Origin of the sequence: Vulcanisaeta sp. JCM 14467, assembly GCF_001316245.1 — an archaeon.
Taxonomy (GTDB): domain Archaea; phylum Thermoproteota; class Thermoprotei; order Thermoproteales; family Thermocladiaceae; genus Vulcanisaeta.
Window position 1 is genome coordinate 107706 of sequence record NZ_BBDM01000002.1, and the last position, 53030, is coordinate 160735.

The 53030-nt window shown below is 44.6% G+C and carries 86 protein-coding genes and 2 pseudogenes (2 of these 88 cut by a window edge); 39 read left to right on the forward strand and 49 right to left on the reverse strand.

Annotated features, from left to right (window positions below):
* Together JCM14467_RS15165 and JCM14467_RS15170 are read right to left on the reverse strand one after the other, a co-directional pair.
* On the reverse strand, positions 1-563 hold the 5' portion of the coding sequence (locus JCM14467_RS15165) for a metallopeptidase TldD-related protein (protein WP_252900486.1). 124 nt of this gene lie to the left of the window's left edge; the window shows 563 of its 687 coding nt (coding positions 1-563); its start codon is at positions 561-563; its stop codon lies off the left edge, out of view.
* Complete coding sequence (locus JCM14467_RS15170; protein ID WP_252900487.1) at positions 490-1218, reverse strand: hypothetical protein; 729 nt, start codon at positions 1216-1218, stop codon at positions 490-492. The genes JCM14467_RS15165 and JCM14467_RS15170 overlap by 74 nt, the downstream gene beginning before the upstream one ends.
* 83 nt (positions 1219-1301) lie before the next feature.
* Between JCM14467_RS15170 and JCM14467_RS02580 the strand changes: the two genes are divergently transcribed.
* Positions 1302-1538 (forward strand): hypothetical protein, encoded by a 237-nt coding sequence (locus JCM14467_RS02580; protein WP_054849032.1) that lies wholly within the window; start codon positions 1302-1304, stop codon positions 1536-1538.
* Here the strand turns inward: JCM14467_RS02580 and JCM14467_RS02585 are convergent.
* The 4 genes from JCM14467_RS02585 to JCM14467_RS02595 are packed head-to-tail and all read right to left on the reverse strand — an operon-like array spanning position 1535 to position 2870.
* Positions 1535-1891 carry a nucleotidyltransferase domain-containing protein gene (locus tag JCM14467_RS02585; protein ID WP_054849033.1) on the reverse strand — a complete coding sequence of 119 codons (357 nt, stop codon included), beginning with the start codon at positions 1889-1891 and terminating at the stop codon, positions 1535-1537. The genes JCM14467_RS02580 and JCM14467_RS02585 overlap by 4 nt on opposite strands.
* Positions 1875-2006, reverse strand: coding sequence for a hypothetical protein (locus JCM14467_RS19300; RefSeq protein WP_256359190.1), 132 nt, complete (start codon positions 2004-2006; stop codon positions 1875-1877). The genes JCM14467_RS02585 and JCM14467_RS19300 overlap by 17 nt, the downstream gene beginning before the upstream one ends.
* Positions 1984-2289, reverse strand: a complete 306-nt coding sequence (locus JCM14467_RS02590; RefSeq protein WP_252900488.1) for a HEPN domain-containing protein — start codon at positions 2287-2289, stop codon at positions 1984-1986. Before JCM14467_RS02590 ends, JCM14467_RS19300 begins: the two co-directional genes overlap by 23 nt.
* Positions 2290-2315: 26 nt before the next feature.
* On the reverse strand, positions 2316-2870 hold the full coding sequence (locus tag JCM14467_RS02595) for a class I SAM-dependent methyltransferase (RefSeq protein ID WP_054849034.1): 555 nt from the start codon (positions 2868-2870) through the stop codon (positions 2316-2318).
* Positions 2871-3054: 184 nt separating this feature from the next.
* Here JCM14467_RS02595 and tsaA point away from each other — a divergent pair, with 184 nt between their 5' ends.
* A complete protein-coding gene (gene tsaA / locus JCM14467_RS02600; RefSeq protein ID WP_342765443.1) occupies positions 3055-3672 on the forward strand; it encodes a tRNA (N6-threonylcarbamoyladenosine(37)-N6)-methyltransferase TrmO in 618 nt (205 codons plus the stop codon).
* A gap of 62 nt (positions 3673-3734) precedes the next feature.
* Positions 3735-4837 (forward strand): annotated as a pseudogene (gene twy1, locus JCM14467_RS02605) (4-demethylwyosine synthase TYW1).
* Here twy1 and JCM14467_RS02610 read toward each other — a convergent pair.
* A complete protein-coding gene (locus JCM14467_RS02610; protein ID WP_252900489.1) occupies positions 4838-5536 on the reverse strand; it encodes a hypothetical protein in 699 nt (232 codons plus the stop codon). It lies immediately after the preceding pseudogene.
* The gene (locus tag JCM14467_RS15175) at positions 5505-5672 is read right to left on the reverse strand and encodes a hypothetical protein (protein WP_252900490.1); all 168 of its coding nucleotides are present in this window, start codon (positions 5670-5672) and stop codon (positions 5505-5507) included. The genes JCM14467_RS02610 and JCM14467_RS15175 overlap by 32 nt, the downstream gene beginning before the upstream one ends.
* Positions 5673-5768: 96 nt before the next feature.
* On the opposite strand from JCM14467_RS15175, the gene JCM14467_RS19600 reads away from it, so the two are divergent.
* The 3 genes from JCM14467_RS19600 (at position 5769) to JCM14467_RS02620 (ending at position 7073) form a co-directional block, all read left to right on the forward strand.
* Positions 5769-6002 (forward strand): ParA family protein, encoded by a 234-nt coding sequence (locus JCM14467_RS19600; RefSeq protein WP_304956484.1) that lies wholly within the window; start codon positions 5769-5771, stop codon positions 6000-6002.
* Positions 6003-6103: 101 nt separating this feature from the next.
* Entirely contained in the window at positions 6104-6709 is a 606-nt protein-coding gene (locus tag JCM14467_RS19605) for a hypothetical protein (RefSeq protein WP_304956485.1), read from the forward strand.
* A gap of 10 nt (positions 6710-6719) precedes the next feature.
* Positions 6720-7073 (forward strand): hypothetical protein, encoded by a 354-nt coding sequence (locus JCM14467_RS02620; RefSeq protein WP_054849036.1) that lies wholly within the window; start codon positions 6720-6722, stop codon positions 7071-7073.
* 267 nt (positions 7074-7340) lie between these two features.
* On the opposite strand, the gene JCM14467_RS02625 is transcribed toward JCM14467_RS02620, so the two are convergent.
* Positions 7341-8099, reverse strand: a complete 759-nt coding sequence (locus JCM14467_RS02625; protein WP_054849037.1) for a hypothetical protein — start codon at positions 8097-8099, stop codon at positions 7341-7343.
* Between the two features lie 217 nt (positions 8100-8316).
* On the opposite strand from JCM14467_RS02625, the gene JCM14467_RS02630 reads away from it, so the two are divergent.
* On the forward strand, positions 8317-8547 hold the full coding sequence (locus tag JCM14467_RS02630; RefSeq protein ID WP_054849038.1) for a hypothetical protein: 231 nt from the start codon (positions 8317-8319) through the stop codon (positions 8545-8547).
* 144 nt (positions 8548-8691) lie between these two features.
* On the opposite strand, the gene JCM14467_RS02635 is transcribed toward JCM14467_RS02630, so the two are convergent.
* A complete protein-coding gene (locus tag JCM14467_RS02635) occupies positions 8692-9168 on the reverse strand; it encodes a hypothetical protein (RefSeq protein ID WP_252900491.1) in 477 nt (158 codons plus the stop codon).
* Between the two features lie 234 nt (positions 9169-9402).
* Here JCM14467_RS02635 and JCM14467_RS02640 point away from each other — a divergent pair, with 234 nt between their 5' ends.
* Positions 9403-10338, forward strand: coding sequence for a hypothetical protein (locus JCM14467_RS02640; protein WP_252900492.1), 936 nt, complete (start codon positions 9403-9405; stop codon positions 10336-10338).
* Positions 10339-10340: 2 nt separating this feature from the next.
* Positions 10341-10751 (forward strand): hypothetical protein, encoded by a 411-nt coding sequence (locus tag JCM14467_RS15180; RefSeq protein ID WP_252900493.1) that lies wholly within the window; start codon positions 10341-10343, stop codon positions 10749-10751.
* Here JCM14467_RS15180 and JCM14467_RS02645 read toward each other — a convergent pair.
* A complete protein-coding gene (locus tag JCM14467_RS02645; RefSeq protein WP_252900494.1) occupies positions 10746-11024 on the reverse strand; it encodes a hypothetical protein in 279 nt (92 codons plus the stop codon). The genes JCM14467_RS15180 and JCM14467_RS02645 overlap by 6 nt on opposite strands.
* Before the next feature lie 137 nt (positions 11025-11161).
* Here JCM14467_RS02645 and JCM14467_RS02650 point away from each other — a divergent pair, with 137 nt between their 5' ends.
* On the forward strand, positions 11162-11533 hold the full coding sequence (locus JCM14467_RS02650) for a hypothetical protein (RefSeq protein WP_054849040.1): 372 nt from the start codon (positions 11162-11164) through the stop codon (positions 11531-11533).
* 50 nt (positions 11534-11583) lie between these two features.
* Here the strand turns inward: JCM14467_RS02650 and JCM14467_RS15185 are convergent, their stop codons facing one another.
* Positions 11584-11727, reverse strand: a complete 144-nt coding sequence (locus JCM14467_RS15185) for a hypothetical protein (RefSeq protein ID WP_252900495.1) — start codon at positions 11725-11727, stop codon at positions 11584-11586.
* A gap of 476 nt (positions 11728-12203) precedes the next feature.
* Between JCM14467_RS15185 and JCM14467_RS02655 the strand changes: the two genes are divergently transcribed.
* Positions 12204-12905: a hypothetical protein gene (locus JCM14467_RS02655; RefSeq protein WP_054849041.1), complete on the forward strand. Its 702-nt coding sequence runs from the start codon at positions 12204-12206 to the stop codon at positions 12903-12905.
* Between the two features lie 73 nt (positions 12906-12978).
* On the opposite strand, the gene JCM14467_RS02660 is transcribed toward JCM14467_RS02655, so the two are convergent.
* The 5 genes from JCM14467_RS02660 to JCM14467_RS02680 all read right to left on the reverse strand — a co-directional run bounded on the left by JCM14467_RS02660 (position 12979) and on the right by JCM14467_RS02680 (position 16810).
* Positions 12979-14523, reverse strand: a complete 1545-nt coding sequence (locus JCM14467_RS02660; RefSeq protein WP_054849042.1) for an ankyrin repeat domain-containing protein — start codon at positions 14521-14523, stop codon at positions 12979-12981.
* Positions 14524-14549: 26 nt separating this feature from the next.
* The gene (locus JCM14467_RS02665) at positions 14550-15041 is read right to left on the reverse strand and encodes a hypothetical protein (RefSeq protein ID WP_054849043.1); all 492 of its coding nucleotides are present in this window, start codon (positions 15039-15041) and stop codon (positions 14550-14552) included.
* Positions 15042-15206: 165 nt separating this feature from the next.
* A complete protein-coding gene (locus JCM14467_RS02670) occupies positions 15207-15827 on the reverse strand; it encodes a PP2C family serine/threonine-protein phosphatase (protein ID WP_054849044.1) in 621 nt (206 codons plus the stop codon).
* Positions 15828-15851: 24 nt separating this feature from the next.
* Positions 15852-16631, reverse strand: coding sequence for a vWA domain-containing protein (locus tag JCM14467_RS02675; RefSeq protein WP_054849045.1), 780 nt, complete (start codon positions 16629-16631; stop codon positions 15852-15854).
* Positions 16631-16810, reverse strand: a complete 180-nt coding sequence (locus JCM14467_RS02680) for a hypothetical protein (RefSeq protein ID WP_054849046.1) — start codon at positions 16808-16810, stop codon at positions 16631-16633. Before JCM14467_RS02680 ends, JCM14467_RS02675 begins: the two co-directional genes overlap by 1 nt.
* A 131-nt stretch (positions 16811-16941) precedes the next feature.
* On the opposite strand from JCM14467_RS02680, the gene JCM14467_RS02685 reads away from it, so the two are divergent.
* The 7 genes from JCM14467_RS02685 to JCM14467_RS02710 all read left to right on the forward strand — a co-directional run bounded on the left by JCM14467_RS02685 (position 16942) and on the right by JCM14467_RS02710 (position 19880).
* Positions 16942-17190 (forward strand): hypothetical protein, encoded by a 249-nt coding sequence (locus JCM14467_RS02685; protein WP_054849047.1) that lies wholly within the window; start codon positions 16942-16944, stop codon positions 17188-17190.
* A gap of 334 nt (positions 17191-17524) precedes the next feature.
* Entirely contained in the window at positions 17525-17944 is a 420-nt protein-coding gene (locus JCM14467_RS02690; protein WP_054849048.1) for a hypothetical protein, read from the forward strand.
* Positions 17945-17990: 46 nt separating this feature from the next.
* Positions 17991-18449, forward strand: coding sequence for a hypothetical protein (locus JCM14467_RS02695; RefSeq protein ID WP_252900496.1), 459 nt, complete (start codon positions 17991-17993; stop codon positions 18447-18449).
* A 14-nt stretch (positions 18450-18463) separates the two neighbouring features.
* Positions 18464-18742, forward strand: coding sequence for a hypothetical protein (locus JCM14467_RS02700; protein ID WP_054849050.1), 279 nt, complete (start codon positions 18464-18466; stop codon positions 18740-18742).
* Positions 18743-18867: 125 nt separating this feature from the next.
* Positions 18868-19086, forward strand: coding sequence for a hypothetical protein (locus JCM14467_RS02705; protein ID WP_252900497.1), 219 nt, complete (start codon positions 18868-18870; stop codon positions 19084-19086).
* A complete protein-coding gene (locus JCM14467_RS15190) occupies positions 19059-19214 on the forward strand; it encodes a hypothetical protein (protein WP_252900498.1) in 156 nt (51 codons plus the stop codon). The genes JCM14467_RS02705 and JCM14467_RS15190 overlap by 28 nt, the downstream gene beginning before the upstream one ends.
* A 48-nt stretch (positions 19215-19262) precedes the next feature.
* Positions 19263-19880 (forward strand): DUF4145 domain-containing protein, encoded by a 618-nt coding sequence (locus JCM14467_RS02710; RefSeq protein WP_054849052.1) that lies wholly within the window; start codon positions 19263-19265, stop codon positions 19878-19880.
* 53 nt (positions 19881-19933) lie between these two features.
* Here the strand turns inward: JCM14467_RS02710 and JCM14467_RS15195 are convergent, their stop codons facing one another.
* Together JCM14467_RS15195 and JCM14467_RS15200 are read right to left on the reverse strand one after the other, a co-directional pair.
* Positions 19934-20095, reverse strand: coding sequence for a hypothetical protein (locus JCM14467_RS15195; protein WP_252900499.1), 162 nt, complete (start codon positions 20093-20095; stop codon positions 19934-19936).
* A 261-nt stretch (positions 20096-20356) separates the two neighbouring features.
* Positions 20357-20494: a hypothetical protein gene (locus JCM14467_RS15200; RefSeq protein WP_252900500.1), complete on the reverse strand. Its 138-nt coding sequence runs from the start codon at positions 20492-20494 to the stop codon at positions 20357-20359.
* 214 nt (positions 20495-20708) lie between these two features.
* On the opposite strand from JCM14467_RS15200, the gene JCM14467_RS02715 reads away from it, so the two are divergent.
* The 6 genes from JCM14467_RS02715 (at position 20709) to JCM14467_RS02740 (ending at position 23819) form a co-directional block, all read left to right on the forward strand.
* Positions 20709-20945 (forward strand): hypothetical protein, encoded by a 237-nt coding sequence (locus tag JCM14467_RS02715; RefSeq protein ID WP_252900501.1) that lies wholly within the window; start codon positions 20709-20711, stop codon positions 20943-20945.
* 49 nt (positions 20946-20994) lie between these two features.
* Entirely contained in the window at positions 20995-21351 is a 357-nt protein-coding gene (locus JCM14467_RS02720; protein ID WP_252900502.1) for a hypothetical protein, read from the forward strand.
* Between the two features lie 67 nt (positions 21352-21418).
* On the forward strand, positions 21419-21694 hold the full coding sequence (locus tag JCM14467_RS02725) for a hypothetical protein (RefSeq protein ID WP_252900503.1): 276 nt from the start codon (positions 21419-21421) through the stop codon (positions 21692-21694).
* A 237-nt stretch (positions 21695-21931) separates the two neighbouring features.
* Complete coding sequence (locus tag JCM14467_RS02730) at positions 21932-22258, forward strand: hypothetical protein (RefSeq protein WP_054849056.1); 327 nt, start codon at positions 21932-21934, stop codon at positions 22256-22258.
* 20 nt (positions 22259-22278) lie between these two features.
* Entirely contained in the window at positions 22279-23262 is a 984-nt protein-coding gene (locus JCM14467_RS02735; RefSeq protein WP_252900504.1) for a hypothetical protein, read from the forward strand.
* Between the two features lie 119 nt (positions 23263-23381).
* Positions 23382-23819 carry a hypothetical protein gene (locus JCM14467_RS02740; protein WP_054849058.1) on the forward strand — a complete coding sequence of 146 codons (438 nt, stop codon included), beginning with the start codon at positions 23382-23384 and terminating at the stop codon, positions 23817-23819.
* Positions 23820-23964: 145 nt separating this feature from the next.
* On the opposite strand, the gene JCM14467_RS02745 is transcribed toward JCM14467_RS02740, so the two are convergent.
* From JCM14467_RS02745 to JCM14467_RS19305, 4 genes are all read right to left on the reverse strand, one after another.
* On the reverse strand, positions 23965-24279 hold the full coding sequence (locus JCM14467_RS02745; protein WP_252900505.1) for a hypothetical protein: 315 nt from the start codon (positions 24277-24279) through the stop codon (positions 23965-23967).
* Between the two features lie 61 nt (positions 24280-24340).
* Positions 24341-24733, reverse strand: a complete 393-nt coding sequence (locus tag JCM14467_RS02750) for a hypothetical protein (protein ID WP_054849060.1) — start codon at positions 24731-24733, stop codon at positions 24341-24343.
* A 158-nt stretch (positions 24734-24891) separates the two neighbouring features.
* Positions 24892-25179, reverse strand: a complete 288-nt coding sequence (locus JCM14467_RS02755) for a hypothetical protein (RefSeq protein ID WP_054849061.1) — start codon at positions 25177-25179, stop codon at positions 24892-24894.
* A 194-nt stretch (positions 25180-25373) separates the two neighbouring features.
* Positions 25374-25502 carry a hypothetical protein gene (locus tag JCM14467_RS19305; RefSeq protein WP_256359191.1) on the reverse strand — a complete coding sequence of 43 codons (129 nt, stop codon included), beginning with the start codon at positions 25500-25502 and terminating at the stop codon, positions 25374-25376.
* A 247-nt stretch (positions 25503-25749) separates the two neighbouring features.
* Here JCM14467_RS19305 and JCM14467_RS02760 point away from each other — a divergent pair, with 247 nt between their 5' ends.
* Positions 25750-26025 (forward strand): hypothetical protein, encoded by a 276-nt coding sequence (locus JCM14467_RS02760; protein ID WP_252900506.1) that lies wholly within the window; start codon positions 25750-25752, stop codon positions 26023-26025.
* Here JCM14467_RS02760 and JCM14467_RS02765 read toward each other — a convergent pair.
* The 4 genes from JCM14467_RS02765 to JCM14467_RS19760 all read right to left on the reverse strand — a co-directional run bounded on the left by JCM14467_RS02765 (position 26015) and on the right by JCM14467_RS19760 (position 28803).
* Positions 26015-27028 carry a hypothetical protein gene (locus JCM14467_RS02765; RefSeq protein ID WP_054849063.1) on the reverse strand — a complete coding sequence of 338 codons (1014 nt, stop codon included), beginning with the start codon at positions 27026-27028 and terminating at the stop codon, positions 26015-26017. The two genes, JCM14467_RS02760 and JCM14467_RS02765, sit on opposite strands and share 11 nt — an antisense overlap.
* Before the next feature lie 50 nt (positions 27029-27078).
* Positions 27079-27459 carry a hypothetical protein gene (locus JCM14467_RS02770; protein WP_252900507.1) on the reverse strand — a complete coding sequence of 127 codons (381 nt, stop codon included), beginning with the start codon at positions 27457-27459 and terminating at the stop codon, positions 27079-27081.
* A gap of 235 nt (positions 27460-27694) precedes the next feature.
* The gene (locus JCM14467_RS19755; RefSeq protein ID WP_342765444.1) at positions 27695-28198 is read right to left on the reverse strand and encodes a hypothetical protein; all 504 of its coding nucleotides are present in this window, start codon (positions 28196-28198) and stop codon (positions 27695-27697) included.
* Positions 28195-28803, reverse strand: a complete 609-nt coding sequence (locus tag JCM14467_RS19760) for a radical SAM protein (protein WP_342765445.1) — start codon at positions 28801-28803, stop codon at positions 28195-28197. Before JCM14467_RS19760 ends, JCM14467_RS19755 begins: the two co-directional genes overlap by 4 nt.
* 39 nt (positions 28804-28842) lie before the next feature.
* Between JCM14467_RS19760 and JCM14467_RS02780 the strand changes: the two genes are divergently transcribed.
* The 4 genes and pseudogenes from JCM14467_RS02780 to JCM14467_RS02795 all read left to right on the forward strand — a co-directional run bounded on the left by JCM14467_RS02780 (position 28843) and on the right by JCM14467_RS02795 (position 30822).
* On the forward strand, positions 28843-29271 hold the full coding sequence (locus JCM14467_RS02780) for a HEPN domain-containing protein (RefSeq protein ID WP_054849065.1): 429 nt from the start codon (positions 28843-28845) through the stop codon (positions 29269-29271).
* On the forward strand, positions 29238-29612 hold the full coding sequence (locus JCM14467_RS02785; RefSeq protein WP_054849066.1) for a nucleotidyltransferase domain-containing protein: 375 nt from the start codon (positions 29238-29240) through the stop codon (positions 29610-29612). Before JCM14467_RS02780 ends, JCM14467_RS02785 begins: the two co-directional genes overlap by 34 nt.
* Positions 29613-29669: 57 nt before the next feature.
* Positions 29670-30526, forward strand: a pseudogene (locus JCM14467_RS02790) (TIM barrel protein).
* A 68-nt stretch (positions 30527-30594) separates the two neighbouring features.
* Positions 30595-30822, forward strand: a complete 228-nt coding sequence (locus JCM14467_RS02795; RefSeq protein WP_054849067.1) for a type II toxin-antitoxin system CcdA family antitoxin — start codon at positions 30595-30597, stop codon at positions 30820-30822.
* Positions 30823-31274: 452 nt separating this feature from the next.
* Here the strand turns inward: JCM14467_RS02795 and JCM14467_RS15205 are convergent, their stop codons facing one another.
* Positions 31275-31751: a substrate-binding domain-containing protein gene (locus JCM14467_RS15205; RefSeq protein WP_252900508.1), complete on the reverse strand. Its 477-nt coding sequence runs from the start codon at positions 31749-31751 to the stop codon at positions 31275-31277.
* Entirely contained in the window at positions 31736-32014 is a 279-nt protein-coding gene (locus JCM14467_RS15210; RefSeq protein ID WP_252900509.1) for a hypothetical protein, read from the reverse strand. Before JCM14467_RS15210 ends, JCM14467_RS15205 begins: the two co-directional genes overlap by 16 nt.
* A 54-nt stretch (positions 32015-32068) precedes the next feature.
* On the opposite strand from JCM14467_RS15210, the gene JCM14467_RS02810 reads away from it, so the two are divergent.
* Positions 32069-32398 carry a DsrE family protein gene (locus tag JCM14467_RS02810; RefSeq protein ID WP_054849069.1) on the forward strand — a complete coding sequence of 110 codons (330 nt, stop codon included), beginning with the start codon at positions 32069-32071 and terminating at the stop codon, positions 32396-32398.
* 3 nt (positions 32399-32401) lie between these two features.
* On the opposite strand, the gene JCM14467_RS02815 is transcribed toward JCM14467_RS02810, so the two are convergent.
* Together JCM14467_RS02815 and JCM14467_RS02820 are read right to left on the reverse strand one after the other, a co-directional pair.
* On the reverse strand, positions 32402-32674 hold the full coding sequence (locus tag JCM14467_RS02815) for a hypothetical protein (protein ID WP_054849070.1): 273 nt from the start codon (positions 32672-32674) through the stop codon (positions 32402-32404).
* 156 nt (positions 32675-32830) lie between these two features.
* Positions 32831-33766 (reverse strand): D-2-hydroxyacid dehydrogenase, encoded by a 936-nt coding sequence (locus tag JCM14467_RS02820; protein WP_054849071.1) that lies wholly within the window; start codon positions 33764-33766, stop codon positions 32831-32833.
* Positions 33767-33919: 153 nt separating this feature from the next.
* Here JCM14467_RS02820 and JCM14467_RS02825 point away from each other — a divergent pair, with 153 nt between their 5' ends.
* Positions 33920-34678 (forward strand): recombinase family protein, encoded by a 759-nt coding sequence (locus JCM14467_RS02825; RefSeq protein WP_342765446.1) that lies wholly within the window; start codon positions 33920-33922, stop codon positions 34676-34678.
* Here the strand turns inward: JCM14467_RS02825 and JCM14467_RS15215 are convergent.
* Entirely contained in the window at positions 34650-34793 is a 144-nt protein-coding gene (locus tag JCM14467_RS15215; RefSeq protein ID WP_252900510.1) for a hypothetical protein, read from the reverse strand. The genes JCM14467_RS02825 and JCM14467_RS15215 overlap by 29 nt on opposite strands.
* Positions 34794-34994: 201 nt before the next feature.
* Here JCM14467_RS15215 and JCM14467_RS02830 point away from each other — a divergent pair, with 201 nt between their 5' ends.
* Complete coding sequence (locus JCM14467_RS02830) at positions 34995-35789, forward strand: nicotinamide mononucleotide deamidase-related protein (RefSeq protein ID WP_054849072.1); 795 nt, start codon at positions 34995-34997, stop codon at positions 35787-35789.
* A 20-nt stretch (positions 35790-35809) separates the two neighbouring features.
* On the opposite strand, the gene JCM14467_RS02835 is transcribed toward JCM14467_RS02830, so the two are convergent.
* Genes JCM14467_RS02835 through JCM14467_RS02845 form a run of 3 tightly spaced genes read right to left on the reverse strand, consistent with a single transcriptional unit; the run spans position 35810 to position 37384 of the window.
* Entirely contained in the window at positions 35810-36664 is an 855-nt protein-coding gene (locus tag JCM14467_RS02835) for a hypothetical protein (RefSeq protein ID WP_054849073.1), read from the reverse strand.
* Between the two features lie 58 nt (positions 36665-36722).
* The gene (locus JCM14467_RS02840; RefSeq protein WP_054849074.1) at positions 36723-37142 is read right to left on the reverse strand and encodes a PIN domain-containing protein; all 420 of its coding nucleotides are present in this window, start codon (positions 37140-37142) and stop codon (positions 36723-36725) included.
* Between the two features lie 32 nt (positions 37143-37174).
* The gene (locus tag JCM14467_RS02845; RefSeq protein ID WP_252900512.1) at positions 37175-37384 is read right to left on the reverse strand and encodes a VapB-type antitoxin; all 210 of its coding nucleotides are present in this window, start codon (positions 37382-37384) and stop codon (positions 37175-37177) included.
* Positions 37385-37585: 201 nt separating this feature from the next.
* On the opposite strand from JCM14467_RS02845, the gene JCM14467_RS02850 reads away from it, so the two are divergent.
* From JCM14467_RS02850 to JCM14467_RS02870, 5 genes are all read left to right on the forward strand, one after another.
* Positions 37586-38962, forward strand: a complete 1377-nt coding sequence (locus tag JCM14467_RS02850; protein ID WP_252900513.1) for a hypothetical protein — start codon at positions 37586-37588, stop codon at positions 38960-38962.
* Between the two features lie 35 nt (positions 38963-38997).
* Positions 38998-39408: a hypothetical protein gene (locus JCM14467_RS02855; RefSeq protein ID WP_054849076.1), complete on the forward strand. Its 411-nt coding sequence runs from the start codon at positions 38998-39000 to the stop codon at positions 39406-39408.
* Positions 39409-39414: 6 nt separating this feature from the next.
* Positions 39415-39675, forward strand: coding sequence for a hypothetical protein (locus JCM14467_RS02860; protein ID WP_252900514.1), 261 nt, complete (start codon positions 39415-39417; stop codon positions 39673-39675).
* Between the two features lie 37 nt (positions 39676-39712).
* Positions 39713-39895 (forward strand): hypothetical protein, encoded by a 183-nt coding sequence (locus tag JCM14467_RS02865; RefSeq protein WP_054849078.1) that lies wholly within the window; start codon positions 39713-39715, stop codon positions 39893-39895.
* A 328-nt stretch (positions 39896-40223) separates the two neighbouring features.
* Positions 40224-41237 carry a PP2C family protein-serine/threonine phosphatase gene (locus JCM14467_RS02870; RefSeq protein ID WP_054849079.1) on the forward strand — a complete coding sequence of 338 codons (1014 nt, stop codon included), beginning with the start codon at positions 40224-40226 and terminating at the stop codon, positions 41235-41237.
* Here JCM14467_RS02870 and JCM14467_RS02875 read toward each other — a convergent pair.
* The 14 genes from JCM14467_RS02875 to JCM14467_RS02935 form a co-directional block, all read right to left on the reverse strand.
* On the reverse strand, positions 41234-42136 hold the full coding sequence (locus JCM14467_RS02875) for a hypothetical protein (protein WP_054849080.1): 903 nt from the start codon (positions 42134-42136) through the stop codon (positions 41234-41236). The genes JCM14467_RS02870 and JCM14467_RS02875 overlap by 4 nt on opposite strands.
* A gap of 5 nt (positions 42137-42141) precedes the next feature.
* Positions 42142-42270, reverse strand: coding sequence for a hypothetical protein (locus tag JCM14467_RS19310; protein WP_256359192.1), 129 nt, complete (start codon positions 42268-42270; stop codon positions 42142-42144).
* Positions 42271-42444: 174 nt separating this feature from the next.
* On the reverse strand, positions 42445-43152 hold the full coding sequence (locus JCM14467_RS02880; RefSeq protein ID WP_054849081.1) for an FHA domain-containing serine/threonine-protein kinase: 708 nt from the start codon (positions 43150-43152) through the stop codon (positions 42445-42447).
* A gap of 123 nt (positions 43153-43275) precedes the next feature.
* Entirely contained in the window at positions 43276-43500 is a 225-nt protein-coding gene (locus JCM14467_RS02885; protein ID WP_054849082.1) for a hypothetical protein, read from the reverse strand.
* A 529-nt stretch (positions 43501-44029) separates the two neighbouring features.
* Complete coding sequence (locus tag JCM14467_RS02890; protein ID WP_054849083.1) at positions 44030-44341, reverse strand: HTH domain-containing protein; 312 nt, start codon at positions 44339-44341, stop codon at positions 44030-44032.
* Entirely contained in the window at positions 44313-45155 is an 843-nt protein-coding gene (locus JCM14467_RS02895; RefSeq protein WP_252900516.1) for a hypothetical protein, read from the reverse strand. Before JCM14467_RS02895 ends, JCM14467_RS02890 begins: the two co-directional genes overlap by 29 nt.
* A gap of 123 nt (positions 45156-45278) precedes the next feature.
* Positions 45279-45581, reverse strand: a complete 303-nt coding sequence (locus tag JCM14467_RS02900) for a hypothetical protein (protein ID WP_054849085.1) — start codon at positions 45579-45581, stop codon at positions 45279-45281.
* A 161-nt stretch (positions 45582-45742) separates the two neighbouring features.
* Positions 45743-46954: a hypothetical protein gene (locus JCM14467_RS02905; protein ID WP_054849086.1), complete on the reverse strand. Its 1212-nt coding sequence runs from the start codon at positions 46952-46954 to the stop codon at positions 45743-45745.
* A gap of 105 nt (positions 46955-47059) precedes the next feature.
* Entirely contained in the window at positions 47060-47839 is a 780-nt protein-coding gene (locus JCM14467_RS02910; RefSeq protein ID WP_054849087.1) for a hypothetical protein, read from the reverse strand.
* A 40-nt stretch (positions 47840-47879) separates the two neighbouring features.
* On the reverse strand, positions 47880-48593 hold the full coding sequence (locus tag JCM14467_RS02915; RefSeq protein WP_252900517.1) for a hypothetical protein: 714 nt from the start codon (positions 48591-48593) through the stop codon (positions 47880-47882).
* Positions 48545-49096 carry a hypothetical protein gene (locus JCM14467_RS02920; RefSeq protein ID WP_054849089.1) on the reverse strand — a complete coding sequence of 184 codons (552 nt, stop codon included), beginning with the start codon at positions 49094-49096 and terminating at the stop codon, positions 48545-48547. The genes JCM14467_RS02915 and JCM14467_RS02920 overlap by 49 nt, the downstream gene beginning before the upstream one ends.
* Positions 49097-49259: 163 nt before the next feature.
* A complete protein-coding gene (locus JCM14467_RS02925) occupies positions 49260-50327 on the reverse strand; it encodes an FHA domain-containing protein (protein ID WP_054849090.1) in 1068 nt (355 codons plus the stop codon).
* 344 nt (positions 50328-50671) lie between these two features.
* The gene (locus JCM14467_RS02930) at positions 50672-51244 is read right to left on the reverse strand and encodes an SPL family radical SAM protein (protein ID WP_342765447.1); all 573 of its coding nucleotides are present in this window, start codon (positions 51242-51244) and stop codon (positions 50672-50674) included.
* A gap of 139 nt (positions 51245-51383) precedes the next feature.
* Positions 51384-52628, reverse strand: coding sequence for an Nre family DNA repair protein (locus JCM14467_RS02935; protein ID WP_054849091.1), 1245 nt, complete (start codon positions 52626-52628; stop codon positions 51384-51386).
* A 120-nt stretch (positions 52629-52748) separates the two neighbouring features.
* Between JCM14467_RS02935 and JCM14467_RS15220 the strand changes: the two genes are divergently transcribed.
* Positions 52749-52889: a hypothetical protein gene (locus JCM14467_RS15220; protein ID WP_252900518.1), complete on the forward strand. Its 141-nt coding sequence runs from the start codon at positions 52749-52751 to the stop codon at positions 52887-52889.
* Positions 52871-53030: the 5' portion of a hypothetical protein gene (locus tag JCM14467_RS15225; protein ID WP_252900519.1), read on the forward strand. It continues 5 nt past the right edge of the window; only the first 160 of its 165 coding nucleotides appear in the window; it begins with the start codon at positions 52871-52873; its stop codon lies beyond the right edge, outside the window. Before JCM14467_RS15220 ends, JCM14467_RS15225 begins: the two co-directional genes overlap by 19 nt.

A 53030-nucleotide genomic window follows, 5' to 3' on the forward strand; every position in this document is an offset into this window, starting at 1 on the left:
CTAAAGGAGTCGGCAATCCTCAGTCCACGTAGCCTGGCGCTTAACCTGCCATTCCTCACTAGGAAGGCTGCGTCCCTAATGACCGTTGAGAACAGCCCATCCTTGACGTTTTGGAACCTCGTGTACCAGTTATTAGTGATTATAACGCCGTTCCCAACCTCCGCGGCTATGGCCTCGACATCACTGGGTAGATGACCAGTGCCTATCGCTATATGCCTTGGCCTTGGACGTAACCAGTTGCCGACGGCGTGGCCCGTGCTTACAGTGCCGAACTTAGCAGCAGTCCTATTATTATGAAGCAACCCAGTTAGGACGCCCTTCCTTATTATTTCGAGGTTTGTCGTTTTATTACCCTCGTAATCAAAGGACTCTGAGCCAAAGGCGGCTGGGTCGTTAGATAGGTCTGTTATTGTTAATCCCTCGCTAGCTATTGAATTACCTATGTCGCTCTTCGATATGCCAGACATCTCAGTTATCACGGAATAGGCGTTAAACCACACCGCGGTCATTAAACCATATAGGTGCGCAGAGACCAATGCCCATGACCACGTTATACCTACCACTGCTAATGCTCTCCTCAGGTAGGTCCTTAACTAGCCTGACTAAGTGACCTGCCTCACTACCCGCTTCCCTGGGCTTGAAACCATCAAGCGTGTTTGATATGGATACCGAGGTGGCTGTTAATTCATTTATGAATGCTCTAATCGTGAGCGTCACAAACGAAGCCCTATCCTCAAGCTCAAGCCCTGAACTATCGACATAATAAACCTCACTAATGCCAAACGTCATTGCCCCTGCATTCCTCTGCGAGCCCTCACTGAGCGAGGCTTGTATTGCATCATTTAAACCATCAACTAGTTTATCGGTCTCGCTCTCAATCCTACTGTCGTACTTACCGACCAACTGGTTTGGTCTTTCACCATGGGTTAGTGGTACGTAGAATTCATCCTCAGGTATATTACTTAACTCCTTGATTAACTCCTGGATCTTATTCTTAATCGTGCTTATGTCGTCCGTCGAAAGTGATGCTGTTAAGTATCGTCTTGACTTAGCGACGCACATCATCGTTTCATGGGTAATCCAGCTATTGGCTATTGTTGGTTCGTTATTAGCGAACCTAATCATAGACCAACGAACCCTCCTATAAATGATTACGGCATCATCAACTAAGTCCCTGACACCCCTAATAACATTGCCTAAGTCACTTGGTGTATTCACATGCGTATTAATTAAGCCGGCATTAAATGCATTCCCCTGCGTTGTGCAATACTTAAATAATAGGCAGGGTACTTAATCGATATATGGAGGTCACAACACAGTTAAAGGCTAGTAATACAAAGTGCGTCGCAGTAAATAGGAAGTTACTTAAGACCCTCGCAATGACCCAGTTGGGTCTGGCGGCGTTACTTGCTTTGTTCTCAACCGTAATTGACCCACCATCGCTGGTTAACATCCTTATCGCAGTCTCAGTAGCCATTACTGAAGGCTCATCTATAGGGGTTGTATGGCGTTACCTGAGGAATGGATGCTTTACCTAACTGCCATTACCCTCGCTAATTTCGATTACCCTTTCAGATAGCTCAAGGTAATATTTACTTTCATCCTCATTAACGATATGCAACTCCACCGGCGCGTCCCAGGGCAGCCCGTAAACGTCCATTGCCCTGGCAAGTATATCCCTATAGAGCCTCATCCTGTTAACACCTGCGTTTCCCGGTATTACTATTAGAATGTCGATATCACTAAGCACCGTCGTCCTACCCTCGGCAACACCACCAATCACAAAGACCCTGGCACCAGGTACTAAGTCTTTAGTAGCCCTCATCACGGCTACTGCGTACTCCCTCCACCGCCTCAGATGCTCGAAGTGGTACCTAACCCAACTTGACACTGCTAACAACCTTGTCCAGTAATTTTATTAATTCCTTAGCTGTGGCGAGGGCGTTAGATACGTCGTTAATGTCATAGCTAATCTCGCCATACCTACTCGGTATATGCCTCCTCAAGCATCACTAGGACATCCCTATTATTAACCACGAAACTCCTCAATTCATGAGCTAGCTCATTAAATCCCTGGGACTCAAGACCTTTAGCAAGCATGCCGATTAATTCCCTAATACCATGACCCCTAATCCTAAATCCAAGCAACTCGAAGTATATAGCCTTCACGTAGAGTTGAATGGCCTGGTCAATCAGGAACATTGCCAGGTCATAATCGTCAGTATTCTCGGCTGTTCGGAGCATATTCAATGCCCTCCTCTTCAATTTATTAACGTAAGTACCACTCATTACTAAGAATGCCTAGACTGATTATTCTAATTTCTTACCAACGCAATTATCAATGGGAACGACTTAAGAAACTCAACACTGAAGTACGGAGATAACACATTGGTCAGGCAAGCCCTATCACATGAGTGACCACCCATAGGGCCGACCCTATCCGCATCAGCCTCAACGACTATAAAGACAGAGCCCGGCTTCAATGATTCATAGACATTCCTAATTGAGGATTCATGATCACCCCAGTGATGCAGGGTAAACATGGCAACAGCCGCGTCAAACCTGCCGGTTGTGATTGGTAAGGCCCAACTACTACCATTAACGAAGTCCGGTCTCCAAAACCTTCTTGCCCTCTTGAGCATTGGTAGGCTCACGTCAACACCAACCACGTAGTAACCACGCCTACTGAGTATGTCAGCCAGCCTACCCGTGCCCGGGCCTATCTCGAGTATCCTGGCTGGCGATCTCACATACCTACTGATAATATTCGCGGCTAATCGGTAGCCCCACAGCAACAGTAGCTCCAGGAACCTGTACATCCTAGCTGTTTGCTCGTCAAATTGCTCAAAATAACCGTAACCTCTATCCATCAAGATTACGCACTTTTAAGGGATAAAATATTAACTTGCTTGATGACTTAAAGTAATCCATTAAGGCCCTAATTGCTTGAGGTGGTACGTGCAGTAAGGGCTATCAGATCATGGTATTTTTCACAACATTAGGTATTGCGATAGGCAAATAATACTTAAAGTGGCGTATTCAATACGAATTCCCGTGAATACTAAGGAAGTTGTAAACACAATCAAGGCTAATGGGGCATTGAACGAATTAATAATGGAGATACTAAGGGATCCCGAAGCCTATAATGAGCTGTCCAGGTACTTCGTGGCGGGCAGTAATGGTTTATTCCTAAGGCCGATAGGGATTGTTAGGCATGGGTATAGTGATGATTACGTGAGGTCCTCAGTCTCAGGTGTTGATGGGGTGATCGAGGTCTTTGAGGAGTTCGCAGATGGACTGAGGGGTATTGATGGATTTTCACACTTAATATTGATTTCATTATTTAACAAGGTCACTGAGGAGCAGCGGAAGGTACTTGTGGTCAGGCCGAGGAGGCTCGTGAGGTTTGGTTTGGCACTTAATGAATTGCCCGAGGTTGGTGTCTTCGCAAGTGATTCACCACATAGGCCTAACCCAATTGGGCTTAGTATTGTTAGGCTGATTAGTAGGGATGGTAGGTTCCTCAGGGTTTCAGGGCTTGACCTGTTTAATGGCACGCCAATACTGGATATTAAGCCGTACACGCCTGATAGGTCCGTTAGTGTTAATGATTTGAGGATGCCGGATTGGTATGTTAGGCTTTGGGTGAGGATTGGTGGCAGCGTTATTTAGTTAAACAAGGCTCTAGATAAAAGTTTATATTTCTAAATTTAGGACATTAGTTCCTGATAGTAATGGAGAGGATTGAGCAGGTGGTTAGGGAGTCGCTAAAGTATCACGTAATTGGTGAGGTTAATGGAAGGATCAGAATCCGCATAACCAACGAAACAAGGGCCAAGTTGATAAAGGCTAGTTACGGCATTTACAACCACTCAACAGTCGAGTTATGCCACTGGACGAAGAGCGCCCTCGTGAAGGGACAAAGCTGCTACAAGTTTAAGTTCTACGGGGCGCCGGCTGGCGGTTCCCACAGGTGTGCCGAGTTCAGCCCGGTGGGTATGATATGCAGTAATAGGTGCGTCTACTGCTGGAGGCCGACTGAGTCCTTTGACTCCTTCATACCCAGTGAGGACCTGGTTGATGACCCAGAGGAGCTCGTGCAGGGAATCCTTAGGGAGAGGTATAGGTTATTGACGGGCTACTTCGGGAACCCGAAGTCGAAGGATAGGGCTAAGGAGTCCCTGGTCCCAACCCACTGGTCAATATCGCTGTCCGGGGAACCGACACTCTACCCGAAGCTGCCGCAGTTGGTTAAGTACTTGAGGAGCCTACCAAGTACTAGGTCGGTCTTCATAGTCACGAATGGAGAGCACCCAGAAATGCTCGAGAGACTTCAGCGTGAGGATGCATTGCCGACACAGCTATATCTATCGTGCAACGCGCCGAATAAGGAGTTGTTCTATAGGATTAATGTGCCTGTCATGTATAGGGAGGATGCATGGGAGAGATGGTTGAGGAGCCTTGAGCTACTCGGTAAGTTGAATACGAGGACGGTCATCAGGATAACCCTGATCAGGAGCCTGAACTATGACTTCAAGTACATACCAGAATTCGCAAAACTAATGCTCATTGGAAACCCACACTTCATTGAGGTTAAGTCCTACATGCACCTAGCCACTCAACCTTCAGGTTAAAGAGGAGTGATATGCTTAGGCATGAGGAGGTTAGGGAGTGGGCCATGAAGTTGCTTGAGGAGATTAATAGGCTTGGTGGTAATTTCAGGTATATGGATGAGGATGAGCCGAGTAGGATTGTTGTCCTGCAGAACATGAGTAGGTACGTGGATAGGTGGATTGTTAGGCCAGAGGAGCAGCGTAAGTATAGTAATTATGTGTAATTACTGAAACCTCCACGATTCATCAAACTTAATCATTCCATCACCATAGATGTAGTACTTATGGTACTCACCATTACTTAATACACGGCAATTACCGACAAAATTCGGACTGTAGAAGTCAATCACGGTTGATGATGCGTATACAAAGCCCCCAGGTAATTCACACTGGTAAAGCCTGTAATACCTCTCCCTAAATATTTTCTTCTCATCATCAACAACCCTATAATAACTACCAACTATGAGCGTAACCAAGCCATCCCTAACCAGGGCAATGCCCAGGTTGGCCCCAGTCCTCACGAACCTAAGTAGCCAGGCAAGGTCATCCCTATTAATATCGTCCTTAACCCGCCTAGCGAGGGCTAGGTTGGCTATGTATGTATCGTTAAACCTACCCGCATACTCCTTATCAATACCAACCTCCCTAGCGATATCGTCCCTATAAAACGAGCCATTATGGATCATGTAAAGCTCATAGCCGTCAGTCGTTTCAGCCCTGACTGGGTGCGTCGAGAATATGTTAATTGGAGTACCCGTGCTTGCAGCCCTGGCATGCATCATCGCCAAGACCGCATCATCACCACCTACATTACTTAGGAAGCCCTCAATGACATCCACGGCATTATCCACGAAGATGGGCTTAACACTCCTATGATAAAGCGCTGATGACTTACCAACTGAGAAGGAAAACACCCCAACCATCACTGTGCCTCTCCTCGCTAAGGAAATCCCTACCGTAGGGATCCATGGAAGCCGCCCTCACCAGGCTGGCACCAATACTGGTCAGGACCTCCCTGGCATTACTGAACCTACCAAAGGCAACAGCAAGCCTACACATACCTGCATAACCGAGCCTATGGGAAATTAATAAACATTTTGTGTTCTACAATTGAACATAAAACTTATTAGGAGGTGTTCCAGGTAAACAATTATTATGTTTACTATAGCATTCATCTCAGCGAGCGGTGGCGCTGGAAAAACAACACTGGCAATAAACACCGCAGCATCCTTAACTATTGACGGGCGTAAGGTCCTTTTCATCGATTTCGACCCATCGGCAATGGCAACCCGCGTATTACTAGGTAGGACATTCGATGATTGTAACCTAAAGACCCTAATGAAGAAACTCGCTGATTACAGCAGGGGCTACTCAAGGAATATACCATAGTTAGCGAGTGCTTACATCAGCATAAAATACCGGGAAACACAGCGGCATTTCACGTATTACCCGGGGGCAACTTAGACGAAATTAGTAATGACATCAAGAATGTGCCAAACTGGGGATCACTACTTAAGGTACTCATTGATAGGATAATGGAGGAGATGAGTTATGACTTTGACGTGATAATTCTTGACTCGCCCAATTGGGTATATCAATTCTTCGAAATGACCTTCTCACTGGCGCCACTCTATGTAGCCATCACTAGACCCGGCATTCAAGAGGTCACTAAATTCCTAGACTTCCTCAGGCAAATCGTGGATATGCTATATAATCAAAAAGTGTTTGTACCAAGTAATAGGAAGTACGATAGCCTAATATCATACATAGTCAACCAGTATAGATCAACAATGAAGGCCCAGGACGTGATAAAGGCCTGGCGCGAAGTCAAGGAATTAGTGAGCAAGGCCTTTCCACATATTCGACCGTTAACCAATGAGAAGCCCGATAAGTACTACGGTAAGGAAAGTACGGAATTCGTAGGTTTTAAACACGTAGATGACATCTCCCTGGACTCATACGTAGAGGAGGGCCCGTTGTATGCCAGGGCGTATAAGGATGAAGACAAGATGAAACCTATAAAACAGTTTAAGGCATACTACGAGTCATTAATGCAATTCATCACGGAAATGTCACCCGTCGAAGTAGCCCATTAAGGGTGCTAAAATGAAAAGGATATGCAAGGAAAAGGAATACACATCAATAATAGCCAATCGCTTAAAATGCAATGAACCACACCCAATAGAGCTTGGGTTCATCAGCGTAAAACCCGATTTAATATGCAATGGAATAGCATACGAAATCGAGTGCGAGGACAAGGTTCACTATGGCATTGGACAAGCCCTAGCCTACCAATACGGCGGCTACAGGGCCGGGCTCATCGTAATCGTTAATGACTGGGACAACGATAGGCTGGACCAATTAATTAACTTCCTCCGGTGGGTCAGCAACAGGCTGGGTATTGAAACCCTCATCTTTAGGTGCATGGATTATGAATGCGATTTTGCAAGAGTTAAGTAGCACTAAGCAATTAAAAACTCAGCAACAAGTCACGTAAATAAAACCCAAGAAATAACGCCGTCAAAGCACGGCTTATCCACGACATATAGATCGAAGAATCTGATGAACAACTTAACGATAGTACTGCGCGAGTTGGGTCGGGCGCGCGCACAGTTTTCGTAATCATTCAGTTCCTAATCAATGTTCAATTTCCCTAGGCATATAACCTATGTATTAACCAACACGGCTATACATAGGCAATATATTAGCAATAGAACTAAATACTTATCAATACCATTTCTCGTACTCCCTACCAAGGATTAAGTAAATCCCCTGCTCCCTGGCCTTCTCGGTTAGGTACTGCGTCACGTCACTTGGTGCGTTCTCTACGGCTAGTACCTTTAGGTATGTCTTCTTCCCCGTGAATTTCTCGGCCACAGTAACCGAGGCGTTTAGCTTCTCAAGTTCCTTATTGGTCTCCTCAATGCTCCTTAGTGTCATGGTTACCTCACCCACGACCAGTGGGTCTGGGCAGAATATGTCGACCTCCTTATAGCCATCGATGGGTAGTGTCACGTTAACCAGGACCTCACAATCAAAGCCCCTCTCCCTGAGTATCGTCCTAACCACATTGGCTGTGTAGTACTCAAACCCGCCACCCAATGCATTCCTAATCTCAAGTAGTGCGCCGCGCAACCACCTTAATTCCCGCCACATCATTTCCTGATTCTCAAGGAGCTGCTTATCCACCTCCAGCAATTTATTTACCACCTCCAATAATTTTCCCTGGATTTCCCATAACCTATTTTGACCCTCAAACAACCTATTCTGGCCCTCCCAGAGTCTCTCCTGATTCTCGAGTAATTGCCTCATAATCTCAAGAATCTTCCCTTGACCATTCACAAGCTCACGAACGGCACTTGTCAACTCCCTAATTGAGGATTGTAAATCCGTGATGCCCAGTAAACCCACTACTGCTAACCTGAACTCAGCATCCTCCTCCAGCGCCCTCAGTAAACGCTCCTTATCCTCTTGGCTTAAGCCCATTGCGCCTATGGGTTATTTCCTGCTCTGGTATTAAAACCTAGTTTTGTATTAGGTCGATGAGTAGTAATGATATTAGGTTATGGTGATAACTCACTATTGTTTATGACTCTTTATTAATATGCATTGGTTGGGATGACGTTATTGTTTATGATTATTCACTAATAAAATCATAGATAGAAAGTCTGTTTTATCATTCCCCACAGGCGGTGCCGTAGTGATGACATACATAATCGTAGCCCTAATGAAGCCCATAGTCAGCAACTTCACCATCTTCCTACTCATGGACTTCCTACTCAACATATTCATCGGCATTCAATACCTCGCCATGGACACCTTCAAGGGTGAGTTATGGCCGACAGAGCGTAGGAGTACGTTTGTCAGTCTCGTTAGGACCATATCAATTGGCTCCCTAATACCGAGACCATTTGGGCAGTCTCGGCACCATTAAACCAATTCCTAATACTAAACATGGCCGTCTGGACCATGAGACTCACAGCGGCCATTGCCTGGTTTATCTGAGGTGTTGAGACGAGTAAGGGCGTGAGTATTGTAGTTACATCGGGTGAGACGTAGGTTTAATGGATTGAAAGGGTCATTGGTTTAAATTCACGTAGATATTACCACCATTTACCGTACTAAATACTACGGCGGGCCCACCATACGCTGACAAGCTGAAGTGGGCGCTGTAGCAGAATATTTGCGGTGTTCCCGGTGAATAGGCGCTACCACCTAGGTTCACAGTTACTGGGCCGGTCATTGTACTATTTATCATATAAATCAATAGTGTTATCTCACCCGTGCTCCTCGGCGGTATTATTATCGATGGTTGTAGATTGCACTGCGCAGAGCCGATTATTGTTGTGCCACTCAGTATTAATTGGTTGTTTCCGTTATTGGTAACGCTTATTGTTATCACGTCCACGTCATTTGCCCTACTCACTGTGGCGCTGACGCTTACGTAGCTCGGGTTAGTATTGCTGCTGACGCTTGAATTGCCCATTAATGAGTATATGGTTTGTTCAATATTATTCACGTTGAAGTGGAATGACGCTAGCACAGCTATTACCAAGATAACCAAAGTAATTGCCAAGAATATATGTAAAGGATCCATATCACCTCTATTTACTTTGTAATTCATTAAACGAATCGCAAGTACTTCCCTTTTTAAGTTTTTTCTTTATTTTTTCTAAGAATACTGGTTTTCTTTCAATTCTTATTTTAAATCTCAACACCTAATTTAAAGATAATAAAAGATAATGATAGGGAACATAAAGAATAAAACACAACACAAAAACACAAACATATGAACCCAGGCATAAGAATACCCATAGCCTTCATAGACCCAGCAATAGGCGACCTAGGCGCACCACCAGGCTCAATGGAGTACCTAAAGAATGAGAGGAACAACTTCCTAAACGCCCTAAGGTCCTCATACCCAGGCGTCAACTTCGTCCCATACGACATCAGGGATACACTGGACATACAGGTATTCCTAAACACCGAGGGAAACGCCGCAGGCTACCTAGTCATAGCCCTAAACTCGGCAATGGGCTTCATAGACCCAATAATCAGGAGCGGCAAGCCCACGGTCATCATCGCCGACGCCTACGCAGGAGCCGGCGAGTATGTGCTCGGGCTAAGCAAGGCAATGAGCGAGGGCTACCCAGTCATTGGCATTGCAACCCGAGACATAACGAGCCAGGCCGCCCTATCCAAGGTCAAGTACCTAATAGCCCTAGCCAGACTCAGGTCAAGCAAGGTCCTATTCATCGTATCACCAAGCCTCAAGTCCCACCTCTACTGGCAGTTTGGCCCCAACACGGACATGTACAGCGTGCTTAGGTTGATACAGTCAATAACTGGCGTCACGCCGATCATGATGGACGCCAATGAGTTTAGGGCGAGGTTCTTCGACAAGGTCAGTGATGAGGAGGCGGGTAAGTGGGCGGATAGGTGGGTCAAGAATGCTGAGGTGATCAACGACGACTCGATGGACGAGATTAGGAATTCGGCTAGGCTATACGTGGCAATGAGGAATGCGGCCAGGGAATTGGGCGTGGATGCGATCGCCGTGGACTGCATCGTACTCTACAACACAGGTCTCCTAAGGGCATGGCCATGCCTAGGCTACATGCAGCTCTGGTACGACGGGGTCATGCCCGTGTGCGAGGCAGACCCATACGCGGCAATCCCAATACTAATCGCCAAGTACCTATCAACAGGAATGGCTTCACAGTGAACGTGGGGATTGATGAGGAGAGGGGTGAATTCATATACCACCACTGCTACGCACCAACAAACCCACACGGCGGAGACAAGCCCGAGGTGCCCTACATAATAACGAAGGCACACCTAGGCACAAAGCACGCATCAATACACGTCAAACTCCCAACAAACGAACCAATAACCGTGATCGGCTTCAACCCAGAGGAAAGACTACTAACAATCCACGTATCCAGGTCAATAGGCAACGAATACTCACCACAGGCATGCGCCACGAAACTCATAGGCAGCGGCAACGCAACCAACGTAGCCCACAACTGGCACTGGCGCGGCGGTTGGCATAGGGTCGTGATCTACGGAGACTATAGGAAAGAACTCGAGGAATTCGCCAAACTACTCGGGCTCAAGGTCCTCCACGAGGACCTATAACTGCAAAACCCTCCTAACCCACTCACTGGTCTCGTGAATAATCGGCGGCCTCCAGTAGTCGCCAGTCAACGCCTTAAACAAACCAATTATCCAGACCAGGAACACACCAAGCCCATAAAGCACCTTCAGGACCAGTGGTATCACTATCGTGAACGCGAAGATTATGGAGACAATCTCCACAATGACCCAGGCAACAATAACCACGATGGTGAGCCCAATGGACTCAACAGCCCAATACCTAACATAATCATCTAGGCCTAACCAACAGGGCAATCACAGCCCAAAACCTACTACCCTCAAAAACACCCATCAGCAATCGCACACCATAAACCCCTTATAAACAATTGCCCATAATACACCCATTAATGGCAACAGTAAGCATTTATTAAACTAAATTTAATAATAAACACGTGCCCAGAAGAACTAAGAAGGAGGAAAGTAAGGAACAAGCCACAGCATCAATAACCACATTCCTCTACGGCACAGAGGAAAAACCAAAAGCCGAGGCAAAACCCACGGCCAAACCAACTGAGGCAAGAACAACCGAGACCAAGACCACCGAGAAAGCCACACCACAACAAACAGGCGGAGTCGAGGACATGGTACTAAACCACATAATGAACAGGGGAGTAATCACAAAAGACGAACTAATGGCCTGGGGCAAGTCCAAGGGCTTAAGAGTTGCCGACATACTAAGGGCAATCGAAAACCTAAGCAGCAAGGGCAGGATAAGGAAAAGACTCAACGACAAGGGCAACCTAATCTACGAATACGTAAAATAATACCCAAGTAAGACAACAATATCAACCCCACACCCCACCAAACCCCCTTATTAAGCCAAGAACAACCCACAACCAGACCTAGGAGACACTAACCATAAATCCACAATGAGCCCAAAGTACATCACCCCGGCAAGGCCAGGCGAAACCTTGAGGATGACCCACCACAACCACTCCAACCTATCGGCTAGTCCCAATAGAACCTAGCATTCAATCATTAATAATGCCAACACGATCATTATGAAAGAGAACCAAACACCCAATAAGCACAAAAGAACTAAACCCTAACACGCACCAACTCACAACCCTCAACTCATTAATCATTTTACGACATACTACGACATATATCTACCCATGAATATCCTATACGCCCTTCTCTCCTCATCATTACCAGTACAATAGTGTGCCAAAACTTTTATGCTAAAACTTATGCCTATTAAGTTCATAATCTCGTTAAATTCCTTAACGCCATTTGGTCTCTTTACCTCGTTAAAGGTATTCCTCATAAACCAACCATATCACATTAATAGCCTTTAATGAGAAAGGAGGTAATTAGCATGGTGAGGATTGTTGTGAAACGATATGATAAGCGTCTTCGTACTTCATTCGGTTATTAATATTTACGAGGAGGAGAACAAAAGGCAAATAAGTGGTATTATTTAGCTCTTAAATAATGGATAGGGTAAAGGTGATCTTGATCGTGATGTTGGCGCTTGCCGTGATTCTAGTGATAATTACTGCCTTCTCGGCCTATGAAAGCAATGAATTAGCGATTAATTATCAGGAATTGCTCTCTAAGTATGAGACGTTACAGGAGAGGTATGAGGCCTTAAACAATAGCTACACTAAGTTATTAACTAATTATACAAATATGGAAAGTCAATATGGCCCATTATTGTCTCAGTATCAATCGTTACAGAATAATTACTACGCACTTCAACAGGATTACAGCGTATTACAGCAGGAATATGAGAACGTATCTAACCTAGTAAATGCGGTAATGTATGGTGAATCAGAGTATGATAATGTAACGATAAATTCAGGAGAATTTTATTATATCGGTCTCGCGTTCGTACCTTATGGTTGCACACTCTACGGTAATATATACGTATCATCGAACAACGGACCTGTCGTAGTATATATCATGGATTGGCTCAACCTTACGAATTATTACGCGGATCAGGTGGCTGGGTATAATTATCCGTGGTCTTATGTTTATGAGTGGGAGGGTTCGTCGATTAGTGAGTCCATAGTTCTATCGAATAATGAGTATAATAATGATTATTACGTTGTTGTTATTTATAATAATAATGTGGTTCCGGTGACGGTATATGAGGATTTCGAAGCAACGCACTTAGTATGCAGTGGTGGTTAGGGTTGCTTTAGCTTTTTACTACCCCTGAATCCCCAATATGCGAGTAGTGACATTAGGTAGAGTATGAATAGTGCTATGGCGAGTATTGTCGTCCATGGGTAGCTGCTGCCATTATCGTGAGTATTACTGCAATGAGCCAGGTCGTTGTGTACCACCTTGGCTTGAGCACTATTGCTATTACGGCCAGTATCACGGAGAATATTGAGATCGATAATGCCTGCATCCCAACCGCAAACAATAGGAAACCAACCGAAAATGCTATGGAAACCACCGTAAGAAGATCTTGAGCTAAATCATGACTTGCCGCTCTTTGTTGTGGTGGTGCTTGTTTCTTCATTATTTTTCTTAAATAATTGGCGACGTTCTTATGTCCATTCTCTTCAGCGTAATCCAGGGGGGTCTTGCCAATATTGTCCTTTACATTAATATCGGCTTTATTCTCGATTAAGTACTTAACAATGTCAAGGTAACCATTCTTGGCTGCGAAGTGAAGTGGGGTCTTACCGGTATTATCTCTCGCATTTATATCTGCTCCATTCTCGATTAAGTATTTCACGATATCAAGGCGGTTTCCTAAAACAGCGTAATGAAGCGGCGTCATGCCATAAGTGGGGTCTTTTACATTAACGTTGGCGCCCGCCTTAATTAAATCAATAACTTTGCTTAAATCACCATTTTTAACTGCGTCGAGCAATTGTTGGTCGAGACTTATCGTTGGAGGTGGTTGTGATGGTTGAGGTGATGGAGGTGCTCGTGGAGTGCGTCTTGGTGGAGGTGATGGGGTTATTGATGGGGCTAGTTTGGGGAAGATTTTTATGAGGATTCTCCTTCTTAGCTCGGGGATCCCGTGTAGGTAACCCTTTTCAATGGCTTCTCGATCGATCCCTAGTCTTTCAAGCGTATCGATTATTATGTCGACTATTAAGTCCTCAACCTCATCTAGAGAGCATCCCTGGGCCTCGGCATCCTTAAGCATGTAATAAATGACTGAGTCTATATGGGCGACAATGCTTGTTTGAGTAAATCCTAGCCTGTTCTCCCTATACTTTATCTCGAAATCTCTGAGCTCTAGTATTCCGTTGGGGAATGTACATGGTATTTTTGGCGGGGGTGCCTTTTGCCTAGTTTGGTGGTAGTACTTTTCGAGGGCCTTTGCGAAATCCATTACACTGGGTCTTGGTAATCCTTCACAATTGAAGGCTTGGTCGAAGAGGTTAACAAGGTCCTGGGGTAATTCGTTTAAGTTTGGTGCGTACTTAGATCGAGGTCTTATAACAATGTTCCTCTTTGGACCAAAGTATGGCGATATACATTCTCTAATATTATCTTCAATTGTATTGCTCTCTCTAGTTGGTACTGTACCTGCAAATGGGTGGAAACCGTTCATCAACAATTTGAAGATTAATACGGCGAGAGAGAACATGTCCGTATTTACATTCCTCTTATCGGCACCAACTATTCCCTTCAAGACCTCTGGTGCTGTGTACTCACCGACGCCGACCTCGCTTGGGTAAATACGCCCAGTGTCTGGGTCCCTTATGAAGAAGGAGTCGGTGTCGATTAATGTTACGAAGCCATCGCTATTAACAAGCACATTCCTATCATTTAGGTCACCCACGAAGTGGCCGACAACGTGTAGATAACCTACGGCCTTAACCAGGTTAAGGCAACGCCAACCTTAAATAAGGAAATATTCCTCTTAATTTCATTTAATCTATCAGGGGGTACGCCAAAATCCCTAAATTTATTAATCCATTCATAATCATAGGGTATCAATATACTTGATAACTCGACAGCACCTCTTATGTAAGGCATTACGAAGCCCATAAAGTTGCTATTTTCATCACGGACTATCCCGAGCGGCCATGCGAAGGTTATGTGGCCTGGCGTTGGTTCCTGTGGCTTGGCCTTGATCATTGCCTTGATCTTCTCCTCCCTAATCGAGAGCTCTCTTGGGTCGTTTGTGCGGTAGAGCTTGATTAATGCGTTGGGTAATTCACGCACTGAGTATATGACTGCCTCGCCACCACTACCAACCTCACCATCAATGGTGACTACATTAGGTAGCTTGTTGGTGCCCAGGTACTCAACTGCATACGGCGCCCACTCAACCCTGAACTTACTACTCCTACTCATAGGCGCCAACCACCATTGTCAAGTCATCATCGTAGGCCGATGGATACCTCTCCTGCATGCTCCTGAGTAGGTTTAGCAACTCATCAACAGCCTTACCAACATCACTGCTACTCCTTAAGTAATCAATTACTGGCCTGTAGAATTTCTCGTATGGCTTCCCATCGATTATCGTTGGCCAAAGACCATCAGTCGCAACGGCGAATGCATCGCACCTACCACTCCTAACCTCAATCGCCCTATCCTAATCGCCTTCATGACCTCCGGGCTCGTTATGAATTGGGTCTCGTTGAAGTACTCGCCCTTGACGGGCTCATTGAGGAGCTTGAGGCCACTACCGTCATCAATGATTACATAGCCATCACCGACACCAACGGAGAAGCACTCATGACTCCTCACGTATAGCGTCATGAATGTTGTGGCTAAGTCCTCAATATCTGCGTTGAGCTCCTTGGCCCTACGCTCAATGCCTTCCAGGGCAATCCTGAGGACAGCCCTCAACACCTCACCAGGCTCTTTACTCGCTAAGTCATTATTCCTCACGAAATTGATCGCCGAATCAACGGCGTATCTAGCGCCATCCCTCCCATACCTTGCTGAACCAGCTCCGTCAGCCACGAATACGAATGCCGAACCATCACCCACGAACCACCCCTTAACCCACTCATTACCCTCCTGATGGTTAGAAACCTGGGGATTGCCGATATATGCATTGAAGAAGTCCTGGAGAGGCTCACCCCTCCTCCTATGGGTAATGCCGATCAATGATACACCAATTATTTTAAGCATGGCAAGCCCCTTAAGTCTTCATGCCTACACAACCTTAATCTGTGCCCAACCACTTATGTCAGGCAGCTTCTGCGTCTCTCCTGGTCTGCTTGTTGATGTTAGCTTAATGCTCGTTGAGAGCCACTGGAACATTGCACTCCACCTCTGCTCAGTGTCCTCAAGCCAGACTGGTGGCCTGGTTGGGTCAACCCTACTCATTATGCAGTCCCTAAGGACCATGAAGCCAAGCACTAAATCGAGCTCCCCAGGCTTGCCAACAATAACGGGCCATAGGATGAACTTCTTATTATCAATGCCTGTCTTAAGCCTCGACACAACCGTATTATACAAGTCATTACTACAATATTTAGCTACATCGGCCATGGGCCTCTGGCGCAGCCTATTTATCACCTCATCGCTTAGGTAAACGGGCACTGTTCCTGCGTCCTTGTAGGTATATGCCGTAGGATTGCTCATATTTTGGTAGAGCGGTTGTTCCTGGATCATTTTCTTGACCTCATCATCAACTACTATGATGTGATTGCCAGGTAGGATTAGTAATTGGTCGGTGGGTGTGAATATGTCTGTTGGGTATCCATCGGTTATTAGCCAGATCCAGGGCCTGTAGTAATTAATGCCCTGCTCCTTATACTGCTGCTTCCTCCTCTCAACAGCCTCAACAGCCTTGAGCAGTGCGTGACCCATTGGCGTGAGACCTCCAGGGATTAATAATCCACTTACGTAATCAACATCAAGCTTCTCAACAGGTACGAAGTCCTGGACCAGCCTAACGCCGTTTTCATCATTACTACCACCAAAGGCCATTATGCAACCTCAACCCTCCTCCTGGCGATATCATCCTTAAGAATCTCCTCCTTAAGCAAACGAAGCCCAGAGACTAATCTAGAAATCCTTGGTGTCATTGAGCCTGAGACATCAACGAGGAGTAACAATGGTTGCTTAGGCTCCTGAGGATACGGAATCTCGGCGGGTATTGAGCTCATAACCGTTAAGCAACTCCGAAGTGGATTATTTAAGTATTTTTAGATCTTCAGTAGTTTATTTTTATTAATTCCTCATTATCTTCCTCCTGTTGATGTTAATATTTTAGTGTGGCTTTTGTTTTTAGTGCTTAATGGGTGGTTGTTGTTCTGGTGGTTCTATTTCTCCTGGCGAGGCTGCTAGGATTGCTTATAACCACGTTTATGACATGTATCGTTGGGAGTACCTTAACATGTATGGTGTGAATTTGAGGGTTGTTAGGACGTATAGGTATGGCTGTGCATATAACGTGATAATCAACGTAATACTAACACCAATATCAATAGCCTTCGGCAGGAGGGGAACAATAAGGAAGACCCATAAGGTACAGGTAGACCCATGACGATAAACGTCATAAGTATGACGTGAATATAATGTAAATGAAAGTTAATCCTGATGTATGCACTGCGCTTACTATGTTAGTAAGTAAGTTTTAGAATGTTGATGCATAAAGTCTTATATGTATGTGACGTATCTCAGCGTGATTAAGCTAGGAGTGCCAGAGGTGGGCTTTTGCCTAGCTCTAAACGCATTTATTAATGCTTAATTAGTTAATAAAAAGATAGTGTAATGAGATTCGGGATTATATTTTTAAGTTCTAAGGTTGCTGTAATTTATACTAGCATAGTATTAAACAGTATATTTATTAGGCTCCGCATATATTTGTTAAAATATAAATGAGTGTTATACGACGAAAAATAGAATGGAGCAATGCAATGGCAATATTATTAATTATTTGCCAAACTATTGTCACATCTGCTATTGCGGAGGAATTTCAATTATTAATAACTAGGATACCAGTTACGGTATCCATATACAGTATCTGTTTTCTCGTTATTCTCGGTATAATAATTATGCTTCTCATTCCTAGGCTGCTGGCTAGGCCTGTCTCTAATAAAAACCTTGTATTTTTAACGATAATATTTTCATCAATTCTTGCTGGTATATCTATGGCGTTTTTAGTGGCTTATTACGTATTATTATTTCCTTCTTTATTATTTGAATTATCAATTGCTATCGAAGTTTCTGCAATGTTTAGTATTCCAACTATTCCTCAGGTCTTTTTTTGCCGTGGTCTTTCCTGGGAGAGAAATTGAGGTAGTTGGTGGTAACCTCACCATAACTGCTATTGGTATTTTAGCAATGTCTATGGGAATTACGTTTTTAACAATACCAGCATTGCCACACAGTACTGTTAATTTCTCAGTAATTGCTGGACCAATATTCGGCTCAGGTTTAACATTAATTGCGACGGGGCTTCAGGAGTATTTTAGGAGTCTCGTCACTACGCCTATACTGAGGATCGAGGTCCTTAGTGAGCCTGCAATTAGGAAGCCAATACTGACTACCTTCCCGGACTTCTGCGGTACTCAGCGTCCTCCTAACAATAATATCGTTGGTTATCTTAGGCTTGCGGTTAGGAATGTTGGTCGTGGTGCGGCTAAGGATTGTGTTGCTCAGGTTAGGGTGTTGGAGAGGCTTGATCCTAGTGGTTATTGTAAGTGTGTGGGTGGACCTAGTGGTGAGTATGTTGATTGGCTTGACTTAACCTGGCTGGTAACGTCGCTAGGGTTAATATTAATCCGAACGATGTTAGGATAATCAACCTAGTAGCTATGCCGCTTGATGTCAGTAATAAGCCATTCTTCGTCATCAATCAAAACTTATGTCAAAACATACCAACAGCCTGCGGTGGTAGTCTACCCTATGCATGGTTCGCCAGACCAGACGTAATGGCTTATGGTTGTCTTAATAGGATGCAGGACTGCTTAACTAAGCTCATCTACATGATCGAGGTTCAAGTAACCTGCGAGAATGGTAGGGCTGAGCCTGTTAGACTTAAGTTAATTATTGGCGATGATTGGGATCATACTGACGTAGTTAAAGTATCCTAAGGTTAGAAAGTAAATCTAAGTTAGGCATTAAATCGAACTAGGCTAAATTTCTTAAATTATTGTCTCATTTCATGTTATTAATGAATACTAATTCCTTTGCTGGGTGGATTTGGTTATTATTTTTGTTGGCTACTGTCGGTAATGTTATTGACTTGGTCATTAGTTGTGTCGGTGTCGTGTTTCTCGGTCTGTATGAGGGTAATGCCTTCGCCACCCAACTACACCTTAGTGATTACTTGGCCATTGCCTTGGCAATCATTACCTACCAAGTCATTGTAACTACATTGTATCTATTGTATCGTTGGGTCCTGAAGCGATGGGGCACTGTGAAGAGCTTGGTGTGATTGCCATTAAGTACTTCTTGATTAGTTTCATGATTGGATTAACGGTATTGAAGTACTTATTTGTGGCTTATGACATGGCATTGATATTAAGCAGATTGGTGGTCATGAGTTTGTATGTCATGATGTGAATAGGCTGTGTCAATATCTTAAATAATATGTAGCATGGCGACTAGGTTGTGAGGTGTGGTGTTCCTTTTTGTCCGAGGGAGGCTGGTGGGGTTGTGAGGATTAGGTATGTTGTTGGTGAGCCTGAGGTTGCGTTGTGCAGTGAGCATGCTTCTAGGTTTCGTAAGGCTGAGTATTACTGGGGCTTGATTAACTGGGACTCATTAGGCAGGGCTTACCTGCTCTTTGGCTTGGCTCATCAATTGCTTGGTAATGCCGTGCTGTTATTTGCCATGGGATTTAATGATGCCTCGGCAATAATGGTTAGGGCATCACTCGAGACCATGCTACACTCGGTGCTGAGCATGAGTAATCCGAAGTTCAGTAATGATGGTATGCTCATCACCTACGAACATGATAAGACTTACGACGAGTGTACATTAGGTCAATTAATAAGTGAGGCTGGACGAAAAGGGTTGCTAAACGGTGATTTGATTGGTTGTGCTAATAGGATTAAGGAGTATGGGAACTTCGTAACGCATATTGGTGAGAGGCAATGGAGACAGCTTATTAGGGCTATTAATTCTGATGAACTTAAGCTCTGGATTGGCGATAACGACATAGAGGAGGCGCTGAGGTGCATTATCGAAATCATGAACCACCTAGCAAGCAATTTGACGAGGAAGTAATCCTTAATCGAGACTCAATCCATGAACCTGAGCCTAGGCAGGAAGAGGAAAATTCACCTAGACAAGGTCTGCTGTATGAGTATGCACTTCGTGAATCCCTCGCTCTCGTAGAATCTTCTTAATATCAATATCTTTGTTGAGTCTTTTTTGCTTTGGCTAGCTCCATTGCTATGCCGTCCTTGCTCCTCACCTCGATTATCATGTCTTGTCTTCATTAACCTCCAGGTGAGTCGTAACTGGTTCGATATCTCGCTTTTGGTCTAGATAAATTACTATATCGATTATTTTATTAGCTGCATGATTGGAGTTATGGTCGCTAATTGACTTGGGTCTAAATGAACGTTGGTCATGGGTATAAGTATGCTTATTGATCCTTGAGTTCGTTATAGTATCAATCCTTGAGTGGTGTTACTACCGTGTTTATTAATGAATGATGCATGGGGTATTACGTAATTGCTTAAGTGAAAATGAGCCGTTTAGGTTGGGATTTTGATGGTTCTTAGAACCACATCAACTAGCCCTTGGTTTGTTTGGTTTTGGTTAGTTCCTCTAGGTCTGAGTAGTTCCTCGAGTTCCTCCCTGTCCTCGCCCACGTAGGCAAGCATCCTGCACACGGGCAGTTAATGCGTAAAGAGGCTATATAAGTCTTCAGTGATTGAAATAGGGATGGGCGGTTACGTCGGCGGTGTGTTTTAAGGAGTAATTGAACACGAGTAATCATTAGATGAGATTAACCCTAGAAAGCTGGGAGTCAGATTCGCCAGGTCTTTTAGGCTTGTTGGGGATCCGGAGCTTGGCGTGGTTCCTAGGAATATGTGTGATGAGCGCGTGAGGTTCCTGGAAGAGAATGTGGTGAAGGCGATTCGTGACAATGATGAGGGTAGCCTAAGGCTCCTCTACGAATTCTTCCTAGGCATCAACGACGCAATAATGGGCGACTACGATGATGCGGTTGGTAACCTGGACCTGGAGGTCTACCTAAGGGTAATGATGGGTGACCAACTCTACGAGGAGTTGATGGACAGGCTAAGCCAATACGCTAGGAGGAGGGTGGTCAATAAATAATGAATCTTTAGTGTATTCATGGCAAAATACTTAAGCCTGTGCGGGTGTGGTGTTTGTGGGCTCGGTGTTTAGGGATGCTGTGTTGGTTGTTGTAGTTATTTCTGTGTTCCTCATGATCTATTACTTCGCCTACTCCCTATCATTCACTTACCTGAGACCATACATGAATTACTACTGGAATGTGTCAAGTAGCCACGCCAGGGTGTTTAACCTGCCCATGCTCATCATCCTCGCCTCATCGCCATTCAACGCCTACGAGGCTGTGCTTATCCACGTGAATCCAACGTTTTACTTCCTGGAGAGCGTGCTCGCGCCGACTCTTTCATTACTCGACCTTCTGCTGGCTTATGAGGTTGTTATGCTTAGGCTTAGGGCTAAGCCTGGGATTGACCTATCGGCTTTATGAGGTTCGTATTACTGACTTCACTCGCTGATTCCTGCTTACTTCATTAATTGCGTGGCCAATGCTTGGCGTGCCGAGCATAGGCACTTCCGTCTTCACCGTGTTCCAGGTAATTGCCGCGTCCTACGTATCGATGCGGTTGGTCAGTGCCATACACCTGGTGAGGGATTGGCCCAGGCCACTGCGTGATGCAACGTATGTGCTTGCCGTAATCACGATCGTCCTTGTGGATGTCGCCATATTCATAAGATGTATACCGATAGCAGATATAAACCACGTAATTGGACTGGCAATCGCCGTAATGCTCATTTTGGTATATCATGAATATTTTATTCGTAAGTCTTGAGGTATCCTCTCCGCAATGATTTATTATTAGTTTAGTATTGTAATCCCTGCTCGGAATCATGTGCCTTGGCTTGGTGGGGGTACTTCCTGGTTGCTCTTATCTTAGCTATGATATGGTTAGGTTGGGTGGCCATGGGGTGACTATGCGTCTTGGGTGGGTTTTCTTGGGTCTGGTTGATTATGTGATTGGTAATTGAATGTCAGTAATGTTTTTAAGCAAGATAAATAGAATGTAAAAATGGATGTGACTAGGTGGTTTGGGAGAATGAGATGGGAGAGTGGTATGGAGCGTCTCGAATTACCGTGTTGGCGTAGATTCGCGTTAATGGCTGGAGCTGCAGTATTCAAATACCGCTCCCACTTCCGCTTGCTCATAGAGACTATAGAGTCGTTGAGAGATAAGGACTTATTCAAGGGGCTTATTGAGGCTGCCAAGCCCTGTAGTATAGATACGATTTTTCTTTGGGGAGATGGTGGACTTAACATCTTATTAATGGACTTAATTGAGATTAATGGCATACATAGGTATATGCTAATAAGTGGAGGGATATTGCTAAAGAGTTAGAGGAGTTGAGGAGTAAGTGGTTGAGTAGGGGGAGTCGGTTTGTTGAGGCCGTTTATGCCCTTGGACTTTCCATACTCCTCGCTGGCGCTAAGGCTGCTGGTGAAGACGTCGATGCCAAGGCGGCTGAGACGGCGCTATGGCTCTCCGGGTTTAGCATGAGACAGATAAATGATTCAACATACTACGTGGATAATGTGATAAGGCTGTTAACTCCGCTACGTAATTTACATAGAAGCGGATGGACGCACTTAATCAGCAATGCAGCAAGTATTGCGGTTACGAATCTAGTCCATGAAATGCTTGATAATATTTATGTCAATGCCGATGATCTAGATGAGTGGGTTAAGGCTAGGTTGGTGGAAACATATGTTAATGCGTTAGTTAAGACAGGATACGACGAATATTCAGGTAGGGCAGCTCACTTGCTTAGTGAGGTAAAGGACGATACTTTAAAGATAATAATAAAGACTCATGTGTATGAACGCCTCGCCTCGACTGGGAAAATGGAACTGTATGGCTATGTGTGCGAGGAACTTGAAAAACTGTCGCGAGATCTTGAGGAGATCGAGAAGCAAGCATCTTTGAATCCCAGGGAATTCCTAAAGAGACATCCAGAGCTTAGGAAGTACTTGGAGTGGCGTTATGTGGCAAGGACTGAGGTGGCGCTTAACATAGCTATTAAGGAAGCCCAGACCCTCGCTTTACTTGGCTTGGGTCATTGCGCACGGAATAGGGGTGAGTTTAAGATGGCTGAGGACTATTATAGAAGGGTTGCGGACGCTTCACGTAGATGGGGCTGGGCATATTACATAGCTGGTAGGTTATTGGCTGCCTATGCAATGGCATTGAGGACATTGATGAATGGGCATTTTAACGATGTAATTAATGAATTTGAGGGGCTTTGGAACGAATATATTCAGGAAAGCCAGAAAGAAGAACAAAGTGCGTCATCACCTGGGTTAATGACTTACATACTTGGCGGCTACTTAATTGCATTAGCCTGACTGGAAGGCTTAGGGATGCGGAGAAACTACTTAAGGATCATGATGAGCTCCTCAGCGCGAATGCGCAATTAAATGTCGCCACGCATTTCATACTGAAGTACCTGGGCGCGATGGTAGATATGCCGAGTGAATGGGGGGTGTCATTGGCAATGCTGTGGCATGTGAAGAAAGCGTTTTCGGAAATCCTCGATGAGATTCTAGGTAAATCCACTACGGATGAACCATCATGTAAGGAGCTGAGGGAGCCTGAGGATAAATTATGTACCTATGCCCACATGGCCATGAAGGGTGATAAGGAGGCGGAGGATGCCATTAGGAGGTTTATCACGTTAACGCTCAGTAGTGCGGGCGTCCCGCGTGATTTGTTGGATAGGGCCAACACTAGGCAGCTCATTGAGGTTTATGCGCCGGCGACGTCAATGGGCCAATTCATCCTGTTACTACGGGCGCTAGCCTTGGCGATAAGGACTTGGCAATACTCCATGCTGAAGTGGGTAGTGCTATGTTTAACAAGGAGCTTCCCAAGAGGTTCTTTAGGGAGCTTGCCAACGCGCTAAGGAGTGGTGATGAGGGTGGCGCCAGGAAGGCTGTAGCCAAGCTATACTACTATCACTTCTTCTGATTCAGTTTTTCGATTTTATGCCGTAACTTCGCATAACTTTCTATTTCTAGTTGCAATAATTTATGCCGTGTGTTGGATTGTTATCCGTAGTTTGGTGGTTTGCCGTATAGGTTGAGTATTAGGTCTAATTCGCCGAGTAGTTCTTCATGCCCCACCGCGAATACGGTAATTACCCTCCCACGCCTACACTTAATCCTGACCCTATCGAACCTGGGGTCCACATTCCTCACGATATCCCTCACCACATGCGTACAGCCCTTCCAAGCCTTGATTAACACGGTCATTCGCTTACCATCAGCACTTCTCAATTGGAGTAGTTCGCTAGAGTTAGGGTTATCCAGGCTCAGGAGTTCGTATGGTGACTCAATCTCGAGTAAATCCTTGAGCCCACTCATGCTCCGGCCCTTACCATCCTCGCAACCGAGTATTTCCCTCAACTTCCCCAGCTTCTTCTCGTTATCCTCGTTTAAGTGGTTTTTTTACGAAATTTGTAAGTTCATCGCATAGCCTGTTGTTGCTCACGTATATCTTTAAGTAGGGTTTGGGTGCGTTTATGCTCAGTTTCAGCTTTGGGAAGAATGATAATACGTAATAGACGGTTTTGTAGAGGTGGCTTAGTATTGATTTTGCCTTTGTTGGGTTAAAGTATTCGTTAACGATATCTAGCGCATGCGCGCCCATATAGTTAATCCCTTGATTCGTTGCGGACCCTTGGTCTGTGATTCCCGTGGTTTTCACGGTAAGGTTTATCATGAGTAGTGCTAGGATTGCCAGCACCATGATGCCTAACCCGGCCGTTATTGCATCGTGGCTATTTACGCTTATGAATGGGTGTAGTATTGTGTCCATGGCGAATACTACCGAGAACGCTATAAATAATGCTGTAAGAATAGGTAATAGAGGAATTGGTGAGTACTGTAGTAATTTCTTGATGCCCTTACCTTTCTTAATGATTATGCTAATGTCATCGATTATGTTCCTCCCCTCAAGTCGCTTGATGGTCTCGACTATGTTGCCTGGCTTATGAGCAATTCATTAATTGGTGTGATGTCATTCGTGAGCTCATTCACTAATTCATTTGCACGCCTGTGTAACATTACTATGCTCGCGAGGACTGCGATTAATAATATGCCCGTAAAAATGGGATTCCTCAGCACGCCGTCACAGCCCCAAAGGGCTATGCCAGCACCTACCCAGGTAATTACCTGGAGAATCCTTACTTCCCTCGGCTTGTCAATCAGCGAATCCGTTAATGCCGATATAATGCTGCTCTGAATAAGCTCGCTTATGTCCATACTGGGTATTATTCTTGGTTCACAATAAAAATGCCAGCGTGGAATTCACTAAGTTCAAAATATATTACCATGATGAGTTGTGTCCGTCAGTAATTACTTAATTAAATGATTGAATGATTGATTGTTGTTTTATTCGTATTTAACGACTCATTTACTGAATAATGGCTTGGATGGGTAGTTCCCCAAAAGCCAGGTTATTCCAATTGGGTCTGTTGCAGTGGCGTACATTTCATGACTTCCTCATTCTCGTAGAATTTCCTTAGCGCTTTGGTTGGGTCCTTTGCCTTGATCAACTTCATTGCCATGCTGTCCCCACTCCTCACCTCAATTATTACGTCACCATTAACCTCAAGGTGGCATACGGTGGCTGACTTAAACCCGTGTCCCCAGTCTCATTAATGGCTATGCTGACGAGCTCCATGGTTGCAGGGGCTTGTTTCTTGGTGTTGTGCGTGGTATTTATTATTGCCGTGATTGGCTTGGTGGGTGTAACCTACGGTCTAGGGGATTCCCGGGGCGTTCCTCGCTGGTGTCAGGCTTATTTTTGGCTATGGTTGCTTGAAGCTAGGCGTGGTCTTTGTGGTTGTTTGCTTGAGGTTAGAGCATAAGGTCATTGCTGGGGTGAGGGTTAGGTGGCTTGGACTTCATTTTAGTGAGCGACGAGTCTGCTGGAATCGGGATAGTGAGGGGTGTTTAGGTAAGCCGAGGTATATTGTGTTAGGCTGTGATTATGGCTTGCTCACGGTGATGGGCGAGGTGCTCAGTCCGTTGAGACTGGTGGTAGGACTTGGGTGTGGTTGTTGTGCTGGGGTTTGTGAGGGTTATGGGTTGGCCGTTAGGCTTTGATTATTGTGATGGTGATTAGTGATATTATTGAGGTCATCACGGTGTATGTGAGTATTTGTAGTCTTAAGTATTTTATTGGTGCTTGTTTGGGGATGACTATGTAGTTGCCTAGTAGGAGTAGGGCTAGGGTTGTTAATAGGGTGAGTAGGGTGTTGAGTAGGTGGGTTGTGTGCCCTAGGAGTAGGGCGGATGTGGTCCATGATAGTGCTATGGTGGCTATACTGAGTAATTGAAACATCCAGGAAAAGGCCTTATACAGTCCATTGAGCGTGAGCCTTACGTATATGGGGATTGGTGGTGGATTGTTTGTTCCGCTGATTGTGAACCCAAAGGCCAGGTTCTTGGGGTCGCTTGCTATGAGACTTAACTTACCACTAGGTATTGTGTTCAGCCGTTCTTGCACTATCCTGGCCATGCTGCTGTGTATTTCAAGGTGTTCAGGAACTACTTCGTAGTGGTGGTATTGGCTTTGGGTCCATGGTGCTGGTGGCTGGTTTATTGGATGGATGAGGCTAAATACGTATACGTCGAAGTAGGGTGTTAGGAAATCCATGAGTTTCCCTAGTCGACTCTCGCGACTTACATTGGCGTTTAACGTTTGTGCAGTGTGGGTTAGTGTGATTACGTAGTAGTTGCCTGGCTTGATGGGTTCATTTAGCCTAATGCATAGGTATTCCAGGCCCGGCTCCCTGTCCAACAGGCACCTCTCGTCCCTCCTCAGTATGCTTAACCTCCTGCCGTCTGGGCCAAATGCCTCAATCTTCATGGCGAATTTCTCGGAATACGTAAGTCCTCCGGAGTACTCAAGCACGTACCTCCTATCTATGCAAACGGTACTTATCTCCGAGGTACATACATTCACAAACGTGAGCTCTAAATCATCAATGAACATTAGGTGGCTCTGGTACCTACGACGCCTCTGAACCCTAACAACCCGGGCGCAACCCACGGCATCGCTAAGTCTCTCACGCAAAACACCCGGCGGGCACTCTGCTTGGCTCATTACTGCCTTGGATTGAGACTAGGCCGTATTTAAGGGCATGGTTAAGCAACCTAGATAATATTCAGCAACTTCTTCTCCTTCTCGATTAGCTTCTTCGCCATCCTTGCGGCGTACACGAATTTCATGAACCTCCTCGGCAGCTTCATCTTACTTAATTCCTCGATTGCGCCCTCAAGTCTCTTCTTACCCTCCTCATTACCCGATTTCCAGGCTTGGTAAATGAATAGTCCAAGCGCCTTCTCATCCCACTCAAGGTAATAATCCAAGTCACCAACCAGGATATCCATGAAGAGTGGGTTACTCTTAAGTAACTCCTCTGGCGATGCGGCGTTGTTATTCTTTCCATCATTACTAATGCCCACTTTACCACGTTCTTGTTCGTCCACGGTATGGATTACGTTATTTGATATAATAGTAAATTGTTCGAACATTATATCGAAATGCTTGAATAAATACTTAGGTATTTTACCAGTAATATTATTGATATAGGTAATAAAATAAACATAGTTTTGCTTAAATAACTTACCAGCCAAGTAACCAGACATCCGCATCACCACTCTACTCAGGTTATTTTAACAGATTGCTTTTTAAGCACTTTCTGGTTTGGCCGTTAAAGTCGTTACCATGCTCAGGAAGATCCTGATTCTTGGTACTTACAAAATTTTGTCATATGAATCTTCTGTATAGGTTTCCATATCTGCCAATGTAGCCTCTTATTTTTATTTCGTAGCCGCACCTTGGGCATTTGTAACCGACTAACTTAACGTCGATGACTCTGTCTTCGAATCTTTTGATTAGTATGGTGCCGCATCTTGGGCAGTATGTGTGTTGTCCTGGGTGGCCGGGTATGTTGCCTACATAGACGTAGTCGAGTTCTTTCCTTGCTCTTCTCCATATGTCTTCGATTAGTTTGGTTGGTGTTGGTGAGTTGTTTAGTTTGTGTGCTGGGTAGTATGCCGTTATGTGTAGTGGTACGTCTCTGCCCAACTTGGCTACGGCATTTATTACCTCGTCTGCCTCATCATCGTTGATTCCCGGTATTACTAGGTATGTGAGCTCTAGGTGTATGCCTAGCTTGATGGCGTACTCGAGTGTGTTCATTAGTTTGTTGAGGTCTGCGGCTAGCCATTGCCTGTACGTTTCGTGCCCGCCCTTAATGTCTGCGTTCATCCCGTCCATTCCTGCGTCGAATAGGCCTTTATGGCTTGTGGTGTTAGGTAGCCGTTGGTGTTTATTGAGGCGTGTAGTCCCCTGGCCCTGGCTAGTTTGAAAACATCGATGGCATACTCAGTCAGTAGTGTTGGTTCGTTGAAGCTTATGTTAATGCCCGAATCCCCATTCTCGATGGCCCACTCAATGAGTTTCTCGGGTGGTACGTAGACTCCGTCGATACTTGCGAATTTGGATAAGTGCCAGTTTTGACACCATGCGCAGGGAAAATTACAACCCCACGTGCTTATCGTCAGGGCTGATGTGCGTGGGTAGTAGTGGTATAGTGGCTTGATTTCCATGGGCCTTGACTCAGCTGCCGTTAATAGGCCGTATGTGGTTGTGTAGAGTTTTCCGTCTATGTTGAGGCGCATTCTGCAGAGCCCTGCCTGGCCGTTTGATAGTGCGCATTGTCTGTGGCATAGGGTGCACCTGATCCTGCCATTGCCGAGGCCTACGTAGAATGGGCTTTCCCTTACGTTGGGTAGCCTGAGTAAATCGCTTGATACTTTGTAGACCCTCAGCGGCCATGAGTAAATGGGCATTAGTAATACCTCGTGGTTCACCCTTTATATCCTTATTAACTTGGTTCAGTCCTAGGGATTATGAGTCTTGGTGTTGATGTTGAGGAGTTTAATAGGTGGATGTTAATGGCAAGGAGGACGCTTGAGTCGGCGAGGGGTGATGCTGAGCGTGGGGATTACAATTGGGCGTGCTTTAAAGCTCACCAAGCCTCGGAGTTTGCCGTTAAAGCTGTTCTTTATGGTGTTGGTAGGCCCGTAAGTGGACTTTCTATTACTCATTTGCTTAGTGCTTTAGGTGGTATTGTTCAGGTCCCTGGTGATGTCCTGGATTTGGGGAAGTTTCTTGATAAGTTTTATGTGCCGACTAGGTATGTTGATGCCTGGAGTGAGGGTGTTCCATACGAGTACTTCACGGCTGATGATGCGGAAATGGCTATTAAGGCTGCTGAGGTGATTATTGGGTTTGTTGAGGATTTATGGAGGAGGTTATTAGGTGGCGTGAGGAGTTGAGGAGGAGGGCCCTTGAGTTGGTTAGGCGTGTTGCTGAGGAGGTTCGTGGTACGGTGTTTCTGGTTGGTTCGTATGCCAGGGGTGATTTTTCGGTGGATAGTGATGTGGATGTGGTGGTTATTGGTGATTTTAGTGGGCCGCCGCATAGGAGGTTGCTTGATCTTGATACGCCGCCTGGTGTTGAGGTTTTGGTGTTCAATGTTAATGAGATTCTTCGTATCGTTGGGCGGTGCTACCCCCTTGCCCTGGACATAGCCATTGGTGTGGTTCTTAAGGATGAGCTTGGTATTGCTGATGGGTTGGTTGCTGGGGCTAGGGGGTGCTTGGGTATTACTCATTGATTTATTTGGTGGGCGCTGAGGCAAAGTTCTTTAGTTGGTTCCTCAATGCGTATTTTAATGGCGAGGGTTTACCTTGGTCCTGCCGGTATACCGCTTGGTGCTAAGGAGAGGAAGAGGAGTGCTGGTACGATAGATGGTATTAGGTATGTTAGTGAGGTTGGGCTTAATGCTATGGAGGTTGAGTTTGTTCAGGGTGTTAGGATGACGAGGGAGGCCGCTCAGGAGGCTGGTGAGGTTGCTAGGGAATTGGGCGTCAGGCTTTCCGTGCATGCACCGTACTTCATAAACCTGTGCAGTGAGGAGGGGGAGAAGGTTGAGGCGAGTATTGCGAGGCTTGAGGAGTCCCTGGATAGGGGTGAGGCCATGGGCGCCACTGTCGTCGTCTTCCACCCGGCTTACTACGGTAAGCTTGGTCCGGAGGGTTGTTATAACGCTGTTAAGGAGGGTGTTTTGAGGGTTGTTGATTGGATGAAGGAGAATGGCATTAGGAATGTGAAGCTTGGTTTGGAGGTCATGGCTAGGAAGAGCCAGTTTGGTAGTTTGGAGGAGACCTTTAGGCTCGTTAAGGAGATTAATCACCCGCAGGTGGTTGCCGTGATTGATTGGGGCCACGTGTTTGCCAGGAATGGTGGCTCGATTGATTATAGGGCTGTGCTTAACATGTGGCATGAGTACTTCGGCGATCAACCAATGCACACCCACTTTACCTGCGTTAAGTACAAGAAGGGTGAGTGGTTGATGAGCATGAGCCCATTGACACGAACAACCCACCATTCGAGCCACTAGCCAAGGAGTTGGGCAGTGAGGATATTGAGATAACCATAATAAATGAATCCCCACTACTCGAGAAGGACGCACTCAAGATGAAGGAAATACTACTCAAGTACAATAACGTCCTCGTGGGGTTACATTAAAGCAATGATATTGTATGCGCTTAATTGGAGTTAAGGTTTATAGTACTACTGTTAATAGTAATACTTGTATGGGTTATGTAACGGTCTCCGCAAAGATTAAGAGGGAGTTATGGGAGAAATTGAAGAAGTATAACATACCGATTAGCGACGTAATAAGGAAGGCGCTTGAGGAAGCGGTCAGGAAGGCCGAGGAGGAGGAATTAGCCAGGGCCCTTGATGAGGCGGCTCAAATACTTAGTAAGATACCTGATGAGGAGATCGTGGAGGCCATTAGGTCTAGCCGTGAGGAGAGATGAGCTATTTATTTGATGCTTCGTCGATTATAAACATAATTAAACATTAGGTAAGAATGCAATAAATTTTTTTACGTAATAACTATGTACTTGATTTAACGATATATGAGATTGGTAATGTGATCTGGAAAGAGACCGTATTACTCAGGTATTTAACGGAGAATGAAGCTTCAACCATGTACGAAGATGTATTATGGACTATTAACAATTATATGAACATAATTAAGCCGAGGAGTCCCGAAATGGTACTTAAATTAGCTATGAAAATTAGGCTGGCTTATTACGATGCTGCCTACGTTACTACCGCATCTTAGGAGGACTTAACGTTAGTGACGGATGATAAGAGATTGATTAAGAAAAATTGATGATAATAGGAGGGCTATCATCGAATTATTACGTAAGGACGTGGTGGTTAAGACCAATGATGCTTTCATAGGCAGGAGTAGGCAGTAGACTTAGGGCTTCGCGACCCATTTGAATCCGTACTTTTCATAGAGGTGCTTGACGTCGTCGCTCCTTAAGAATTCGAATAGTCTCGCTGCTTCCTCGCTTGCCCAGGGCATTAGGGCGAAGGCTAGTTTGCCGGTTTTATTCCTTGGCGGTGCCGTGTATTTAAAGCCCCAGTATATGGCTTTGGTCCTCCAGACGACCCCCGCGTCTATGATCCCGTTCTGTAGTAGTTGTGGTATTTCCCTGTGGTGTATCCTCGTTAGGTACACGGATCCCCTGCCTATGAACTCGGTGTAATCGCCACAGTACTCCGTGTATAGTTCCCTGAATAACTCGCCAATGCCCTCGGTGATTGGGTTTGGTACTGCGACTCTCCTACCCCTCAACTCGCACCAGTCATTGACTGGCTCGCCTGTGTAAACTATGGCTAAGTCGTTCTCCACGTACTCGAACTTATCCCTTACGCTTAGCTTCTCGAGCATCCCAGTGGTAGGGATACGATATCGGGCCTAACGTCAATGACCAAGTCCCCAATGACCAGTGGCTCTCCCAAGGCTCTCCTGAGGACTAGTCCCGGTGGTATTGTCTCGACGTACACCGTGAACCCCTTAGCCCTTAGTAGGTTTAGTAATTCGTTGATTACAAACCATTGATTACCTGCCAGGCTCATCTTCACACCGCTTAGTGAGCCCCTCACGTCACTGATCACGTTGAAGCTTGGTAGTGCTATGTCGGCACCGCTCATTAGCCATTGCCAAATGGGGAAGCTCTTTAAACGGGTTTCTCCCTGGGTTAGTCGATGTTTAGGGTTGTGGTGCAGGTTTCGGATATAGACAGTGTGGATCAGGCAATAACCTCATGCAACAACCTAATCAATGAAATGCCCGATGCGGAGGTTGAGGTTGTTTTTCATCAATCGGCAATAAACGCCGTGGTTAAGGGTAGTAGGGTTGAGGAGAGGATTAAGGAATTGATGAGGCGTGGGGTTACCGTGGTTGCCTGCAGAAATTCCATGAGGAGTAGGAACATAACCGAGGATCAATTGATCGAGGGTGTGAAGATCGTTAATGCAGGCGTTGCCGAGATAGTGCGTAGGCAAGCCGAGGGGTGGTACTACCTTAAGTTATGAGCATCATTTACCTAATTCCTTGTTCAACCTGTCAATTATGTCCACAGCCCTCTTTAGGAGGTCCAGTTGGCTTGGTTTAAATGTGAAGTTCTCATCACCAATGGCATACTCAACATCACAATCATTATTGCAAACCACGGACACGTAGATTCCAAAGTCCTCACCAAGCTCGAGGATTATAACCCTCTCACGCCCATACTCCTCAACGCTCGCCTTAATACCCAATTCCCTGACCGTATCGATTATCTTATTTACAACAGTCTCCAGGTCCGTCATTGACGTGATTATGGCAATGCAGTATTAAATCTTTATAGTTCCGTGAAGAAATGTAAATAAATCCCTGCAGCAAATCGAAATATGCCTGCGGAGAGGGCTTTGAAAGCCCACGATGATGCAGGTCGTCAGGTCCCCCTTGTCAAACAACCATCCTCACTAAATTAGGTTATTCGTCCTTAGGTACTTAATGATCTTATCAACGAGTATCTCAGCAATCCTCCTCTGGGCCTCCCTGGTCTCTGCACCAATGTGTGGAGTCACTATGACCCTTGGATGCCTAACCAACTCAACTTCCCAAGGTTCTTTTGGCGGTTCGTTCTCGAGCACATCCAGGGCCACCGCAGCCACCTTACCGTCGTTCAAGGCCTTGAGTAGTGCCTTCGTATCTATAACCTCACCCCTCGATGTGTTGATTATTATTACGCCATCCTTCATCATTTGGAACTCCCTCTCCCCAATCATGTGTCTTGCGCTTGGTGTTAGGGTTACGTGTATTGTTATGAAATCACTACTTCTAATCAATATCTCAAAATCCACGAAATCCACACCCAGCTTAGTAGCCTTATCCCTAAGGTCGACTATGTCATAGGCCTGAACCTTCATACCAATAGCCCTGGCAAGCTCAGCAACCCTCTGTCCAATCCTGCCGAAGCCGACCACGCCGAGGACCTTACCGAATAACTCAGTACCCACATACTTACCCTTTGGCCACTCACCACCCTTGACCAGCCTATCCTGGAGGGCCACTAGCCTTGCAGCTGCGACCATAAGACCAATCACTAGTTCCGCCACGGACTGTGTTGAGCCCTCTGGCGCGTTGAGTACTTCGATTCCCTTTGACCTGGCGTACTCAACGTCGATATTGTCGAGGCCAACGCCAGCCCTAGCAATAACCCTGAGCCTACTCGCCGCATCAATCACCTCTCTGGTTACCTTCGTCCTACTCCTAACCACTAATACCTCGTAATCCTTAATAATGCTCATCAACTCATCCCTGTTGATACCGGGCTTGTAATCGACGGTTATGCCGTTCTTGCTTAGTTCGTTCACTATGTATTCGTCCACGGGGTCCGTTATTAATGCCCTGACCATTCATTGTCTAAATAGGTCATTGTTTTTAAGCATTATTACCTATATTGATTATAAATCGAGTCTAGGTAATACCCTGGCGTATCGTTTAAAAGTCATTTGCAATAACACTGACGTTGTGATACCTGCCGTAGCTACGTAAGGGTATCGACGGAGATGCAGGACCCTGCAAACCAAATTGAGTACCTAAAGCGCTGGAGTGAGGTTAGGGGCTTTCAGATATTGAGGTTTTACGTTGATGAGGCCGTTAGTGGTGCATCGCCAATAATGGATAGGCCAGCCTTTAGGGAGTTGGTTAAGGACATTGAGGGTAATGCGCTTAATCCGAGGCCGATGGTTCTTTTGGTTTATGAGACGTCTAGGCTTGTTAGGAATTTCCAGGAGCTCTTTAGGCTATTGGACATTGTTGAGAATAGGCTTGGACTATTGATAGTTAGTACGAGTGAGAAGGAGGCCGTGCTGCAGAACCTCGATGGTGCCTATAGGCAGTTCCTGAGGACTGTCCTGGCCTTCGTGGCGTCGATGGAGAGGGAGTTCATTAGGCAGAGGACTAGGGCAGCCATGGAGAGACTTAGGGCTGAGGGTAAGGTGGTTTCTAAGGTGGACTTAATGCCCAATGACCTTGTTCAGGAGGTTCTGAAACTATATGGCGAAGGGTTGAGCCAAAGGGCCATTGCGGTTAAGTTGGGCATTAGCCTGTATGCCGTGAGGAGGATACTGGGTAAGCATGGCTTTAGGGGCGGTTATACGTGTCCGCGTTGCTTCATAGGATGGATATTGTTGATAAGGCTTTGGTTCAGGTTGATGGTAGGTATGGCATTAAGTACGTACTGCACTGCCCTAACTGTGGTTATGAGGAGACTAGGATTGAGTGATTTAAGGGCAGTCACAACTCGCCCTTTATATACTCCCTGAACTTACCGAGGGCGTTGAGGACCCTGGCAACCATTAACTCGTCACCCCACTCCACGTAGTAAACCTTCCACTTATCGAGTTCCAGCTTATCACCCTGCCAAGGTAGCCATGCCACCACTGTAGGGATTCCTCAATCATCTTAATTAGGCGAACCTTATCATCCTCATCAGGATGGACATCGTCTAGATCCAGGATTATTATTGCGAACCTCCTCATGCCGAGTCATTAGTTATGATTGCTAACCCATTTATTAACATAATTTCCTTGCTAATTACCTACAAAGGCATTTTAAGGAGGGCTTTGACCCTTAATCGCGATGAGCTACACGGCATGGATCATATCAATAGGCAATGAACTACTCATTGGTAAGACAGTAAATACAAACGCCGCCTGGCTCGCGAGAAAATTGACACTGCTTGGTTATGATGTTAGGAGAATAATTACCGTACCAGACGTTGAGGAGGATGAGATTGAGGCGTTTAGGGATGCCATTAGGCGGGGTATTAGGGTCGTTATTTCGACTGGTGGTTTAGGACCAACATTTGATGATAGGACGAGTGAGTACCTGGCTAAGGCGTTGAATAGGAAGTACGTGATTAATGACGATGCGCTCAGGCTCGTGGTTGAGACATTCAAGTCAAGGGGTCTTGAGCTAACTGAGCCCAGGCTTAAGCAGGCTAAAATGCCCGAGGGGGCTAAACCACTGCCTAACCCTGTGGGCACCGCACCTGGTATTTGGGTTGAGGAGGGAAACACAATAATCATTGCGCTACCTGGAGTTCCTGCTGAAATGATGGCGATATTCGAGAACTACGTGGAGCCAAAACTACGTGAGATAGGGCCCAGACTGCACTTTGTTGAGAGGTCGATAACGGTTAAGGGTGTTCCTGAGGCTGACCTGGCGCCAATAATTGAGAGGGGTATGAAGATGAGCAATAGAATCTACATTAAGAGTCATCCGAAGGGTCATGAGATTAGGTCGCCATTAGTGGAGATTCACGTGTATGTTAGTTCTGAGGACGTTAGGAGTGCTGAGGATGAGGTCAATAGGGTTATCGACTTCCTCATATCGGCAGTAAAGGAAAAGGGAGGTGAGGTTTTAACGGGTTGACATAGGTTTCGGTAAAAAAGTCATGCATACTTAATTATTGAGTATTTGAGACAGTCACCAGAGCTGACCTTATGTGGATGACCAAGTACTAAAATTCTCTCCATGTCATCATATGAGAAGACCAGGTCAGGCTGCGCACCACAGAGTAGGCCTAGACCCATTAACTCAGGTACCTGCCCAGGCACAACGCTCGAGAAGACCCTCTGTAGGTAATCCCTCATGGTACTTGACATGCTTAGGTCGAATAGCGTGCTTAGCATGACCTCGTTACCAGTCAGGGTTATGTCACCTGGCTCAAAACCGTAGGTATTCACGAAATCATCACGCATACCGCTGAACCTATTCCTAACGTTATTAATAACTTCAAAGGCAGCCCTAAACAAATCACTTGGATTAGCACCAACCTCGCTAGTCACGTTATCCGAGAACTTAATACTAGCCTTCCTAGCGCAGACGACCTGCCCCATGTCCTTATCCTCAACATTCTCGACCCCATTGTACACAGAAACCATCGAGCCACTAACCTTAACACCAACAGGCTCACTAGGGGCTGATTGCATGTAGCACTCAATACCACCCATTAGGTACGTTGGGTAGAAGTTCTCGCTTATGTTGAAGAAGTTCTTGAAGGCACTCACGAGGTAATTACCTGGGTCATAGTTGGGCTCGGTGATCGAAGACTGGATCAGGAAGACCCTCTTATTCTCGACAGTGCCAAGACTAACCTGCTGCGTCTCGAAGCCAGAGACGGACCTATAAATATCCACGTACTTGGAGAACGTGCCCTTAATCTCATCAGCCATATAACGTGCGGAGCCGGACAACGCATTCATTATCTCCCTAATTATTTGCTCCTCATTCCCAACCTGAGCCACTGAATTCGCCGAACGAGAATCAACGACCTAATTAATAAAGGTTTCTAAGTACGCAAAGTTAAACGAGACTTCTAGGATCAATTCTAGTCAGACCAACTACCTTATCATACACGTTATCTGTGGATATGATCTTCCTATCCTTATCATATAGTAGGCATGTTGCTGCGTTATACGCATCGAAGATTGATGAAATGCCGTATTGATCCATCAGTGCCAGGGCTAATAAGTCAACGTCAACGGTTGTTGGAATCCACCTGAGGTTTGGTATATGTGTTAATGCACCAACCCTATTAAGTATCTCACGCCTACTGAGCCCAGTACGACTAAGCACATAGTAAATTTCATGAATAACCTCCCTACTCACCAAGACCTTACCAAAATCCCCATTGGCAATACGTAGTAATAACTTATCAGCCACGTCCTTAAGCCAATCCCTATCCTTTAAATGGGCCACTAATACGTCAGTCTCAATCAGCATGGCCCAACCTCCTAGCTCTTTCAAGGGCATCCCTAGCGGCTTCTTCCTCGGCTTCTTTTTTTCAATTCTTCAATACTCTTCTCACTCCTTATGATGCCAGATGTTGCGGCTAATGGGTCCTTGGGTATGGGTATGCCTATGAAGTATTCACCAACATCAATTATAATCACCGAACCATACTTAGCAAGTCTCCCAGGTAACCTAATCCTACCTCTATTATCGATCTTAACCACGCTCCCCATTAAACATTAATAGTCCCACATTTATTTAAATCTTCCACATGCCTAATGGCATCTCCTTCCGTGATTAATATTTATCATACTTACACCACTATTAAGGTAAAATTTTAATGCCCGATCAATATTTATGGCTGTGATTATAAAAAGACAACCCATAGCTGATTTTAATGAGAAATTGAGAGTGAACCATATGAGGTGTTCATCATGAGTAATAAGAACATCATAACTAGTTACATTAGGAACATCATAATTCTTGCGGCTATAGCCCTAATATTCTATGCAGTGTCATATGCAGTATCACCTCCTTACCCTATATCGCTAGTATTTATATTTATTGTAAACGGTATATTTATACCAATAATAGTCTTTCTAATACTCAACCTAGCAGGCAATCTACTAATGTCTAGAAATATTAATGCCCTTAAGGCACTGGGCATGGTTATTACACGATTAATATCACCAGCCATATCAATTTACCTAATCTTCACTGCATTAATACCCATCCTATTACCACTTAATACGTTCATCAACATAACCACAGCCATAATGACGGCGTACCTAGTAATACTCGGATTACTAACCAGGTCGTTTGGAACCGTACTTGGCCACACAACTAGAGAATCGATAAGGGGCCTTGGTACTACTATAGCTCTGTTCGGCATGGCAATGCTTACCCTACAGATATATGCATCGCTGTATACACTGTATACCCAATCAATAATACCAATGAGCATACTCATACTCACGTCCGCTATATATAACGCATTCCTATACGCTGCCGTGACATCCATAGTAATTACAGCAATAGTTTCCCTGGGCTTCCTAACCCCGTTAAGGCCCGTATCCATGGACATGGCGCACATATCCGGTGATACTATGTATATAGTGGCGATAATAGGCATGGCAATCATACTCGGTACACTAACACCCTATGACAACTATATAACCGCATTATCAATATCAGCACTAGTAATTATTACTGCCTTAATAAGCTATAGACTCATAACGGCATATTTAAGGCTTGGCGAGAGTAGGGTAAGGGACATATACAGCGAATATGCCAGTAAAGTCATGGGAAAAATAGTAAATAATGACTATGAATTAATTAATGCAATGAATGATTTTATGGCAAATGGAAATAAGGAACCATTACTAAGATACTTAACAAACATGCCAACGCACTGCAGCGACGTGAGAATAAAGGCCCTGGGCAGGCTGCGAAGGTATAAACCACCATATTATGGAGGGCTTTGGCCATGGGAAACAAGCGGCATTAAAACCAAGGCTGTCAAGGATGCTGAAATAAGGACAAAAATAGCCACAGAAATAATAACCCTAATATCAACATGCCAAGAGGAAAAACAAGCAATCCAAGTCAGCGCCCAACCCACAACCCCACCCACAGCACCAACCGCCCAATACATAGCTGAGGACGGCACCAGGATTTACGCCCAGCCAACCGAGGAACTACCAGTCAAACCACTCGAGGAGGAAACCAAGACCAAACAAGAAGGTACGGTTATAAAGCAAGAAGAAACAACGACCACAAAATCAAAAGATGAACAAAAAGGAAATAAATAAAAATATACAAAAAAACAAAGAGTAAGGGAAGAATAATGACCAAGCAATCATTGCTAGTAGGGGCATTAATACTGACGTTAATATTACTTTCAATTTCAATAGCCCTAGCTCAGATGCAGGAGCCCTCAACTAGCCCACTTATTTCGAATGGTATTGCTTGTGTCCAGTTTAATAACCCGCCGCCATACCCTGGCGGGACCTATCCAGTACATTGGGATGTGTTTAAGGTTGCGCTTAACGGCGGGAACCCATGCAACTACCCAAACCTATTCATAGGAGATTTAAGGGCAGGGGAAACTGCGCATCTTGTTTACTATAATGGTTATAGTGATGATGGTGATAGTGACTCAAGAATAGGGACATATACTCAGCTATACATTGTGAATAATCATGAAATCCTTGGGGTTATTAATGCTCCTAGTGGCTTAACGGAAAGGACTTATTAGGAGTTGGTGGGTAATCTTCCGGTGGTTTACGTAAACTTCACAGTGAGTAATACTCCTCAACCTACCATGTTTTTGTACGTGATTGATTTCATTAATGATATTTACGTGGATCCAAATCCTGGGGAGACATCGTGGGTTGTGGCCCTTGGTGTTGGTAATTACTCCTTCCCAGCCCAACATCCCCGTGAAATGTATGACCTAGCCACTAATTGGGGCTTTAATGCATCCTTAACCCCCAGATCAATTCACACCTGGCTATTGGGCTAAGATATACATACCAGTAAGTGCTGGCCAATTCGTTTGGATGGAGATAAACCAGCCTGGGGTTGGTACTTACTACCTAGCCCTATACCCACTAACACCTATTGAAGGGTACTACATAGCATCAGCCAGTGGTTGGGCGTTCAATAAAATTGTAGGCTTGATATTCGCTAATAATACTGTCTCAGCCAGCGGAGCACTCCAGTTGTTTACGGCACCAGCCTAAACAACCTACAACAAAACATCAATGAGGCACTAACTACATTGGGTATTAAGACGGCTGCTAGATCACCAATGCTTAATGTATTTAATGGGATAATACTGTTTGTTACCATAATCGTTATTGCTATCATTGTAGTATTAGTTATTTTACCGGCGACTATTCACAGAAGGCACTAATAGATTTATGACCAATAAAACTGGAGGTTGTGATTTACCGTGGCATTAAACGTAATGGCTTATGTGGTAGTTACATAATTATACTATCTAACTTCCATGGTAATAAACTAATCATAATACTTAAAATTAAAGATTAAGCAGTAGATTGGAAGAACATGCTCAATAAATTAACGACCAAGGAAGGATATAAGGTTTTAATAAGCACGTGCACAAACCATGCAGAGTCACTTGCCTTTACGTATAAGGCATACCTAGGTGGGTCACCAACTTTATCGTATGGGGTCCTCATACCTTATGAGGATATTAATACAGCTCTTGCAATATTAAGAAGGGTGTTGCTAAATATGCCCATAGGCGATGATTTATTAATTAATTCGCACTATTACATTTGGCATAATAATATCGAGATGCTGTCATCAAAACGATTAAGGAAATACCTACACATGGTAAATGCTGAAGATACATCAGGTAAGGTCATTATTGCATCACCATACTCAATGAAAGGAGCCAATAAGGAGAGGAATGAGGACTCCACGGGGATACTATCAATTAAATACTGCGGAGACACGGTAAACCTACTCCACATATTCGCAATAGCAGATGGAGTGAGCAGCCTACACGGCGGTGATTATGCAAGTTCATTTGCGGTAAGGAGCTTCATCTCGGGTGCATTGTCATTATTAAATTCCGTAAACACAGACCTTAAGGATAACCTAAGGGAATTACTAATGAGGATACACACAGAGCTTCAGGAGTATGCCGAGAAAAACAACGTAAACACTGGGACAACATTCACGGGAGGCGTAATAATGCAAAGAGGTAATGCCGCAATAGCCACCATAGTTCACATAGGTGACTCAAGAGCATACAAGATAGTTAACAACACGGTAAATAGAATAACGACTGACCACTCCCTCGGGGGTCACGTAATAACCCAGGCATTAGGCTACGTGATTAAGAACATAGATACGTATGAAACAATGATTGGACGAAACACATACCTAATCCTAACCACGGATGGCATAACTGACGTAGTACCTGACGAGACAATAGGGCGAATAGCCTATGAGTATAGGTATCCAAAGTACGTATCATGGGCGCTTGTGAATGCCGCAGAAAATCTTGGTACTGGTGATGATGCAACAGTACTAACTATATGGAGAACCTAGGCTGTCGCAACATCGTCATACGCATTACGCGACCTAAGCCACAAAGCCATAATCGTCGCCGCCACAACAATTAAAGCGACAACTATTATAATGGCAATAACACCACTAAGTATGAATGGAACACGCCTAAAGTGAATAGGTATAATCACTGGCCCATTCACCGTTATGGTATTACTCGTTATATTCGCTACGTAGCCGTGAATCGGCTCAATGTAATACTCATACGTGTTCTCAGGTAGAAAGAGTGTTATTGTATTAGATGTTGCGTTAATGATAGTTCCATTTAATTTAATCGACCAAGATGTACCAAGTGGTAGTCCACTTTCGACAAAAGACACGGTATAGACAGCCATTATCCTCTCCCAACCGTGTTGGTCAGTAACTATTGATTGGCCCAATGGTTGTAGTATTGTGACGTTAAGTACTACGTATATGTAATACGTACCCTGCTGGGTAGGCATGTAGTTAAAGGCTATGGGATTAATACCTGGACTTAAATTCACAGATCGAGAAAGTATACTTGCATCTGACACGCTTTCCGTGTTAGATATGTAGACCGTGACCTTACCCGTTAGATTCTTCTCCTGAGTATTGTTATTGTTAATGTAGACTATTATACTGAAACTATCATTAGAAGTGTTGAAGGTTGACGTTACATTCATTACCCACGGCATGTCCCTCGTAAAGTTATACACCAGGTGCTCAGGCACGTCAATAGTTAGGTTACCCCAGTATTCTGTGTAATTAAAAATGGTACTATTAGGATGATAATACACGTAAACTATATACTTACCAGGCGAGATATCATTAAATACTAATTGGGAGTTATTCATGTATACCGTAGCTATTCTTTGCATGTTAGTGGCATTCACGAGTATGCCGTAAACAACGCCAGGCACCTTAGTTACAGCTCGCCAGTAACATTAAACACATTAATCTTAACGGTATAATCCATAGAATCCGCCATAACCACGTGAACACCCACCAACAATAACAATATGGAGATTGCGAGCAATATAATGAGCCTAGCCATATCATCACCCAGCACCAGCATTTATCTTAAACAATACCTGCAGATACGGGCCCTTCATCGCGTCATAAGCTAACGCAATTACATCGCCATCCCTAAGCTCGAACTCAGGGGACTCCTGCTTATAACCCCTATAAACCTCGATCCAACGCCCATCCCTATAAACGGCAGTCTTATTTAAACTGCGAGATCCTTAAGGAACCACTTATCACCCCTCCTAAATATCATACAATGCCTCTTACTAATGAACTTATTCTCATCATAAATCTCAACCATAGCCTCACCACCCCTATAATAAAACTCAGTCGCGTCAGAGGTATCATTCCTACCGAGTATAATAACGTCACTATTCACATCATACTTAACACCCTTAATCACCAGGGAAACAGGGGTCTCCGCAATCTTAACCTCACCACCAAGCAAATCACGAAGCATATCACTAGCCGTCAAGTACCTATTACTCATGACCGGGTCCATGGCCCTACGAATAACCTTAACAACCCTCTCATCAACATCCTCATTATACTTCCTCGGATCGGGGGGCACAACAACATTGTCTGGGTAACCTGGCATGTCATACTCAGGGTCACGCCCTGTCACCAGGAAGTAAAGCACGGCACCCAAGGACCAAATATCGCTCTGGGGTGACGAGAGGAATCGCCTCTGCTCCGGAGCCGTATAGCCGCCAGGTGATATCACGGCCTCATTAGACATGGGCTGGTCGTAATAATACCTACTCGTACCGAAGTCAATCAACTTAACAATACTGCTCTTCCTCTCAACTAGTATGTTCTTGGGCTTAATGTCCCTATGAATCACGTTATTCCTATGCATGAAGGAAACAGCATCACAGAGCTGCTTCATAATATCAATAACAGCATCCATGGAGGCCTATTATTACGCACGTAGGAGTCAAGCTAGGCCCATCAATATACTCAAGAACCAAAATCACAGGATTAAGATTAACGCCAGACACTGTACGAAGAACCTCAAAGGCCTCCACCAAACTCACAATATTCCTATGCCTAAGAACCTGAGAACCTTAGCCTCATGCCTGATCTTCTCAATATTAAGTCGAGTGCTCTGCAGGTCATCCTCCCTAATGATTGGCTCCTTAACAACAAAATTCTCATTAGTATCGAGCTTCTTAGCAAGCCAGACATAACTCATACCACCCCCACCAAGCTCCCTAACCACAACATAATCCCTAAACCTAACACCAGGCTTAAGCACAATAAAATACGCGAAAAACTATTTAAAAATTGTACGCCAATAGTGTCAGGTCTTTCTACGCATTGTAGCTGGTAAAATAATAAGTACCACAATAATCACAACTACAATTACGATAATGAACAACATCACTGAGGAAAACAATGACGTACTGACCGTTATGAGGTAATTAGCCCATATACTGCTTTTGATGCCTTCACCCGAAGCTACTAATACCAAGTCTGGATTTGTTATGCTAGTTGGCTTAGTGCTGCGTTATTCGCGTAGTATGGCGATAATCAATTTTATATACCCTACTTTATATATAAATTTATAAAAATGAGGACTGACTGATAACAATTTGATTCACTTCGGCTCTAAAGCACATAAAAGGAACCTGAGTATTCTTAATTTTGTTTATGTCATTGTTCATCACCTCATGTTATAATTAATTTACAGACCTTCTGCGAAATGTTACTGATAAAATAATCCATGCAACACCAATAGCGATTGTAATTATAATAATACGCAGCATTATTTCTAAGCTTGTTGTTTATTTTTTTGTTTTTATTAGTATGTGGTATCCGAGCGGCATTAATTTTAGGTTGTCGTCTAGTAGAGTCATTGCCCTGAGCCTATTGATCTCCCAATTGATGGTTTCCTCACTCACGCCGGTTTGTTCAGCGATCTCCTTCACATTAATACCCGATCTCGCACTCTCCAGTATTCGCAGCTCAAGTTGATTAAGTTGAAGGTCTACGAGACCCTTATCCATTAGGCCAATAAACCTTCTCTGAACCTCAAGAACATCGACACCAGCCTCCCTGGCGATCTGCTCAAGGGAAGCACCAGCTAAACCTCTCAAGAATAAGGCGATCCAAACCAGAAAGAGAAGACACACTAATACTAGGCGATGAGACGTACGAAGAGAAATTAACATTAGATTTTGTCACGCCATATCTAGATTGCACCGCAAAATTAGCGAGGATACCCTGTTTAATTATTGTATTAATTATTCCTCCTGCACCTACATAAGCCATAAGTAAGGCAACACTTACCACAAACGCGGCACTATACACCACCATGTTTATAAGGGACGAAAAACTACTATATAAATGTAATCGTAGATCTACTGTTATCATAATAAGTGGAATAAATAGACCAGCACCATATACGAATAAGATCACACTAGAGACCTTAAGTATTCTATTCCTAAATATACGCCCCAGATCATTAAACATAAGCCCTAAAGACAAAAGAAGAATAATAACTCCTATAATACCCATAAATATTGCTCCTATTAGGAACTGTGTCTCAAGTAATTTAAACCCTGTATCACTAAGGAACAAAGCCATTATTGATATTACATAAAACGCAGCAATTGGTAATAATAATGAATCCTCTATATAATTTATATCCTTATAATATTTTCCTTTAGGAAGCATACGAGATAATCGACTATGAAGCGCCATTATTGATATATATCCTAAAACGGCTCCCGTACCAATTAAAAGATCAAGTGCGGGATTTGTTATAAGATAATAGGACTCGTATTGTATAATTGGTTCATTAGCAGCGAAGAAGGGTATCAAAATTATTAAATTAGATATAATAATCTCTAACATATTGTCACGAATCGCATTAAATACGTTTAATGAAGATAAGGTACGTCTATCCATATTATTAAAAATACTCATGTGCCTCCTCCTATACGTCCCTCTCCCCAAAACCGCCCCATAACTAATGAATAAAACAATAGTTAAAACTAGTGGTAAAAAAATATTCTAGTAAAGCATTATTACTTATACCTGTAGGCGAAATATACTGATTACCCAATCTTGCCAAAAAAACTTGCCAAAAAAATATGGAAGCAGAAGCAGAGAAAGTCCAATGAAAGCAACTAGTATTAGTCCTGCCCATCCTCCGCCCATCCTACCCGCAACATAACCACTTATTATTAATATTATTGGTACAATCATTAATGAAAATATAATAGAATAAGGAACCATTACAGGAAGAATAATAAATAACGCAAATAACATGGATAGTATAAGTGTAACTAACCCAAAGAGGAAGCCAAGAACTATATCTTTAGCTTTTCCCATCACTTCATCATCAAATTAGAGCTTTTAAAGCGTTATGGTCATAATATTTTTATAAAAATTAACAAAATACATTAAAGCTAAACTTCTCAATATTAATGATAAATGGCTAAGGTATAAACCTAGCTGAAGTTGAATTTGACGAGCGTCGTGCTACGTTAAATCTAGCCCCTCCTCCTCATGCCCTTAATAATTATTACAGCGGCTATTATGATTGCTAAAGCGATTATTTCCAGCGATATAATTGTGGTATATATGCCCCCCATAGATGAAGTCGAAGTAGATTGAGTATTAACATGCGTAACAGTAACTGGCGGGGTTATTTGTATCTGCTCAAAACTAATGGTTTGTGTAACATTGGAGTTGGTTACTGTGACTGACCCTGAGGATGGCGATGCCGTATAGCCAGGTACGGAGCCGACGGTGTAGGAAAATGTACCAGCAGGTACTTCAAATGTTACCTCATTTGTCGTTGAAGTCTTCGTGACACCATTCAGTGTTACAGACCAGGCAGTTCCAGATGGTAAACCTTGCTCAATGAATGTAACGAGGTATGGCTTGATTATAATAGTGCTACTGATAGAATTGGGTTGTCCCTCAATATTTGTAAGGGTGATGGGTGAACTAATAAGGTTAATTTTTCCTACCAGAGGTATATCTAAGTATAAGGCACTTATTTCTATTGTATAACTAATGTCGCTTAAAGTTATTGTGATCGTTCCATTGGGTACGTTTTCTGCAGTTATTGTAATTGGAATGGTGGTTGGTTGATTAAATGTTATTTGTTCATTAATGGGATTCGCAACATCTCCCGTCACAGTCAACACTCCACTTACATAAGTCGTATAATCCATATAAAGTGGGATAGGAACTCCCGTTGCTACTGCAGTAAGAGAAGCAAGCGAGACGCTGTACGTTCCTAAGGCATTTATATTATTTGAAAAAGTACCTCCATTAATCCCAACACCCATAATTGTTATACTCGGAATGGAAACCGATATCTGCATTTGTGATCCTGAGAGCGTTATACCGAGGTTCTCTGTTTGATTAGGGAATATCACCCCGCTTGGGATCTCAATTACTGGGCTATAGGTAATGCTAAGAGTACTACTAGCACTTATTACGCCAGGAATGTTTATTGTGAATGGAGCGTTTATATTGAAGGTGATCTCTTCCTGAGGATCAGTGAGGTACTGGGGTTGTTGTGCATAGCTTTGTAATGGTGCGTATGTATAATTTTGTTGATCTTGTAAATAGGTGGAGCCAGTGGTATTGGCACTGCTTTGAGCCAGTGTCATTATTGATAATATTAATGTGACTATTATGATTGCGGCTATGAGACTTACCCTTAGTGTCTTAGCTGCACGGTAAGACATAGTTAACTTATAGATACTTATACGTTTTTAAGTTTTTTCCAAAATGGAGGATAAGAAAAAGCTTAATGCCAATGCAGTTTAATCATTTATTCATTTAACGAATCATCATGCTTTGTCTTCCTGTCCCTTGTTTTCTTCTTGTTCTTTGTTTTGTTCTTCCTCCTTTGGTTTTACGACTGTTGATTCGTTGTTTTGTTTTGTTGTTTCTTCTCCCTGCCTTACTACTGTTTCTGCCTGCCTTACCCTTGTCCCCTCATCGAGTGGCTTTACGGGTAGTTCCTCGCTTGGTTGTGCGTAGACCCTGGTCCCGTCCTCCGCAACTCCCCTAACCACGGTGCCCGACTCACCACCTCCACCCCTGATTATTGTCGTTGTCCTCCTAATTATGATTGTCGTGAAGTACCTAACCCTATCCCTATAGACAACCCCAAGGCCGAGGAGTGCAACGCCGGCTCCCAACCCAATCACGTTAACCATGTTGTAAACCCAGACAAGCTCTATCGTGGCTGGTCCGCTCACTGTTAGGCTCACTAGGCCTGTGGATACAGTACTCGAGCCAGTGCTTGTTCGTATCACTGCATGGCTGTAGGTCAGTGGTATAATTGGGTTTGAACCATTGGGCCTGTAATCAAGGGCGTTTATGCTCAGGTTACCACCCTCATCAACCCAGTAGGTGCCTACGGTGTTATTCCTTAAGCCGCCTAGTCCGGTGATTACGTCCTCAACAATGACCTGGTACTGCATAACCCACTGGGCTGTGCAGGTGATTGGTGAGTTCACGGTTATTGTCGTGGTTGATGGTGGGTAACCGCAGGACCAGCCCTGGAAGGAGAGCCTGGAGCCATTGTTGTAGTTAATGAACTGCGGTATTGAGGGTAGGCTCACGGTGGAGCCCTCATTAAACCAACACTCACGGACTTGCCAGTCACGGGTCAGTAATCGATACGTAGTACTGCTCAACATAGTAGGCAGTCAACGTAGTCGGACCACTAACAGTGACCGTAACCGTGTTGGAGGAACCAAGCCCATTAGACCAATAACCAAACACAAAACGCACACCACTACCCGCACTCACAGTACTAGGAACAGAGACAACATACGTGCCTGGGGCTACCCATAGGCTATTGGTTTCCTGCCCGTTAATGCTGGCTACGGCATTAACTGGTGTGCCACTCATGGTGACTAGGTTTATGACAAGCTCGGTTAGTACCGTGACATTAATCTCGAAAGTGTCCGTATAGACATTGTTTGTGTACGGCCATGAGTATGTTAGGTCTAGGGTTATGACGCCGTTCCCAGCGGTGTTGGGTGTTAGATAGAGCGTTACCGTTAACTCACCACCACTACTTACCTGTGTTGTTGATAGAGAAACATCAATATTTGGCGCTATATTTGATGTTGCGGTCGCGGTGATATCACTTGCTGTGTAGCCCGTATTTCGTAGAACTATGGTTATTGTGTTTTGCTCGTTCTCATCGAGAGTTGTAGTGCTGACGCTAACGATCGTGAATGGGCCGGGTCTACTCGGTAATACGGTAACACTTACTGATGATGAGCCATCTAAGTATCCATCACCGTATACGTAGACCGTTACCGTATCACTAACGGGACCACTAGGCGTCTCCACGTATATCGGCACATTGACTGTGGCCTCGCTCTGGCTGGTACCGTGACTTGCATTGACTGTGCACTGATTAGTCCGGCGCTATCGCTGACCTCCACGGTGTATGTATAGGATATGTAGCCCGTATTTTCTATACTAACTATAAGTGTGTAGGTGTTATTGCCGATTAGCGTGGTTTCCTCCTGGTTATTGTTGTTGACTATGTATGGCGAGCTCACGATCTTGGCTGGTGGATGATCTTCCTCAATGTAGCTTGCACTACCGGTTACGCATTCGGAGGTGATGGCGTTATTAACAATTAGGCATGCGGTAACGTATGCCGTATATGTTTGGCCATTGTAAATTGGCGGCACAATCTCCAGCGCCCCATAATATATATAACCGCCCTCAACCTCACCCTGATAAAGTGTTTCAGTACCAGGCGGCCCACTTAATGTTACGGTTAAATAAACCGGTTGTCCCTGAAATACCTGGGCGAGATTTATGACTATATAGAATTCCTCACCCTTATAGAACACTGATTGCAGCTGAAAGTTTGTGTTTGTGAAATAGACTAATTGATTTGAGATTGGAGGTACTGGAGCAGGATTAAGCGCGTATGCCGATACTGATGTAATAAATACTACAAGTAATATAACACCAATTGTTATTTTTAGGAAATGTTTAAGTTGCATTTGCTTTTCACCCACCAGTGTATACTTGGGTTGACTCTTCTGTTATGAATCTTAGGTCTAGTACTCCTGCCGGGCTTATTGTGTCTCCGTTCTTGAGTTCCTGCGGTCCCTTGCCCTTTATTTCCTTGCCGTTGAGTAGTGTCCCGTTTGTGCTGTTTAGATCCTCCACATACCACTTATTGCCCCTTAGGAATATCCTGAAGTGGCCGCCGCGTTCCTCCCTACTTATCATCTGGAGGGCCTCGGGTGGGACGCCGTATCTCTCAAAGGTTTCCCTGCCGAAGACCTTCACGACATCGGTAACGGGTATTTCATTACCATTCGGTAGCCTTAATCGGTAAAGCACAACGCCAACCTTCGTTGCTGCTTCTCTTTTCTCTGCGACAACGGTTGGCCCTGACACTGATGGGCGTGGTGTTGGTGGTGCTGTGACTTGCAGTGGCGGTGGTTGTGCTCGAGCTGTCTGACTTTGGCCGCTTGGTTTTCTTAGGTACATTACCGCGCCTATTGCTGCTATAATTATTACTACGGCTAGTATTATTGATATTAATAATGGTGATATTGGGGATGGTGATGGAGGTGGTGATGATGTACCAATAGTCACCTCAAAGGATGCCGATCCGCTTCGTCCTGTGGTTGGGTTTGATATTGTGACTATTATTGTCCAAGTACCGGTGGGTGTTGTGTCGCTTATTGGGTTTATTAGTGGTAGATATGAACTTTGATAATCATTTAATGTTAATGAACCTGAGTACAGCGTTTCTACAGCACCACTTGGTGTCTCTCCAGTCACTACAACATTAACGTTGCAGTTAGCTGACGTTTGTGATTGCAGCCTAAGGGTTACGTAGAGTGATTCGCCAACATTAAATGTAGACTTGGGAGTTCCGCTTGGGCCGGATGGGTAGATGACTATGGGTCCGCAACCAACATCAACTGATGATTGAGCTACCTGAGCCATTAGGATTGTTGGCAATATTAGCGTAATTATGATGAATGTGACCGCGAGACTCACCTTAAATACCTTGATTTTATGGTAAGCCATAACCAGCCCGTTTAAGTATTTATCAAACATTTTTTTAAGCTTTTTTTCCTAAAAATGAAGGAAGAACATCATAAAATAAATGAATAAGCAATTATTTACTTGTAGAATTAAAGATATATTAGAATTTATAATCTCTACAATAAACCGTTATTATGTTATCTTAAGAATATTTAAATATGCTATTTATCAAAATTAAACAATTAAATTAAACATAAACATCATGTAGTTTATTTCATCTGCTCACAGCCTTATTAATAAATCTTATAGTTCATCTCCTGCGGTTCTCCACTCATCCTCCGCCGTAATGCAGTTTACGCCGTAGTCCCTGCAAAGCTTCATTATTGAGTTTAGGGTCTTGACCCACCAGTCCCTGGTCACTGGTATATGGGGCTTAACCTCCTGCTCATGAACCTAATTACCGCTGGTCTTGGTCTGAACCTGTCGATTATTACCTGGGAGTTTATCTCCTTGGCTAGGCGTATTATTGGTTCGTAGTCCTCCCTCTTATCGTTTACGCCGGGTATCACTGGGCCTAGGAATATCCAGGTCTCAACACCGAGGCTGGCTATCTTCCTGAGCGCAGATGCCCTTGCCATTGGGTGTGCGGCCATGGGCTCTATGGCCCTGTACGTGTCCCTCATTGTGGTTATTGTGAAGCCCACGTCAATCGCGCTACCGCACTTACCAATCACGTCAACATCCCTAACAATTAATGCAGACTTGGTCTGTATGCTGACGTGGTAACCAGCATTGCACAATACCTCGATTGCCCTCCTGGTTAGTTTATACCTTGACTCCACTGGTTGGTATGGGTCTGTTATCGTGGATATACCGACAATACCGGGCTTAAACCTCCTTATGTCTCTGAACAGGGCTTGTATTAGGTTTACCTTGACGTAAACCACCTCACCCCACCTCTCGCTTGGCTCACCCCTCGTGAAGTCCATGGCATAGCAGTAAATACACCCGTGTTGGCAGCCTAGGTATGGGTTTAGGGCGTAGTCGTACTCGGGCAGGCCTGACTGGATAGTGCGGTCTTGACCCTTATCTCCCTAACGATGATATTACCGAGCCTAACCACACTACTCATGGGTTCCCGCCCAACCAATTAACTAGGCTTGATTGTCTCGTGAGGACCCTAATCACGTAGGACCTGGACACCCAGGCGCTTATTGGTAGTTTCAGGAAGCCAGCAACATACTTTAGCGCGTCTCTTAAGTCGTAGAACCTCTCGTACTGGCCATTAAGCATGGCCCTAACATTCTCCCTAACCCACCAAACACCAATGGGTAGGTTAAAGCCCGGGTAAATCTCACGCCACAGTATTGCCGCGGCCTGCCTACGCATGGCTCTCAACACCTCGAGAACCGCTATCCTAGCCGCATAGTAGCAGCCGCCTATTGATGGGTAGTCATCACGGCCCCAGTAACCCTCATAATCAAGCTCAAGGACCACGTCACCACCCCAAACATTCCACGTGGAACCAGGCCACCAGGCCTCGGCCCACTCATAGAGCCAGGTGTGCGGTGCTAGTATTGTCACGAAGGTGTTATCCCTCACGCTCCTCACGTAGACCCTATACTCACTTATTAATGGGTAGTCACGAACCTCACCGAGGAGTTTATCAGAGACCTGCTTATCAACTGCGGTTATGGACCACCTGGTGGGCACGAGCCTCCTCCTCTTCCCAACGCCCAGGGCACCAACACTTAATAATCTTGATATTTGGTGAACATCAATGCCATGGTCGTATAAGGTCCAGATTGCCTCCGTGGCGTTCAGGTCAGTGTCGCTGTATACTTTCTCGATTATCCTAGGCGGTGGCGGTAGTGAATCTATCCGTAGTCTCTGTAGTGGTGCTGATGGTCCGAAGGGTGGGGAGTGCTCATCAAGTACGTACCTACCGCTAACCGGTTTCTCAAGTACTAGCTCGGAATCCACGGGCCCACTCGATAGGGCCATGGCCTGTATCTCATGGAGGATCCTGGGTGGGTTCCTGGCATCCTCAACCCTAACCCTCACTGAGCCCCTAATCAACGATAACCTACTCGATATGAAGTCCTCGAGTCTCATGCCTAGCCAGGTCTTGGGATCCTCAAGCTTACTTGTGTCTCCATGTATCGGTGGCGTTGCTGGGTAGACATTAACCTTGGGATAACCAATTCGCCCAATGAATACACTTGGTGGCGATGAACCATCGATCTGCTCCCTATTAGCCACGCTCCTTAGTGTGTATTTTGCACGTAATTCGGCAAGGACTGGGCAGTAGGATAATCCGCATAGGTTGTACTCTCCCCTGCACCTAATGCACAATGCTGGGTTAATCCTCACTACAATTATGCAGTACCACTAGGCGTTATATAGGCATTTCGATTAACCACCCTGAGTAGGAACCCTTAAAAGACCCTTCGTGATCTTTCGTAAAGCCTATGAGGAGGTTTAGGTGGGCTTATGAGGTGTGGTAGGGAGGTATTGGTTGCCAGTGGGTTTGGTTACTTCGTTGAGTTGATTAGGAGGTGTGTCGTTAATGATGGTGTGCCCATCATCCACGTGGAGCCCAGGGTTGTTGGTGTTTGGAGGATGGTGAATTAATGGAGCTTAGCTATGATTGGAGGGCGTCGCTCATTGATTATGAGTATGGCGTAGTAACCATAATAGTTAGGAGTAGGTCCATTGAAACGGTAATTAGGGTTAAGGGCAACAGGATAATCGATGCATTTACAATGGAGGTTA

Coding starts and splice junctions, on each gene's coding strand:
- JCM14467_RS02580 (WP_054849032.1), top strand. CDS start 1,302: ATGGAGGTCACAACACAGTTAAAGGCTAGTAATACAAAGTGCGTCGCA.
- JCM14467_RS02590 (WP_252900488.1), bottom strand. CDS start 2,289: ATGAGTGGTACTTACGTTAATAAATTGAAGAGGAGGGCATTGAATATG.
- JCM14467_RS02595 (WP_054849034.1), bottom strand. CDS start 2,870: ATGGATAGAGGTTACGGTTATTTTGAGCAATTTGACGAGCAAACAGCT.
- JCM14467_RS02610 (WP_252900489.1), bottom strand. CDS start 5,536: ATGGTTGGGGTGTTTTCCTTCTCAGTTGGTAAGTCATCAGCGCTTTAT.
- JCM14467_RS15175 (WP_252900490.1), bottom strand. CDS start 5,672: ATGTGTAGGCTTGCTGTTGCCTTTGGTAGGTTCAGTAATGCCAGGGAG.
- JCM14467_RS19600 (WP_304956484.1), top strand. CDS start 5,769: ATGTTTACTATAGCATTCATCTCAGCGAGCGGTGGCGCTGGAAAAACA.
- JCM14467_RS02620 (WP_054849036.1), top strand. CDS start 6,720: ATGAAAAGGATATGCAAGGAAAAGGAATACACATCAATAATAGCCAAT.
- JCM14467_RS02625 (WP_054849037.1), bottom strand. CDS start 8,099: ATGGGCTTAAGCCAAGAGGATAAGGAGCGTTTACTGAGGGCGCTGGAG.
- JCM14467_RS02630 (WP_054849038.1), top strand. CDS start 8,317: ATGACATACATAATCGTAGCCCTAATGAAGCCCATAGTCAGCAACTTC.
- JCM14467_RS02640 (WP_252900492.1), top strand. CDS start 9,403: ATGAACCCAGGCATAAGAATACCCATAGCCTTCATAGACCCAGCAATA.
- JCM14467_RS02655 (WP_054849041.1), top strand. CDS start 12,204: ATGGATAGGGTAAAGGTGATCTTGATCGTGATGTTGGCGCTTGCCGTG.
- JCM14467_RS02665 (WP_054849043.1), bottom strand. CDS start 15,041: ATGAGTAGGAGTAGTAAGTTCAGGGTTGAGTGGGCGCCGTATGCAGTT.
- JCM14467_RS02670 (WP_054849044.1), bottom strand. CDS start 15,827: ATGCTTAAAATAATTGGTGTATCATTGATCGGCATTACCCATAGGAGG.
- JCM14467_RS02675 (WP_054849045.1), bottom strand. CDS start 16,631: ATGGCCTTTGGTGGTAGTAATGATGAAAACGGCGTTAGGCTGGTCCAG.
- JCM14467_RS02680 (WP_054849046.1), bottom strand. CDS start 16,810: ATGAGCTCAATACCCGCCGAGATTCCGTATCCTCAGGAGCCTAAGCAA.
- JCM14467_RS02685 (WP_054849047.1), top strand. CDS start 16,942: ATGGGTGGTTGTTGTTCTGGTGGTTCTATTTCTCCTGGCGAGGCTGCT.
- JCM14467_RS02690 (WP_054849048.1), top strand. CDS start 17,525: ATGAGTGTTATACGACGAAAAATAGAATGGAGCAATGCAATGGCAATA.
- JCM14467_RS02695 (WP_252900496.1), top strand. CDS start 17,991: ATGTCTATGGGAATTACGTTTTTAACAATACCAGCATTGCCACACAGT.
- JCM14467_RS02700 (WP_054849050.1), top strand. CDS start 18,464: ATGCCGCTTGATGTCAGTAATAAGCCATTCTTCGTCATCAATCAAAAC.
- JCM14467_RS15190 (WP_252900498.1), top strand. CDS start 19,059: ATGGGGCACTGTGAAGAGCTTGGTGTGATTGCCATTAAGTACTTCTTG.
- JCM14467_RS15195 (WP_252900499.1), bottom strand. CDS start 20,095: ATGAAGACAAGACATGATAATCGAGGTGAGGAGCAAGGACGGCATAGC.
- JCM14467_RS02730 (WP_054849056.1), top strand. CDS start 21,932: ATGGATGTGACTAGGTGGTTTGGGAGAATGAGATGGGAGAGTGGTATG.
- JCM14467_RS02740 (WP_054849058.1), top strand. CDS start 23,382: ATGCCGAGTGAATGGGGGGTGTCATTGGCAATGCTGTGGCATGTGAAG.
- JCM14467_RS02745 (WP_252900505.1), bottom strand. CDS start 24,279: ATGAGTGGGCTCAAGGATTTACTCGAGATTGAGTCACCATACGAACTC.
- JCM14467_RS02750 (WP_054849060.1), bottom strand. CDS start 24,733: ATGGACACAATACTACACCCATTCATAAGCGTAAATAGCCACGATGCA.
- JCM14467_RS02755 (WP_054849061.1), bottom strand. CDS start 25,179: ATGGACATAAGCGAGCTTATTCAGAGCAGCATTATATCGGCATTAACG.
- JCM14467_RS02765 (WP_054849063.1), bottom strand. CDS start 27,028: ATGAGCCAAGCAGAGTGCCCGCCGGGTGTTTTGCGTGAGAGACTTAGC.
- JCM14467_RS02770 (WP_252900507.1), bottom strand. CDS start 27,459: ATGTTCGAACAATTTACTATTATATCAAATAACGTAATCCATACCGTG.
- JCM14467_RS19755 (WP_342765444.1), bottom strand. CDS start 28,198: ATGAACGCAGACATTAAGGGCGGGCACGAAACGTACAGGCAATGGCTA.
- JCM14467_RS02780 (WP_054849065.1), top strand. CDS start 28,843: ATGAGTCTTGGTGTTGATGTTGAGGAGTTTAATAGGTGGATGTTAATG.
- JCM14467_RS02785 (WP_054849066.1), top strand. CDS start 29,238: ATGGAGGAGGTTATTAGGTGGCGTGAGGAGTTGAGGAGGAGGGCCCTT.
- JCM14467_RS02795 (WP_054849067.1), top strand. CDS start 30,595: ATGGGTTATGTAACGGTCTCCGCAAAGATTAAGAGGGAGTTATGGGAG.
- JCM14467_RS15205 (WP_252900508.1), bottom strand. CDS start 31,751: ATGCTCGAGAAGCTAAGCGTAAGGGATAAGTTCGAGTACGTGGAGAAC.
- JCM14467_RS15210 (WP_252900509.1), bottom strand. CDS start 32,014: ATGAGCGGTGCCGACATAGCACTACCAAGCTTCAACGTGATCAGTGAC.
- JCM14467_RS02810 (WP_054849069.1), top strand. CDS start 32,069: ATGTTTAGGGTTGTGGTGCAGGTTTCGGATATAGACAGTGTGGATCAG.
- JCM14467_RS02815 (WP_054849070.1), bottom strand. CDS start 32,674: ATGACGGACCTGGAGACTGTTGTAAATAAGATAATCGATACGGTCAGG.
- JCM14467_RS02820 (WP_054849071.1), bottom strand. CDS start 33,766: ATGGTCAGGGCATTAATAACGGACCCCGTGGACGAATACATAGTGAAC.
- JCM14467_RS02825 (WP_342765446.1), top strand. CDS start 33,920: ATGCAGGACCCTGCAAACCAAATTGAGTACCTAAAGCGCTGGAGTGAG.
- JCM14467_RS02830 (WP_054849072.1), top strand. CDS start 34,995: ATGAGCTACACGGCATGGATCATATCAATAGGCAATGAACTACTCATT.
- JCM14467_RS02840 (WP_054849074.1), bottom strand. CDS start 37,142: ATGCTGATTGAGACTGACGTATTAGTGGCCCATTTAAAGGATAGGGAT.
- JCM14467_RS02845 (WP_252900512.1), bottom strand. CDS start 37,384: ATGGGGAGCGTGGTTAAGATCGATAATAGAGGTAGGATTAGGTTACCT.
- JCM14467_RS02850 (WP_252900513.1), top strand. CDS start 37,586: ATGAGTAATAAGAACATCATAACTAGTTACATTAGGAACATCATAATT.
- JCM14467_RS02855 (WP_054849076.1), top strand. CDS start 38,998: ATGACCAAGCAATCATTGCTAGTAGGGGCATTAATACTGACGTTAATA.
- JCM14467_RS02865 (WP_054849078.1), top strand. CDS start 39,713: ATGGAGATAAACCAGCCTGGGGTTGGTACTTACTACCTAGCCCTATAC.
- JCM14467_RS02870 (WP_054849079.1), top strand. CDS start 40,224: ATGCTCAATAAATTAACGACCAAGGAAGGATATAAGGTTTTAATAAGC.
- JCM14467_RS19310 (WP_256359192.1), bottom strand. CDS start 42,270: ATGGCTAGGCTCATTATATTGCTCGCAATCTCCATATTGTTATTGTTG.
- JCM14467_RS02880 (WP_054849081.1), bottom strand. CDS start 43,152: ATGGATGCTGTTATTGATATTATGAAGCAGCTCTGTGATGCTGTTTCC.
- JCM14467_RS02895 (WP_252900516.1), bottom strand. CDS start 45,155: ATGGATAGACGTACCTTATCTTCATTAAACGTATTTAATGCGATTCGT.
- JCM14467_RS02900 (WP_054849085.1), bottom strand. CDS start 45,581: ATGGGAAAAGCTAAAGATATAGTTCTTGGCTTCCTCTTTGGGTTAGTT.
- JCM14467_RS02905 (WP_054849086.1), bottom strand. CDS start 46,954: ATGTCTTACCGTGCAGCTAAGACACTAAGGGTAAGTCTCATAGCCGCA.
- JCM14467_RS02925 (WP_054849090.1), bottom strand. CDS start 50,327: ATGTTTGATAAATACTTAAACGGGCTGGTTATGGCTTACCATAAAATC.
- JCM14467_RS02930 (WP_342765447.1), bottom strand. CDS start 51,244: ATGGACTTCACGAGGGGTGAGCCAAGCGAGAGGTGGGGTGAGGTGGTT.
- JCM14467_RS15220 (WP_252900518.1), top strand. CDS start 52,749: ATGAGGTGTGGTAGGGAGGTATTGGTTGCCAGTGGGTTTGGTTACTTC.